Raw genomic sequence first — 57,671 nt, forward strand, 5'->3', positions numbered from 1 at the left:
CGGGGAGACGTCGATGTAGCCGATGTCCTCCGGAAGGAACATGTCGACCTCGCCGCTGCCGCCCTTGGGGCGGGCCAGGACGTGGCTCTCGATGAAGCGACCCTTGGCATCGAGCGGGGCGTTGGCCTGCGCGATGTTGAAGTCGACCTCTTCGGAAGCCGTCAGGTAGTCGATCTGATCGGTGACGACGCCACCGGTGACCTTGCGGTACGGGGTCTCGATGAAACCGAACGAGTTGATGCGCGCGAACGTCGCGAGAGCACCGATCAGACCGATGTTCGGGCCTTCAGGCGTCTCGATGGGGCACATGCGGCCGTAGTGCGACGGGTGGACGTCACGGACCTCGACACCGGCGCGGTCACGCGAGAGACCACCGGGGCCGAGCGCGGAGAGACGACGCTTGTTCGTCAGACCCGCGAGCGGGTTGTTCTGGTCCATGAACTGCGACAGCTGCGACGTTCCGAAGAACTCCTTGATCGCGGCGACGACGGGGCGCACGTTGATCAGGGTCTGCGGCGTGATGGCCTCGATGTCCTGCGTGGTCATGCGCTCGCGGACGACGCGCTCCATGCGGGACAGACCGGTGCGGACCTGGTTCTGGATCAGCTCGCCGACCGCGCGGATGCGACGGTTGCCGAAGTTGTCGATGTCGTCGGTCGCGAGACGGATCTCGGCCTTCTTGCCACCGCGGATGCCCGAGAAGGTCTCCTCGGTGCCTGCGTGCAGACGGACGAGGTACTTGATCGTGGCCACGATGTCTTCGACGGTGAGCACCGACGAGTTCAGCGGCTGGTCCAGGCCCAGCTTGTGGTTGATCTTGTAACGACCGACCTTGGCCAGGTCGTAGCGCTTCGGGTTGAAGTAGAAGTTGTCCAGCAGCGCGCGGGCAGCCTCGGCGGCCACCTGCTCGCCCGGACGGAGCTTGCGGTAGATGTCGCGGAGGGCATCTTCCTTCGTGACGATCGTGTCCTTCGCGAGCGTCTCCTCGATCGAGGTGTAGCCGGCGAACTCGGCGAGGATCTCCTCGCTGGTCATGCCCAGCGCCTTGAGGAAGACCGTGACCGACTGCTTGCGCTTGCGGTCGACGCGCACGCCGACCTGGTCGCGCTTGTCGATCTCGAACTCGAGCCATGCACCACGGCTCGGGATGACGCGAGCCGACACGATGTCCTTATCGGACGTCTTGTCAGGGGTCTTGTCGAAGTAGACACCCGGCGAGCGCACGAGCTGCGAGACGACGACGCGCTCGGAGCCGTTGATGATGAACGTGCCCTTGTCGGTCTGCAGCGGGAAGTCGCCCATGAAGACCGTCTGGGTCTTGATCTCACCCGTGAGGTGGTTCATGAACTCGGCCTCGACGTACAGCGGAGCGGCGTAGGTCTTGCCACGCTCCTTGCACTCCTCGATCGAGTACTTCTCCGGCTCGAGGTACGGGTTCGTGAACGACAGCTGCATCGTTTCGCCGAGGTCCTCGATCGGAGAGATCTCCTCGAAGATCTCGCCGAGACCGCTGTTCTCGTTGACGTCGGTCCGACCCTGCTTCTTGGCCTCGGCGACGCGCGCCTTCCAGGCGTCGTTTCCGACCAGCCAACCGAAGGACTCGGTCTGCAGGGCAAGAAGGTCTGGGACAGTCAGCGTGTCGGAGATCTTGGCGAACGAAAGACGGGAAGCTCCGCGTCCGTTCTTGGTGGTGGTGGATGTGGATGCGTTGCGAGCAGCAGCCAAGGGAATAACCTCCGTGAGCCCCGCAGGGCTTCTCGATTCCTTTGTCGTCAGGTGGAGTGTGCGCCCGGGAACTCAACAGATGCCGACCACCATATGAGGGCAGGGAGAAGCGAGCGCAACTACCAACTATACGCACGATTGTGCGACATGGCAACCTCAATCCTTGACCAATCTCGGATGCTGCGGTATGAGCATCCGATCGCCGGGTCGGCGCTCGGCCGACCCGGCGATGTCAGGACGCGATGTTCAGCTCGTTGCCCGGGATCGACGCCAACAGACGCCGCGTGTACGGGTCGCGTGGGTTGGTGAAGATCTCCTCCGAGGTCGCCGCCTCGACGAGCTTGCCGTCCTTCATCACGCACACGTAATCGCTGATGAGGCGCACCACCGCGAGGTCGTGCGAGATGAAGAGGTAGCTCAGCCCGTACTCGCTCTGCAGGTCGCCGAGCAGCTTCAGGATCTGGTCCTGCACCAGCACGTCCAGCGCCGACACCGGCTCGTCGCACACGATCAGATCGGGAAACAGCGCGAGCGCCCGGGCGATCGCGACACGCTGCCGCTGCCCGCCGGACAGTTCGGACGGATACCGGCGCAGCATCGACTGCGGCAGCGCCACGTCGTCGAGCAGCTGCCGGACGCGCTTTCGCCGGTCGGCGCTGCTCCCCCGCTTGTAGAAGTCGAGCGGCTCGGCGATCAGACGTTCGATCGTGAACATCGGGTTCAGGCTCGAGTACGGATCCTGGAAGATCGGCTGCACCTGCTGCCGGAACGCCTTCGTCTCCGCCTTGCTCAGCGACGCGATGTCCTTGCCCTCGTAGCGGATCAGCCCGCTCGTGGGCTCGATCACCTTGAGCAGCATCCGCGCGGTCGTGGTCTTGCCCGAGCCGGACTCCCCCACGATCGCCACGGTCTCCCCGCGCGGGATCACCAGCGAGACGTCATCGACGGCCACGAAGTCCTCGCCGCGCCCCCGCACCGGGTACACCTTGGTGAGGTTCTCGATCTCGACGATGTTGTCGACCGGTGCCGCCGCGCTGGAGGCGTCTGCTCCGGCCACCTGTTCCTTTACTTGGAACGCCTGAGGTTGCAGCCGGGCGACAGCGACCGATGGGGCCGCCTGCACGAGCGACTTCGTGTACTCATGCTGCGGATCCTCGAGGATCTGTCGCGCGTCTCCCTGCTCGACGACCTTGCCCCGGTGCATCACGATCACCCGCTCGGCTCGCTCGGCGGCGAGGCCCAGGTCGTGCGTGATGAGCAGCACGGCCGTTCCCAGCTCGCGGGTCATCGCGGCGATCTGGTCGAGGATCGTCTGCTGCACCGTGACGTCGAGCGCACTGGTCGGCTCGTCGGCGATCAGCAGCCGCGGCTTGCACGCCAGCCCGATCGCGATCAGCGCGCGCTGACGCATGCCGCCGGAGAACTCGTGCGGATACTGCTTGGCGCGCCGCTCCGGATCGGGGAGGCCGGCGGCGGTCAACGCCTCGACCACCTTCGCCTGCACGTTCTGCCGCGTGGCGAGCCCGTGCGCGAGCAGCGTCTCGGCCACCTGCGTGCCGATCTTCGCGACCGGGTTCAGGTTCGACATCGGGTCCTGCGGCACGAGGCCGATGTCGCGACCGCGGATCGTGCGCAGTTCGTGCTCCGGCGCGTGGGAGATCTCCTTCCCGTCGAGCCGGATGCTGCCGGACGCGATCTTCCCTCCCCCGGCGAGCAGACCGATGATGGCCATGGCCGTCGTCGACTTGCCCGAACCGGACTCGCCCACGATCGCGACGGTCTCGCCGGGTCGGATCTCGAGGTCGACACCCTCCACGGCGTGCACGACGCCGTCCATGGTGGCGAAGTCGACGGCGAGCCCCTGGACCGCCAGCAACGGCTCGGTGGACATCTGATTCTCCTTCGCGGCGCGCATCGCGCCTTCGTCGCGGGCGTTCATCGTGCCCTCGTGCGTGGATCCATCGCCTCACGCAGCGCTTCGCCCAGCAGGGTGAAGCCGAGCGCGGTGACCGCGATGCAGATTCCGGGGAGGAACGCCAGCCACGGCGCGATCGCGAGCTCGGCCTGCGCGTACGTGAGCATGCGCCCCCACTCGGCACTCGCGGGGCCGCCTCCGCCGAGACCGAGGAACGACAGCGCGGCCGCATCGATCACAGCGGTCGCGAGCGTCAGGGTGCCCTGGACGATCACGGGGCCGATGGCGTTCGGCAGCACGTGCGACATCGTGATGCTGCCGCGGCCGAGGCCGAGCGTCTGCGCCGAGAGCACGTAGTCGCTCGAGCGCTGCTGCAGCATCGACGCACGGAGCAGTCGGGCGAAGATGGGCACCTGAGACGCACCGATCGCGATCATCACCGCGAACGGGGTCTGCCCGAGGATCGCGGCGATCGACACCGCCAGCAGCAGGTTCGGTACCGAGAGGATGATGTCGACGACGCGCATGATCAGGGTGTCGACCCACCCGCCGAACGTGCCGGCCAGGAGCCCCAGGATCATGCCGCCGACGAGTCCCATGGCGGTGGAGATGACGCCGATCATGAGGGAGGCCTGCGCACCCCAGATGAGCTTGGACAGCACGTCGCCACCGAAACGGTCGAGTCCCAACGGGAACCCCGGCACCTCACCCGGACCCGGGATGTAGGTCGGCGTGATGTACTTCGCGCCGGGCAGCGCCGTCTCCGGGTAGGGGGCGAGCCACGGAGCGAGAGCGGCGACCAGGAGGAACAGCAGCACGATGACCGCGCCGATCCACGCGGTCGGATTGCGACGGAGCCGGCGGAACACATCCCGCCAGAAACCGCCGGAGCCCTTCTTGAGGTCGGCCTGGGCGATCGCGACGGTGTCGATATTGCCGCCGCTCTCGGCCGATGGGCCCTGGGCGGGTGGGAGCGCGATGCTCATGAGACCGCCTCCTTTCGGACGATGACGAGGGACATCACTGCACCCTCACTCTCGGGTCGATGAAGCTGTAGGAGACATCGACCGCCAGGTTGATCAGCGCGTACGCGATGGCGATGAAGATGATGAATCCCTGGAGCACCGGGAAGTCCCGCGTGAAGATCGCCCTCGCGAGGAACGAGCCGATGCCGGGGAACGCGAACACGGTCTCGGTGAGCACGGCGCCCGAGATCAGGAGTCCGGTCTGCAGGCCGATCGTCGTGATCACCGGCAGCATGGCGTTGCGCAGGATGAAGCGGTTGCGCAGAGTCGGGGATCCGACGCCCTTCGCCCGTCCGGTGCGCACGTAGTCCGCGTTCTGCACCTCCAGGACGCTGGCCCTGGTGATGCGGACGATGATCGCGAGCGGGATCGTGCCCAGCGCGAGCGCCGGGAGGATCAGATGCAGGATCGCATCCCACGAAGCATCGAACTCGCCCGTGATGATGCCGTCCCACACGTAGAACCCGGTGGGATGGGTGGCGTCTATTCGCGGATCCTGACGGCCGTCCGACGGCAGCCATCCGAGCTGCACGGCGAAGACGTACTTCAGGATGAACGCCAGGAAGAACACCGGGATGGTGATACCGATCAGGCTCAGCACCACCGACGCGTGGTCGGTGAGCTTGCCGTGACGGCGGGCAGCCCAGTATCCGAGCGGGATGCCGACGCCGATCGCGAAGATCAGCGCCATGACGCTCAGCTCGAGCGTCGCCGGGAAGCGGCGCATGAACTCCTCGACGACGGGGCGGTTCGTCTGGATGGACGTTCCGAAGTCGCCCTGGAGGAGTCGCCCGATCCAGGTGAAGTACTGCTGGATGAGGGGTTCGTCGAAGCCGTAGAGCTCGTTGACCCTGGCGACGGCCTCCGGTGTGGCCTTCTCGCCGAGTAGGGCGACCGCGGGGCCGCCGGGAAGGGCTCTGACCCAGGCGAACAGCAGGATGCTGAGCCCGAACAGAGTGGGAATGAGGAACAGCAGTCGCCTGCCGATGGTGCGCAGCACGAAGATCTCCGTCGATCAGAAGGTACGCCGTGCCCCGGTCCCGCGGATGTGTGCGGGACCGGGACTCGGCATATCAGGTGGTCAGGCCGACTACTTGGTGAGGACGATGTCCGTGAAGACCTCGTCGTTCACCGGGCTGGCCGGATAGCTCTTCACGCGGGGATCGAACGCCAGAGTCGGCGCCGGGTGCGCGAGCGGGACGCCGGGGATGAACTCGGCGACCATCTCGTTGATCTCCTCGTACAGCGGCGTCTGCTCCTCGAGGCTGGAGACGCCGCGGGCCTCGGTCAGCTTCTGGAACAGCTCGGGGTTGTCGAAGCCCCATTCGGAGCTCTTCTGTCCGAAGAAGACGCCGACGAAGTTGTCGGTGTCGTTGTAGTCGCCGGTCCAGCCGAGCAGGTGGATGCCGTGTTCCGCGGTGCCGGTGGTGCGGTCGAGGTACTCGACCCACTCCTCCGAGACCGGGGTGGTCTCGACGCCGACCTCGGCGAGCTGCGACGACAGCACCGTGTAGATCTGCTCGGGGTCCGGCATGTAGGGACGCGAGACGTTGACCGGGTAGTTGAACGTGAGCTTCAACGGGTTGGCCTCGTCATAGCCGGCCTCGGCCAGCAGGTCCTTGGCCTTCTCGGGGTCGTAGTCGTAGGTCGTGACATCGGGGTTGTACCCGTTGACGACCTCCGGCACGAATTGCGTCGCCTTCTCGGTGCCCTCCGGGAGCACCTGGGTGATGAGCGCGTCCTTGTCGACCGCGTACGACAGCGCCTCACGGACCTTCGGGTCCTGCAGCTCCGGGATCGCCTGGTTGAACGCCAGGTAGAGGATCGTGAACGGCGGACGCGACACCATCGTGAAGCCGTCGTCGTCGAGCGCCTTGGTGTCGGCGGGGCCGACCAGGTCGTAGCCGTCGATCGAGCCGGACTCGAGTGCCTGGCGGCGGGCGGTCGGGTCGTCGATCGTGCGGAAGATGATCTCGTCGATCTGCCCCGCCTCGCCCCAGTAGTCGTCGTAGGCCTTGAGCGTGACCTGCTCGCCCGGTGCCCACTCGTCGAACTGGTACGGGCCGGTGCCGACCGGGTGTCCCATGGCGTACTCCGACAGCTGCGGGGCCTCGGCGGAGCCGGCGACCTCGTCCGCACCGAACTCCTGCAGCGCCGACGGGCTCTGCATCGCGAACGACGGCAGCGAGAGCGACGGGATGAAACCGGCGAACGGCTTGTTCAGCTCGATCGTGACCGAGTAGTCGCCATCGGGGGTGCACGACTTGTACACGGCATCGGCCGCGTTGGCGGCGTAGCCCTTGAACAGCTTGTTGTAGTAGTAGCCGAACGCCTCAGAGGCGGCGAGACCGGTCCAGTTGAACCAGCGGTCGAAGTTGACGCAGACGGCCTCGGCGTTGAACGGGGTGCCGTCCTGGAAGGTCACGTCCTCCTTCAGCGTGAAGGTGTGCGACATGCCGTCGTCGGATGACTCCCACTTCTCGGCGAGGAGCGGTGCCGGGTCTGCCGTGCCGGGCTTGGTGCCCACCAGACCCTCGAAGATCTGCCGCGAGACGCGGAAGCTCTCGCCGTCCTGCGCGAAGGCGGGATCGAGGCTGGCCGGGTCGGACGATGCCGCGAAGACGAACGTCCCGTCGACATCCCCTGCGGGTTCTGCGCCGTCGTCGCCTCGCTCACTGGCGACGCACCCTGCGAGGGCGATCGCGGCGATCGTGGCTCCGGTTACGGCGATGAGTCCTCGCCGACGCTTGACTGATTGGTGCATTGTGTGACCTTCCCTGTCGGGCGCTTCATTGCGCGTCCCGAGGCTTCTTCGCCTCGGGGACGGTGATGACTAGACCGTACCCAGCGGATCCTCAGATGCCAAACGGTTCCACGTTGCAATCCGGTATCGGCGTGGGCCCTGCGTTTCGGGTAGTGTCCAGACCGTGTCCGACTCCACCCCCCTCGCCATCTGCTTCGGTGAGGGCATGGTCGCCCTCGTCGCCGCCACCGCCGGACCGCTGGAGGACTGCCGCACCTTTCACCGTTCCCTGGCCGGAGCGGAGTGGAACACCGCCATCGCTCTGGCGTCGGCCGGCATCCACACGGCTGTGCTTTCCCGGGTCGGCGGCGACGGTTTCGGCCGATTCCTCACCGCGGAGCTGCGCGCACACGGCGTCGACGATGCGGCCGTGGAGATCGACGACGACGCCCCGACGGGGCTCTACGTGAAAGAGCTCGTCGCCCGAGCGGACGGCGCTGTCGACGGGACGATGCACTACTACCGCGCGGGCTCCGCCGCGGCCGCGATGTCGCCCGAGACGCTGGTCGCGCCGGTAGCATCCGCCCTGCTCGCCGAAGCCGCGCTCGTGCACACCTCGGGGATCACGCCCGCCATCTCGGCATCCGCGCTCGCCGCCCAGGAGGCGCTGTATGCCGAGCGTCGTCCTGGCCGGCTCGTCAGCTTCGACCTCAACTGGCGCCCAGCGCTGTGGCGTGGCCGCGAGGCGGAGGGCAGGGAGATCGTGTCCGACTTCGCCCGCCGCGCCGACATCGTGTTCTGCACGCGCCCCGACGCCGAGGCCGTGTTCGGGACCAGCGATCCCCAGGAACTGCGCGCGCTGTTCCCCCAGCCGCGATACCTGGCGGTCACCGACGCCAGCGGGGCCGTCGCCTTCGACGGCGAAGAGCGTGCCGAGAGCGACGCGCTCGACGCGCCTGTCGTGGAGACCATCGGTGCGGGAGATGCCTTCGCCGCGGGTTTCCTCGCCGGAGTGCTGACGGGGTTGTCTCTCACCGGGAGCGTCGCCCGCGGGCACCGCATCGCGACCCGCGCGCTCCTCAGCACCCGCGACCACGTCGACTGAGCCGCGCGCCGGGGGCGGAGAACTCGCCGTAGGGCGGAGTTTCGCCCCGAGTTTCTCCGCCCGACACGGAGGACGCCTCCCCACGCGGGAAGACGGGCGCGGGTTCAGCTGCGGCGACGGCGCGCCGGAACCGCGTCGTGGGTGCGCTGCAACGACACGGCGACCGGTTCGCCGCGGTGCTGCACGACGCGCACGAACAGCACGTCGACCAGAGCGAGTTGGGCGATGCGGCTCGACATCGCCGCCATCCGGAACGGCGACTCGTGCGCGTGGGTGAGCAACACGACATCCGCCGCGAGTGCCAGGGAGGATTCCGCGACGCTGGTGACCGCGACAGCCAGCGCACCGGCGTCTCGGGCGACCTCGAGCGCCCGCAGGGTCTCTGCGGTCTCACCGCCGTGCGAGAACGCGATCGCGACGTCGTCCGCCGTCCGCAGCGCAGCCGTCGTCGTCGCGAGATGCGGGTCAGACGAATGCGAGACGGAGCACCCGATGCGCGACAGCTTCAGCAGCAGATCCTGCGCGGTCAGCGATGACGCCGCCTGTCCGAAGAGGTCGACGTGCCGGGCATCGACCACCGCACGGGCGACCCGGTCGAGGGCAACCGCATCGAGAGCGAGCGCGGTCTTCTCGATCGCATCGATCTCCTGCGCGGCGAGCTTGGCGGCGATGGCCATCGGTCCGTCGTCCGGATCGATGGCCGTCGTGTCCAGACCGAACCGCGCCTGCTGCGCCTGGGCGAGTGTGATCGCACGCGCGACCGCCACGCGCAGCTCCCGGTAGCCGCTGTATCCCAGCGACTGGGAGAAGCGGGCCACCGTCGACAGCGAGGTGCGACAGAGCTGGGCGAGATCGTTGATCGCCAGGTCGACGACGAGCGTGGGGTCCCCGAGGATCGTCTCCGCGACACGCGCTTCTGCCGCGCTCAGCTTCGGGAGCGAGCGCCGTACACGTGCCAGAACGTCATCGTCCATGGAGTGATCCTGTCCTCAGTCGGCGCTGGTCCTCTGCTGCACGGCGAAACGCCCGAGAAGCGCATCGCGCGCCATCTGCGCACCGAGCCTACTGGCCGCGGCGACCTCGACGGTCGGCAGCGGCAGCGGGTTCGCCGTCGGAAGACCGACATTGACCACGACTGCTGCCGGATCGCGCACCGCCGCCCGTTCGACGAGCGCCCGCTGCGCGGCATCCGTGTCGGGTCGGTCGATCAGCAGCACCGTCGTGCCCGCAGCGGCGCTGACCTCTTCCAGCACGCGGTCCTGTTCGGCGAGCGGGGTGGATGCGACATCGAGTCGCACCCGCAGGCCGTCGTCTGCGAGCGCGTTCGCGACGTACGAACCCGCACTGTCGACGGCGAGCGTCGAGCGGCGGCGGGCATCGATCACGGCGAGCTCGGATGCCGTAGCGGGGGTGCTGCCGGTGACCGTCAGCACGCGACGCACGATGTCCGCGGCGTCGAAGTCGTCGGCAGTCTCGTGTTCGTCCTCGGCGGCGGCGCGGAGCTTGGACGCGAGGGCGGCCACCCGACGGGCAGCCTCTTCCACGCGCTCACGCGAGAGCGAGCCATCGCGCAGTGCCGCGACGATCCCGTCACGGGTCGCGCGGAAGTCCCGCTCGTCCTGATCGGGAAGCGCGGCGTCGCCGGGGTTGGTCGGGTTTCCGATGCAGAGCAGGTCTGCGCCGGCGGCCAGCGCCAAGGCTGCTCCCCCGCCGAGCCCGACCGTCTCACGGATGGCGGCCATGTCGAGCGCGTCCGTGATGATGACGCCGTCGTACCCCCAGTCCCGCAGCATGCCGAGCACACGGGGGTTGAGGGTCGCGGGCTGCTCACCCCACGCGGGGACCACGATGTGCGCGGTCATCACCGCGTCGACGCCGGCCTCGACGGCCGCGCGGAACGGCTCCAGATGCACGCGTTCGAACTCGTCGAGGTCGAGCGTGATCTCCGGAAGGGAGTGGTGCGAGTCCATGTGGGTGTCGCCATGACCCGGGAAGTGCTTGACGCACGCGGCGACCGCCGCATCCTGGATGCCGTCGATCGTGGCGACCACATGCCGCGAGACGAGCGCCTCATCATCGCCGAATGCCCGCACGCCGATGACCGGGTTGCGGGGGTCGGTGTTGACGTCGGCGACCGGGCCGAGCACCACGTTGGCGCCGACCGCGCGCACGCGCCGGGCGAGCTCCGCCCCGGTCTTCTCCGACGCCACCAGGTCGTCGAGGAGGCCCAGCTGGGCCGCTCCGGGAACCGTCGAGCCGGTGGCCGACTCGAGCCGGGTGACGCTGCCGCCCTCTTCGTCGATGCCGATCAGGGCGTCAGGGTTCGCGTCGAGGATCGCCGCGCTGAGCGCCGGGAGCCCTTCGCCCACGTTCTGACCGAAGTACACGACCCCGGCCAGTCCGTCACGCAGTTCGGCGCGCAGCCACTCCGGTGCCTCGGTGCCGAAGAATCCCGGCCACAGCACGCCGTTCGCGAGGCGCTCGAGCTCGTCGGTCATCCCTTCACGGCTCCCGCGACCATGCCGGAGGCGAGCTTGCGCTGCACCAGCACGAAGAAGATCATGACGGGGACGGTGATGATGGTCGACGCGGCCATGATGCTGCCCCAGTCGTTGGAGTGCAGGCCGAAGAACGACTTGAGACCGATCGAGACCGTGTACTGATCTGTCTGGGCACCGAGGATCGTCATCGCGAAGATGAACTCGTTCCACGCCGTGATGAAGCTGAAGATGCTCGTCGCGACGAGGCCGGGCATGACCAGCGGCAGCAGCACCGAGCGGAACATCCGCCACCAGCTGGCACCGTCGATGTAGGCGGCCTCCTCGAGCTCGACCGGGACGGCGGCGACGAAGCCGCGCAGCATCCAGATGCCGAACGCGAGCGACAGGGCGACGTAGACGACCATGAGGCCGAGGATGCTGTTGAGCAGGCCGAGACTCTTGACCTGGAGGAACAGCGGGATGACGAGCGCCTCGAGCGGCACCATCTGCACCACGAGGATCATCATCAGGATCATCGTGCGGAACTTGAACTTGAACCGCGCGACAGCGACGGCAGCGAGCAGGCACACGAGGGCGCTGACGAGGACGGTGACGAGAGCCACGATCGCCGAGTTGCGCAGGTACGTGCCGAAGCCGCCGTCGGTGAGGACGAACGCGAAGTTGTCCCACGTGAACTCCTGCGGGATCAGCGACTGCCCACCGCTGGAGGCCTTGCCGTCGAACGCGCTGGAGACCATCCAGTACACAGGGAACAGCGTGAAGATCAGGACCGCGGCGACCGCGATGCCGAGTCCGATCCGGGAGCGGAGCCGGGGGCGCGGGTTCACAGCTCGTCCTCCTTCATGAGGGAGCGGATGTAGACGATGGTGATGCCGATCAGCACGAGCGTGAGAAGCACCGCGAGCGCCGCACCGAAGCCGTAGCGGTTCTGGCCGAAGGACTCCACATACGACCAGACGCCGAGGTTCAGCACCTGGCGGTTTCCGCCGCCACCGCCGGGCATCAGGTAGACCTGCGCGAAGACCTTGAAGTCCCAGATGGTCGAGAGGATGATCACGACCGAGAACACCGGGCGGAGCGTCGGGAAGATGATCTTCCAGAAACGACGCCAGGCACCGGCGCCGTCGAGAGCCGCCGCCTCGAGCATCTCCTTCGAGACACCGAGGAGTCCGGCGAGCACGGTGATCGCCACGAACGGGAAGCCGTGGTGCACGACGTTGAGGAGCACGATGGCGTAGAAGGACCACTGGTTCGTGAACCAGTTGATCGGGTCGTCCATGAGCCCGAGGTCGGCGAGGACCTGGTTGAAGATGCCACGGTCGGCATCGAAGATGAAGGTCCAGACGTACGTGCCGGTCACGGCGGGCATCGCCCACGCGACCATGATGCAGCTGGAGACGATGACGCGCCACGTGGTGCCGAGCCGCGCGAGCAGCAGGGCCACGAGCGTGCCGACGGCCACGGTGACGAAGACCGCCACGGCGGCGAAGCCGACCGTGTTGGGCAGCACCACCGTCCAGAGAGTCGGGTTGGTGAGCGCCTCGACGTAGTTGTCGAGACCGATCCAGTTGTTCTCCCCGGTGTTGATCTCGCGCAGGCCGTAGTCCTGCAGCGAGAAGATGAACACCTGGATGAGAGGCCAGAGCATGAGCACCGCGAGGATGACCAGCCCGGGCGCGAGAAGAAGCCAGGGGCGGGCCGCGACGATCGAGAGACCGCGTCGCTTCCGGCCGCCGGCCACGGAGGCGGAGGTGGACTCCGCCTTCGTGGCCGGCAGTGGCGCTTGCACCATCGACATGGAAGGGATGCTTCCTTACTGGTTGAGCAGTTCGGTCATCTCGGCGGAAGCGTCCTTCGTCGCGGTCGCGACGTCCTTCTGCCCGCTGAGGATGGCCTGGATCATGGAGTTGGTCGTCTTCTTCGCCTGGACGGCGCCGAAGTTCGGGGTGACCGGGACGGATGCTCCGCCGTCGACCATCTGCTCGGCGAACGGTGCGACCAGCGGGTCGGTCGAGGCGAGGGCCTCTTCCATCGCGGACTGCACACCCGGGAAGTAGCCGGTCTCGTCCGACCACTGCTCGGCGAACTCGCCGGTCGTGACGAGCTTCACGAACTCCCACGCGAGGTCGGCGTTCTTCGTCGTGTTGAAGATCGAGAGGTGCGATCCACCGAGCACCGACGGGGCGATGCCGCCGTCCTGGCCGGGGATGACCGCGGCGCCGATCTTGCCCTCGAGGTCGGGGTTCGCCTCGATGAGCGAGTTCGGCGTCCACGAGCCCGAGAGCATCATGGCGACGTTGCCCTGCGTGAACGCGTCACGGAGGTCGGTCTCCTTCCAGGTGGTGGCACCTGCGGAAGAGAAGCCGTGCTCGGTGGCGAGGCCGGTGTAGAACTCGATGCCGGCCTGCGACTCGGCGCTGTCGAGCTCGCTGGTCCAGGTGTCGCCGTCCTTCGTGGCGATCTCGCCGTCGGCGCCCCAGACCCAGGGGTAGACCTGGAACTCGGCGTCGCCCGGAACCGGGAACGGCAGCATGTCGGGCTTGGCGGCCTTGATGGCGTCACCCGCGGCGACGATGTCGTCCCACGTCTTCGGAGCCTCGAGACCGAGCTCCTCGAACACGTCGGCGCGGTACATGAGCGAGCGGACACCGGCGTACCAGGGCATGCCGTACAGCTCGTCTTCGTAGGTGCCGGCGACCTCGAGGCCCTCGACCAGGTCGTCGCGCAGACCCTTCTCACCGTCGACGTACTCGTCGATCGGGAGGAGCGCGCCCGCGTCGGCGAACTCGGCGGTCCAGGTGGTGCCGGTCTCGGCGATGTCAGGAGTCGTGCCACCGGCGATGGAGGTCACGAAGCGGTCGTGAGCGTCTGCCCACTGGATCTCATCGATCTTGACCGTCGCGCCGGTCTCCTTCTCGAAGGCTTCGGCGACGTCGTCGTAGAAGGCCGTCGCGTCAGGGTTGGTGCCCTTCATGATCCAGACGGTGAGCTCTTTGCCCTCGCCGTCGGTAGAGCCGGTGTCACCGCCGCCGGCGCAGCCGGCGAGGGCGAGCGTGGCCACGGCGCCGAGCGCCACGGCCGGAAGAATGCGCTTGTGCATGCGGGGATCTCCTCTTTGAAAAGTCCAGGCGAGTATCAGGTATTCGCCAGGGGTTAGGAAAAAGTATCCACGACTAACTAATTACCTGCAAGTTCCTCTCACAATCGTCACGCGGCCGTAACATCGCCATCACCGCGGTCTCTCCCAGGTGTTGCCCAGGCTCGGCCTGCGCGGCGCCCGCAGGGTCCGCCGGTAGGCTCGCGGGCATGCGCCGCCACGACGAAGCCGACCGCTCCACGGTCGCGCGCCATGCGACTCTTCCCACTCCCGGGCCCGCCAAAGGCTTCCTGAAGATCGCCGGGATCACGCTGGGCGTCATCCTCGTCTCCGCGATCGCCGTCGCCGCGTTCATCGTGACGGACTACTTCAATCGCTTCAGCGACGGTGCCGTCACCCTCGAAGACGCCCCCGAGGTGGAGCCTCCCCAGATCGGCGCCTTCCCCGGCGAGTTCAGCATGCTCATCATCGGCACCGATGAGTGCGGCGAGGTCTCGACCGGACTTCTCGGCGAGCGCTGCTCGGAGGCCGACGGCGGCATCCTCAATGACGTGAATCTGCTCGTGCACGTCTCGGCAGAGCCCCGCAACGTCACGGTCGTCTCGCTCCCCCGCGACCTGATGATCGAGACCCCGGAGTGCACGCTCCCGGACGGATCCGTCGCCTCGGCCACGAACAAGACGCAGATCAACTCGATCTTCCAGCGCGCCGGCCTCTCCTGCGTGGCGAAGACGGTCACCCAGCTCACGGGCATCGAGATCCCGTTCGCCGCGAAGATCGCCTTCGACGGAGTGATGGAGGTCACCGACGCGATCGGCGGTGTGGAGGTGTGCATCGGCGGAGAAGGCATCCGCGACCGGCACACGGCTCTCGACTGGGAGCCGGGACCGCGCACCGTCTCGGGCTACGAGGCGCTCCAGTTCATTCGCACCCGGCACGGTGTCGGCGACGAGAGCGACATGGCCCGCGTCTCGAACCAGCAGCAGTACATGTCGCGCCTGGTGAAGAAGATCATGAGCGACGAGGTGCTCAGCGACCCGGGCAAGGTGCTGGGACTCGCCAATACCGTCGTCGACAACATCGACCCGAGTGACGAGCTGGCCAATCCCGTCCGGCTCGCGCAGCTCGCGCTCTCGATCAAGGACGTGCCCTTCTCGGACTTCGTCTTCCTGCAGTACCCGGTGTTCGGTGACCCCGACGACTCCGACCGGGTCGTCCCGAACTATGACGCGGCAGCCACCATCTGGGACGCGCTGAAAGCGGGTCAGCCCGTGCAGCTCACTGGCGGCGTCAGCAACAACGGGGGCGTCGAGCTGGTCGAGCCCGCTCCGGGCACCGAAGGTGAGACACCGGCCACCCCTCCGTCCACGGACGCGCCCGCGACCCCGGCGCCGCGCGCGACGCTCGACCCGGCCATCTCCGGCCAGACGGTGGAGCAGGAGACCTGCGCCAACGGCCGGCTGCGCTGACCTTCCCACCCGCCGCGTAGGCTCGGGCCATGGGCCGAAACCGATCGCGCGACGCCGAGCATCCGCAGGTCCGCCTGGACCACGGCGGCATCGCCAGTATCGTGCCGTCGGAGTTCACCACCGGGTTCGAGCTCATCGTCGACGACACCCCGCAGTCGCACGTCGACCTCGATGACCCCACGCACCTGCACTTCGAATACATCGTGCGCATGGGCGCGGTGATCGATCAGCTGGCGCCCGGGCCGCTTACGGCCGTGCACCTCGGCGCCGGCGCCCTCACGATTCCGCGCTATATCGACGCCACACGACCCGGCTCCCGCCAGCAGGTCATCGAACTCGAAGCGCCGCTCGCCCAGCTGGTCCGCGAGCATCTGCCGCTGCCGAAGGGCGCGGCCATCCGCATCCGCATCGGCGACGCACGGGAAGGGGTGAGCCGGCTGCCGGGCGCCCTGCAGGCGAGCTGCGACCTCGTGGTCTCGGATGTCTACTCCGGAGCGCAGACGCCCGCCCACCTCACAAGCGTGGAGTTCTACCGCGAGCTCTCCGGCCTGCTCGCGCCCGGAGGTGTGCTGCTCGTGAACGTCGCGGACGGCCCGGGCCTCGCCTTCGCCCGCCGCCAGGCCGCGACGATCGCCGAAGTGCTGCCCGAGATCGGCATCCTCGCCGATACCCAGGTGCTCAAGGGGCGGCGCTTCGGGAACCTCGTGATCGCGGCATCCGCTTCTCCGCTGCCGACCGAGTGGCTGCCGCGGATGCTGGCGGCCGGCCCGCATCCCGCGAAGATCGCGCAGGGGGCCGAGGCCGCGGCCTTCCTGCAAGGCGCACGGGTCGTCACGGATGCCGATGCGGTCGCATCGCCTCGCCCCGACGCCTCGCTCTTCCTGCGCTGACCTCGACGGGATCGATCGAGCGCGGCCCGACGCCGACCGCGCCGCGGTATGTCGCAGCTCGGATGCGCCGACCAGGGCGCGCCGCCCCGACGAGCGCTCGACCGGAAGGCAGACTGGACGGGGACGCTGCGGAAGGAGAGCAATGAGTTTCATCCGGGGATACGACCAGGAGACGCTCCGCGAAAAGGTCGATCTCGACGAGTGCGCGACGCGTCTCGCCGAGATCGAGTCGCAGCGCAGCCTGCCCGCTCTGCTCGAGCGCGTGTGGTTGCTGAAGGTGCTCGACCGTCTGGACGAGGCACTCGTGCTGGCCGACGAGACCGTGCGCCAGGCGCGCATGGCCGGCACCCGTAAGGATGTTCTGCGCGCACGAGTGCTGCACGCCACGATCCTGCAGTATCGGGGTGCACACGCCGCCGCCGAACAGGAGCTGGCCACCTGCGCGACCGAGGCCGAAGGCCAGCGCTGGCTGTCGATCGCGGCATTCGCGTATCAGCACCACGGCAAGAACGCTTACGAGGCCGGCGACTACGAGACAGCGCGGGAGAGCTTCAAGCAGTCGCTGTTCCTCCGGCGGGAATCCGGCGCAGAGGACCGGGAACTGGAGACCGTTCTGCTGGCGATCGAGGCCGCTGAGCGTCGCCGTCCGTCGCAACTCGTCGCGGGCTGAACCCGTGCTGCGACGACGATGTCGGTCGCAGGGCATAATCTGGGCGCATGGCGGAACTCGACCGTGTGCGCGTCTGGGGCGAAGCACTGATCACGCTGCATCTCGATGACAGCTGGACCTTCGGGTTCGACCATGCCAAGCGCCGGGCCGGACAGTGCGATTACACGAAGAAGCGCATCACGGTCTCGCGCTACCTCGCCGCCCGCTTCGAAGACGACGACATCCACCAGGTGCTGCTGCATGAGGTCGCGCACGCGCTCGCCGGACATGCAGCCGCACACGGCCCGGCATGGAAACGCGTCGCGCGGGAACTCGGCTACGTCGGCGGCACGACCCATCACGGCGAGACCGCTGTCGAACTCGCACCGTGGGTGGGACAGTGCCCATCCGGGCACGTGACCTACCGGCATCGGCGGCCGACGAGGGCCACCTCCTGCGCCCGCTGCTCACGCACGTTCGATGCCAGGCATGTGTTCGCGTGGACCCGTCGCGAGATCCCGTCCGACGTGCGTCTCGCCGCTCAGATGCCCCGCTGACCGCTGCTCAGCGCGGCAGGTCGTCGGGGTACTCGTCCTCGAGCGGGACGGAATCTGCCTGCGCCTCCGCGGCAGCGCGGCGTCGACGCAACAGTGCGGTGATCGCCCGCCAGCCGACCAGGAACACACCGAGCACGATCGTGGCCACGATGATGAACGGCACCTCGGCGGTGTCGCCGCTGAGCACGCGGATGAGCATGCCCCCGGCGACCGTCACGACCCAGACCACCGTGCCCCACAGCACCGACCACGGCCGACGGGGCCTGGCGGGGAGCAGAGCCGCGAGAACATGGCCGATCGCCAGAGCGATCAGGAACGGCCAGGCGGTGAGCAGGAACCCCGCCGGATTCTCATCGTGCGAGGCACGACCGATCGCGGCGAAGACGAGCACGAGCACGATGTCGACGATGACGGCGGGGAGGTACCTCATGCCACGACCCTACGTGGCGATGGCCGAACCATCGTCTCCCGCGCGGCGTCAGACGGAGATCACTCGAACCTCGTGAACAACCCCTCGCGCAAGACGGGAACCACGTCGACGGCGTCGAGCACGGCGGCATCCGTCGTCGATGTCGGCGTCAGGCCGGATGCTTCGATACGAGCGGTGGACGCCACACCTTCGGCGAGCTCACGTCCCGACCCGCTTGCGCCGATCATGTGCCGCAGCGCGCCGCGGAGAGCACGGAATCCCTCGGCGGCGACCGCCGCATCCGGCGAGGTGTGATCGATGCCCCGATCCGAGAGCGCCAGGACGATGGCGCCCGCGCCGAGCTGATCCTCGACCGCGAACCGCGGCACACCGGCGGCATCGGCCTCTCCCGCCGCGATGACCGCGACCGACGTGCGCGCCTGCCGACGCTCCTGCACGGTCTGCACTGCGCGGGCGACAGCAGTGGCGTTGCGGATGCCGCCGACGAGGACGATCGCATCCGGGGATGCCGCGGCGGCGACCGCTGCGCCGTTCCGCGACCATCCCTCGGCCTCCGCCAGAACCACCTCGGTGTCGCCGACTGCGGCATCGATCACGGTGGACGAGAATCGCAGGACATCCACGACCACGACGATGTCGGCGGGTGCGAGACGGGCGAGACCCGCGGTGCCCCAGTCGAGACGAACCTGGTACGTGGACTGATCGAACGGCGACGGCATCCGACCAGCCTAGAGCCGTCAATCCGCAGCGAGCGCCTCGACCGGAGCCACCCGAGTGGCCAGGCGCGTGGGCGTGGCAGCCGCGACCAGCGTGAGCACCGCTGTGGCGACGACGATGATGACGATGGGTATCCACGGGACCTGCGGGGCCACGAGCCCGGCAGGAGTGAACTCCGGCAGGGTCGGAACGGAGCCCAGCAGCGACTGCGCCGCGATCCACCCGTACACGATGCCCAGCACGAGGCCCGTCAGCGTCGCGGCCACCGTGATGTGCGTGGCCTCGAGCAGCACCATCCGCCGCACCTGCCGGTTCGACAGTCCGATCGACCGCAGCAGACCGAGCTCACGGCGACGCTGCACCACACCGATCGTGAGCAGGTTCACGAGGCCGACGGCCGCGATGACGGCGGAGACGGCGACCAGCACCATCATGACCGCGGCGAACGCGTCCATCGGCGCGAAGAACTCCTCCGGCACCTCCCCGGTGACCTGGCTCATCATCAGACGCTTGGCGGACTCGAGCGCGACGGCGAACATCGTCACCAGAGTCACCCCCATCACCACGCCGATGGCCATGCGGGACGACCGTTCCGGATAGCGCAGCGCGTTTTCGGCCGCGAGGCGGGCAGTCGCGCTCGAGCCGAACATCCGCCCCACCAGGCGAAGCACCGGCGGCATGAACAGCACGGATCCGAGAGCGAGCCCCGTGAAGGACAGCACACCCCCGAAGAAGGCGATGACGACGCCGAGCGGAGTCAGGAGCCCGACGACCACCCCGGCGGCGAGTAGCACGGCTCCGGCGATCAGCAGGATCCACGCGCCCACGTGCCGGCCGGGTTTGCCCGACACCTCGTCGTGGGTCCGCTCGACCGATCCGCCCAGTGCCTGCAGCGGGGTCACCGAGAGTACTCGCCGAGAGCCGGCCCACGCCGCCGCCCAGGTCGTGAGTGCGACACCGATCGCGGGCAGCGCGACGAACGGCTGCGCGAGCGAGAAGGATGCCGGGGCGTTGTCGATCAACTGCGCCCCGATCTGCACGCCGATCACCGCCAGCACGAGTCCGACGAGCAGACCGATCGCGGCGCCGAGCAGGCCGACGACGAGACCCTGCCTGCCGACCTGAGCCCGCTGCGAACGTGCGGTCGCCCCGATCAGACGCATGAGCGCGATCTGGCGCGTGCGTCCGGCGATGATCGTCGAGAAGGTGTTCGCCGTGACGATCGCGGCCACGTACATGGCGACCACGGTGAGCAGCACCGACAGCAGAGCGACCACGAACGCGAGCGTCTCACTGTCGCCGATGAAGGGGTCGGCCTGTAGGACCGCCCCGATGTAAGCCGTGATCTCGACGAGGAGCACACCGAACGCGGCCGACAGCGCGGCGACGAGGATGCTGGCGCCCATGCCCCGGTCTCGGAGCCACGCCAGTCGAGGACCGGTCGCCCGCGTGTCGGGGATGACCGCGGCGACGGCGGTCATGCCGCCACCTCCGCGGCGAGCATGTACGCCGAGATCTCCTCCGCGGTCTGACGCGGGTGGTCGGCGACGATCTTGCCGTCACCGAGGTAGAGCACGCGGTCGGCATGGCTCGCCGCGATCGCGTCGTGGGTCACCATCGCGATGGACTGCCCATGCTCGCGGCTCGCGGTGGCGAGCAGGCGCAGCACCTCGCGCCCGGTCTTGGAATCGAGGTTGCCGGTGGGCTCATCCGCGAACACGAGGTCGGGGGCGGTCGCCAGGGCGCGGGCGATGGCGACACGCTGCTGCTGCCCGCCGGACAGCTGATGCGGACGGTGGTTGAGGCGCGAGCCGAGTCCGAGCGTCTCGATCAGTCCGTCGATGCGCGCCCGCTCGATCGCGCTCGGCCGGCGGCCGTCGAGCTCGAACGGGAGCATGATGTTCCCGAGCGCGTCGAGCGTCGGCACCAGGTTGAAGGCCTGGAAGATGAAGCCGACCCGGCGGCGGCGCAGGATCGTCAGGTCGATGTCGCCGAGACCGGTGATCTCGGAGTCGCCGATCCACGCGCGCCCCTCCGTCGGGCTGTCGAGCCCCGCCATGATGTGCATCAGGGTGGACTTGCCCGAGCCCGAGGGGCCCATGATCGCGGTGAACTGTCCGCGGCGGATGCCGACGCTGACGTCATCGAGCGCACGGACGGTGCCTTCGCCCGAGCCGTAGGTCTTCTTCAGGTGCTGGACGCGGGCGGCGAGCCCCAGGTCGGTGGTCGTGATCTCCATACCTTCGACGCTATTTCCGCAGCCCCGCGCCGGTCATCGCCCGCCCGGAGCATCCGCATACATCGGAGGGATGATCCGCACTCGACCATTCGCTGGTCGCCTGGACGGTCAGGCGAGGCCGTGCTCGAAGGCGAAGACCACCAGCTGCACACGGTCGCGCAGCGCGAGCTTGGTGAGGATGCGACTGATGTGCGTCTTCACGGTCGCCTCGCTCAGGAACTCCCGGCCGGCGATCTCGGCGTTCGACAGCCCCCGGGCAGCGAGCGCGAAGATCTCCTTCTCCCGGTCGGTGAGCGTCGTGTACTGCGGCGGGACGGGCTTCGGCGCCTCGGCGAAGTGGGCGAACAGATCGCGCGTCGCCGAGGCCGCGATCACGCTCGACCCGGAATGCACGGTACGGATCGCGGCGAGCAGGAACTCCGGATCGGCGTCCTTGAGGAGGAAGCCACTGGCGCCCTGCCGGATCGCCCGAGCGGCAGCCTCATCGAGGTCGAACGTCGTGAGCATCACGATGCGGGGCGGCTCCGGCCGGGTGAGGATCTCGGCGGTCGCCGTGAGACCGTCCATGACCGGCATCCGGATGTCCATCAGCACCACGTCGGGCCGCGTGGCACGGACGACTTCGAGCGCTTCCTGTCCGTTGCCGGCTTCCCCGACGACTTCCAGGTCGGGTTGTGAGGCGACGAGCATGCGGATGCCGGCGCGGAAAAGCGCCTGGTCGTCGACGAGCACGACTCTGATCATTCGGATGCTCCGATCGGAAGCGAGGCGTGGACGACGAACTGAGCCCCTCGGAGCTCGGCTTGCAGACTACCGCCGACGAGCTGTGCCCGCTCGCGCATGCCGATGACCCCGTGCCCACCGGGTGCGACCATCGTCTCCCGCTGCACCGTGTTCCGCACGTCGATGTCGACCCGATCGGCAAACCAGGCCAAGTGCACGTCGACGGCGCCGTCGCCGTGGCGGATCGCATTCGTCAGCGCCTCCTGAAGGATGCGGTAGACGGCGAGCTGGATCGCCCCCGGCGGCTCCCCCGGAGGCATCGGGTCGACGGTGACCCGCGGCTCGATCCCTGCCTGCCGCACCTGCGCGAACAGGGCTTCGAGGTCAGCGAGCGTGGGCTGCGGGCCGTCGCCCTGCCGGTGCCGGAGCTGGGTCAGCAGCATGCGCACGTCGCTCAACGCGCCGCGCGCTGTCTGCGCGATCGTTCCGAGCGCCTCGGTCGCCATCTCTGGTTTCGCCGCAGCCGCGTATCGTGCGCCGTCAGCCTGCGCGATGACGACGGCCAGGGAGTGCGCCACGATGTCGTGCATGTCGCGGGCGATGCGCACGCGCTCCTGCTCCTCGACGGCGAGCGACTCGGCCTGCAGCTGAGCGGCTCGGGTGCTGCGCGCGCGCAGCACGACCCGCCACAGCAGGCCGCAGACCCACGCGAACCCGAGCGCCATGACGGAAACGATGAGGAGGAGCGTGCCCGTCGTCACCTGCTCCCATCCGGTGCCGACGCCGAAGGCGACGCCATTGACGACCACCATGTAGAGGGCGGCGACGAGCCCACCGGCGAGCGCGGAGGCGAAGCCCCACCAGAGCACCCGCCGCGTGCCCCACGCGGCCGTGGCGTAGAGGATGAGCAGGATGGCGAAGTCGATCGGCAGCGGGCCGAACCCGGCGATCATCTGCAGGATCGCGCCGGCCCACGCGGCGGCCAGCGCCCAGCCCGGCGCGAGGCGGCCGATCGCCACGCCGCCGAACATCAGCACGGCAGCGAAGACCACCGCCACGACCGATATGCCTCCGATCGCCGTGTTCCCGGTGCCCGGCCCGTAGAACACGAGGGACGTCGGCATCAGGACGAGGAAGAGCAGCGTCGCCCCGACGATGTCGAGCGCGAGCGCCGTGCGGGAGAGTGGCCGGATCACTCCCCCACGCTACGCGAGCGCACCGCACGGAAACATCCGTCCGTGGATGTATCCGTGCGGTGTCGTACGCGGGCGAGGATCTCCCGTCAAGCGGTCGAGGAATCGGATTCCACGGGCGCCCATCGCCTCGAGCGCAGGAGCGCCGCCCCGCCCATCAAGAGCAGAAGGGCTCCCAGGGCGATAGGCGCAGAGCTGTCGGCACCGGTGGTTCCCAGCGTGCCGCTGCCCCCGCCGGACGGCTGCGGGACGTACGGCGTCACGGGAGCGATCGTGGGCGTCGAGACGTTGCCTGCCGCATCGATGACCGTGATGGTGACCTCCTGCGGGTCGGCAGGACCGGACGACGTGCAGCTCCACTCCGGCACGACCACAGCGGTGCGGCACAGTTCCGTGCCGTCCGGCGCAGTGACGACCACGGTCGTCCCCGGCTCGCCGGTGCCCGAACAGGTGATCGTGAGATCCGCGTTCTGGACACAGACCGGGTTCAGGACCGGAGCGGGCGGCACCGTGTCGACGACCACGTCGATGGGATCGCCCGCGGTCGTGTTCCCGGCGGGGTCGGTCGCGGTCGGCGTGATCGTGTTCGTCCCCTCCGGCAACGGATCGGTCGGGGTGCAGGACCACGCGCCGTCGACGACGGTGGTCGTGCAGAGCACGGTGCCGTCATCGTCGGTCAGAGTGATGGTGTCGCCGTCATCACCGGTACCCGTGAAGGTGGGCGTGGCATCCGTCACTGCAGCGCCATCCGCCGGGCCTGTGATCACCGGGGCCGTGGGGGCGACCGCGTCCACGGTCAGGTCGATCGGGTCGCCCGCCGTCGTGTTCCCCGCCGGGTCCGTCGCCGTCGGCGTGATCGTGTTCGCGCCCTCCGGCAACGGATCGGTCGGGGTGCAGGACCATTCGCCATCGACGACGGTCGTGGTGCAGAGCACGGTGCCGTCACCATCGGTCACGGTGATCGTGTCGCCATCGTCACCGGTTCCGGTGAACGTCGGCGTCGCATCCGTCACCACAGCACCATCAGCCGGACCGGTGATGACCGGAGCGGAGGGGGCCACGGTGTCCACCGTGAGATCGATCGGATCGCCCGCCGTGGAGTTACCTGCGGGGTCAGTCGCCGTCGGCGTGACAGTGCTCGCACCTTCCGGCAGCGGGTCGGTCGGTGTGCAGGACCACGCGCCATCGACCACGGCGGCCGTGCACAGCACGGCCCCGTCACCATCGGTCACCGTGATCGTGTCACCGTCGTCACCGGTTCCGGTGAACGTCGGCGTCGCATCCGTCACGACAGCACCATCAGCCGGCCCGGTGATCGCCGGCGCCGACGGGGCCTCCGTGTCGACCGTGAGATCGATGGGATCGCCCGCCGTGGAGTTACCCGCCGGGTCTGTCGCCGTGGGCGTGATCGTGTTCGCGCCCTCCGGCAGCGGATCGGTCGGCGTGCACGACCAAACGCCATCGACCACGGTCGCCGTGCACAGCACCGTGCCGTCATCGTCGGTCAGAGTGATCGTGTCGCCGTCATCGCCGGTGCCCGTGAAGGCGGGAGTCGCGTCCGTCACCACAGCGCCGTCAGCCGGGCCGGTGATCACCGGAGCGGAGGGGGCCACCGTGTCCACCGTCACGTCGATCGGGTCACCCGTTGTGGGGTTGCCCGCGGGATCGGTCGCCGTCGGCGTGATCGTGTTCGTCCCCTCCGGCAGCGGATCCGTGGGCGTGCACGACCATTCGCCGTCGACGACGGTCGTCGTGCAGAGCACGGTACCGTCATCGTCGGTCAGAGTGATCGTGTCCCCGTCATCACCGGTACCCGTGAACGTCGGCGTCGCCGTGTCCACCACGTCACCATCCGCCGGCCCCGTGATCACGGGTGCGGTGGGGGCTACCGTGTCCACCGTCACGTCGATCGGATCGCCCTCCGTCGTGTTCCCGGCCGGGTCCGTCGCGGTGGGCGTGATCGTGTTCACGCCTTCCGGCAGCGGATCGGTCGGCGTGCACGACCAGGCGCCGTCGACGACGGTCGTCGTGCACAGCACCGTGCCGTCACCATCGGTCACCGTGATCGTGTCGCCATCGTCACCGGTGCCCGAGAAAGTCGGCGTCGCATCCGTCACCACAGCACCATCCGCCGGGCCAGTGATGACCGGAGCGGACGGGGCCACCGTGTCGACCGTCAGGTCGATCGGGTCGCCCGCCGTCGTGTTCCCCGCCGGGTCCGTCGCCGTCGGCGTGATCGTGTTCGTCCCCTCCGGCAACGGATCGGTCGGAGTGCACGACCATTCGCCGTCGACCACGGTCGTCGTGCACAGCACCGTGCCGTCGTCATCGGTCACGGTGATCGTGTCACCGTCATCACCCGTACCCGTGAAGGTGGGCGTCGCCGTATCCACCACATCACCCTCCGCCGGCCCGGTGATCACCGGGGCAGACGGAGCTTCCGTGTCCACGGTCAGCTCGATCGGAGTACCGTCCGTCGTGTTCCCTGCCGGGTCGGTCGCTGTTGGCGTGATCGTGTTCACGCCTTCCGGCAACGGATCGGTCGGCGTGCAGGACCAGGCGCCGTCGACCACGGTCGTCGTGCAGAGCACGGTGCCGTCACCGTCCGTCACCGTGATCGTGTCGCCGTCATCACCCGTTCCGGTGAACGTCGGAGTCGCATCCGTCACCACCGCACCATCAGCCGGGCCGGTGATCGCTGGAGCCGACGGAGCCACCGTGTCGACCGTGAACTCGATCGGGTCGCCCGCGGTAGCGTTGCCGGCCGGGTCCGTCGCCGTCGGCGTGACCGTGTTGGTCCCTTCCGGCAGCGGATCAGTCGGCGTGCACGACCACGCACCGTCGACCACCGTCGTCGTGCACAGCACCGTGCCATCACCGTCGGTCACGGTGATCGTGTCGCCATCATCCCCAGTACCGGTGAACGTCGGCGTCGCATCCGCCACGACATCGCCATCCTCGGGACCCGTGATCACCGGGGCCGACGGGGCGACCGTGTCCACGGTCAGATCGATCGGGGTACCCGCCGTCGAGTTTCCGGCCGGGTCCGTCGCGGTCGGCGTAATCGTGCTGGTGCCCTCCGGCAGCGGATCCGTGGGCGTGCAGGACCAGGCGCCAGCCGCCACGGTCGTCGTGCACAGCACGTTTCCGTCACCATCGGTGACGGTGATCGTGTCGCCGTCATCCCCAGTGCCGGTGAATGTCGGCGTCGCGTCCGTCACCACATCGCCATCGGCGGGGCCAGTGATCACCGGCGCGGACGGCGCCACCGTATCCACCGTCACGTCGATCGGAGCACCCGCCGTCGAGTTCCCCGCAGGGTCGGTCGCGGTCGGGGTGACCGTGTTCGTGCCTTCCGGCAGTGGATCGGTCGGGGTGCAGGACCACTCCCCATCGACCACAGTCGCGGTGCAGAGCACGGTGCCGTCACCGTCCGTCACGGTGATCGTGTCACCGTCATCGCCTGTGCCGGTGAACGTCGGTGTCGCCGTGTCCACCACATCGCCATCCGCCGGGCCCGTGATCACGGGAGCGGTGGGGGCTACCGTGTCCACCGTCACCTCGATCGGTTCTCCCGGGGTGGAGTTCCCCGCCGCGTCCGTCGCCGTCGGCGTGATCGTATTCACGCCTTCCGGCAGCGGATCAGTGGGTGTGCAGGACCACGCGCCATCGACCACAGTGGCCGTGCACAGCACGGTGCCGTCGTCATCCGTCACGGTGATCGTGTCGCCGTCATCACCCGTGCCGGTGAATGTCGGCGTGGCATCCGTCAGCACCGCACCATCCGCTGGACCAGTGACCACCGGCGCCGAAGGGGCCACCGTATCCACCGTGAACGCGACGGGTGCACCCGTCGTGCTCGTGCCGTCGATGTTCGTCGCCGTCGGCGTCGCCGTCGCTGCGCCTTCGGGCAATGCCGTCGTGGGCGTGCACGACCAGGCACCGTCCACCACGGTCGTCGTGCAGAGCACAGCACCGCCGCCATCGCGCACCGTGATCGTGTCGCCATCGTCTCCGGTGCCCGTGAAGGTCGGCGTGGAATCCGCTACCACGTCACCGTTCGCGGGTCCCGTGATCACCGGCGTCGACGGCGAGGGGACATTCACGGTGATCGCATTGCCGGCGAACGCCTGGCCGTTGACCACGGTGTACGGCTGCACGACGTTGGCGCCCACGGCGAGATCCGACGTCGACGTGCAGCTCCACGTCCCCGCCGCGGTCACCGTCGCTGTGCAGAGCACCGCGCCCGAATCGTCGCGCATCTCGACCACGTCGCCCGGTGTTCCCGTGCCGGAGAATGCCGGTCGAATCGGAACCGTCGCTCCATCGGCGGGACCGGTCACCACAGCTGCGGCACCCCACTGGAGTCGCACGGTCCCATTTCCGCCGCTCGCTGCAGCTCCGCCGCCGGATGCTCCTCCACCCAGTGTCAGCGCCGCGCCGACCACACCAGGAGCCGCAAAGCCTGACCCGCCGCCGCCTCCGCCGTCGCCGATACCCAGCAGAGCCAGACACCGACCGCCACCGCCCCCGTAGTAGCCGCCACCGCCGCCACCGCCGCCGTCGATGCTCAAATTCGAAGCGCCCCCACCGACACCTCCCGCATATTGCGTCCCCGCCGCCGGAGCACCAGCCGTACACGCACCCGTCCCCGCTGCTCCGCCCGCAGTCTGGCTACCGCCGCGTCCGGTTTCGGCTAGCCCTTCTGCGGGCGCCGGGGCTCCCGCGGTGCCTCCTCCGGCGCCTCCGGCGGAACCGGCCGCACTGCTTCCTCCGGGTGCACCACCTCCACCGCCTGCGATGAGCAAGGGAGTGACGCCGTACCCGCCTTGCCAGATCGCGCTCATGCCTCCACCGGCTCCACCAGGACGCACGTTTCCGGTGGCCGCGCCGCCACCGACGGCGCCGCCGCCGTAAGTCGGAGCCCCCTGCAACGGCGCACCGCCCTGGCCGACGGTGACCGTGAGAGATGCTCCGGGCGTGACGGATAGGACGCCGACCGCCTGTCCGCCCGCGCCTCCGCCCTGCGTGCCCTGACCCGCGCCCGCCCACTGGCCCCCGCCGCCGGCACCCGTGAGCGTGGCGCTCACCTGCGTGACGCCTGTGGGGACGGTGAAGGTCTGGTCGCCGCCGCTGTAGGTGAAGTCGACGCAATGCACGTACGCGCCCGTCGGGACACACGCGACCTCCGCTGCCGAAGCGGATTCCGACCCGCCGAAGCCCGCGGTCAACGCCGACGCCACGCCGAGGAGCAGCGCCAGAGTCGCAGCCATCTTTCGTGGGGCCGCGGTACGAGGGGCCGCAGTGGCCACGGCAGCCCGGCGAACCGGACCTGTCCCGCGAGTGATCCGCTTCATTGCTCTTTCCCCTCAACTGTTCCGCGCTGGGGCACACGTAACGATCGAAGAGTATTACGACACTCAGCGGAAACATAGGGTTACCGGAAAAATACCGATATAATGCGCCGCGCCCGGCACGGGCGTCTTGTCAGACGCGGGCGAGGATCTCGCCGTGCGGCACGAGGTACCAGCCGTCGCCGTCGTCGGCCCAGCGCTTCCACGCATCGCTGATCTCCTGCAGATCCGCAGGAGTCGCCATGTCACTGTCCACCAGCTGCCGCGCGAGTGCCGACTCGAGGATGCGGTCGGCCCACATCCCACCCCACCAGGCGCGCTCAGCCGGCGATGCGTAACACCAGGTGGATGCCGTCGCGGTCACGTCATCGAAACCCGCGGCCCGCGCCCACGCCAGCAACCTGCGCCCGGCATCCGGCTCGCCGCCGTTCGCACGCGCCGCCGCCTGGTACAGCGCCAACCACCTGTCGAGCTCGGGCAGGACGGGGAACCAGATGAAGCCCGAGTAGTCGGCATCGCGGGCTGCGACGAGTCCGCCGGGAACGGTCACCCGACGCATTTCGCGAAGCGCCTGCACCGGGTCGCCGACGTGCTGCAGAACCTGGTGCGCGTGTACGACGTCGAACGAGTCATCAGGGAAGCTCAGCGCGTGCACATCCTCGACCGAGAAGGCGAGGTTGCTCAGGCCGCGTTCCTCGGCGAGGCCACGCGACAGCGACAGGGCGTTCTCGTCGATCTCGGTGGCGGTGACATGCCCGACGGCCCCGGCGAAGTCGACGGTGATCGTGCCGGGGCCGGCCCCGACATCGAGGAGCCGGGTCGTGTCCGTGAGGTGCGGACGGAGGTAGGCGGCGGAGTTCGCGATGTCGCGCACGTTGTGCGAGCGGAGAACTGATTCGTGGTGTCCGTGCGTGTACGAGGCCATGCGTTTCAGTCTGGCAGAGCGGCCAGACCGGCCAATTCCCGCACTCTGTCGACCACCGGCGTCACCGTGGACGTCGGCATGTCGACGAGGATCTCACCGATGCGCAACGGCGACGCGCGCTGGCGCGCCCCGACCGCGAGGATCCTCTCGATCGCGTCGGCATCCGCCCCGATCAGGTCGTCACCGGCGAGCACCGCGCCGTCCGCTCCTTCCGCCCTCCGGACAGCGTGGCCGCGGCGCGTGCGATCGTCGGCATCGAGTCGGAAGAACCGGACGTCCGCTCGCGGGAAGGCAGCGTGCACGTCTTTCGGCGAGCTCTCGAACGGCGCGACCGCGATCACGGTCTTCGCCCCCACCTCAGCGAACACCGCCTGCAGCACCGCTGCGGCCGCTGCTCCGTCCACAGGATCGGCATTCCACACGAAGCTCAGTTGGGCGCCATCGAGGAACCCCGTGCGCTCGCCCCCAGCCCATTGCGTGCGAGCCAGCTCCCAGCCGACATGTGAGGCACCGGCGCACCTCGGACCGGTGATCCAGATGACTCGACCGGTCGCATGCGCTTCGAAGAATACGACGTCGGATGCCACCTCCGCCCCGACTGCCGGCCGCGCGATCACTGCCTGCACCGACTCCTCGATGGTCGACCGCTCGGTGTCCAGACGTTCCCAGGCGGGGTGCGCGGCGCTCGCCTCCTCGGTGCCGGCCGCGAGCGCGGCATCCACCTGTTCGCGTTCCCACCGCCGGGGAGCCAATCGTCTCCGTCTCGTCTCCTCACCCGCATCCAGCCACAGGGAGAGCGTCGGATGCCCGTTCACCGGGGGCGGTTGAGATGGATCGGCGACTCCGGATACGACGAGGCGCTCGACGCCCGCGTCGCGGAACCGCACGGCGAGCCGGGCGAGCGCCGTCTCCTTCAAGGCCCAGCGGTCGCGGTCATCGGACGGAGCGGGGTAGCACATGCCGAGCTGATCGATATCGAGGTACCCGGTCGGCACTCCGTCGGATGCGAGACGCTCGGCGACAGCCCACGCGACGGTGCTCTTTCCCACACCCGGCGCTCCGGCCAGCCGCAGCACATCCATGCGACTCAGTCTGGCAGTGGATCGCACTCAGTGCAGGTCGGCGACGGCCCGCCGGATGGCCTCGCGATCGGGCTTGCCCGACGCCAGGACATCCATCTCGTCGACCAGGATCAGGCGGGAGGGACGCGCGTGCTTGCCGAGTTCTTCGGCGACAGCGTCACGGGCCTGAGTGAGTTGCTCAGACTCGCTCCGCCTCAGTACCTCACCACGCGCGGCGACGATCACGGATGCCTCGCCCCAGTGCTCGTCCTCCACGCCGACCACGACGGCCTCGTGCAATCCCGGGACCCGCCGGACGATCCGCTCCACCCGATCGAGGGAGATGTTGATGCCGCCCGACACGATCACGTTGTCGGCTCGGCCGTGCACGCGCACCACGCCGTCTTCGACCAGACCGAGATCGCCCGTGCGATACCAGCGGATGCCGTGCTCGTCCCGCACGAAGGTGCGGGCGCTCAACGAGGCGTCACCGAGATACCCCTCGGCAAGCATGGGGCCGGCTATGCGCAACTCCCCCTCGACCGTGCGCACGCCGACCGTGTCGAGCGGCACGCCGTCGTAGACACAGCCACCGCTGGTCTCCGTGGAGCCATAGGTTCGGACCACCCGTACACCCAGGTCGGCCGCGCGCTCGCGAAGCGGCTCCGGCAGCGACTGTCCGCCCACCAGGATCGCCCGGTACGCCGTCAGCGCGGCACGCACGGCCGTGTCGTCGGCGGCGTCGAGCAGCGTCGCGATCTGTGCGGGGACGAGCGAGGTGTAGAGGTCGGGAATCCCTGTCCCCGACGACGGACGCATCATCGCGAGTGTCGCCTCGGCGAAGGACGCGGGAGAGAATCTGCCGTCGATGACGGCCGGCCGAGTGCCCGCGAGGATCGACCGCACGATCACCTGCAGCCCCGCGACGTACCCGGCGGGCAGTGCGAGCAGCCAGCGCCCGCTCCCGATCCTCGCCGCCGTGGCTTCGGCACTCGCGCGCAGCGCCTCACCGCTCAGGGCGACACGCTTGGGTATGCCGCTCGATCCGGAGGTCGCGATCACCGCCGCGATGCCGTCCGCCACGTTCTCGGGCGCACCGTCCAGCATTCCGAAACCCAGCGCCGGTCCGCCCTCGAGCGCGCGCTGCAAGGCGTCCCGCAGCACATCCGGATCTTCGGCATCCGTGGGGGTCAGGGCGGTCATGCGGGTCTCCGGCTCAGTAGTGCCAGGGGAACGACGACCAGTCGGCGTCCCGCTTCTCGAGGAAGGAGTCGCGACCCTCGACCGCCTCGTCCGTTCCGTAGGCCAGACGGGTCGCCTCACCGGCGAACACCTGCTGACCGACCAGGCCGTCGTCGACCGCGTTGAAGGCGAACTTCAGCATGCGGATCGCCGTGGGCGACTTCGTGAGCACGGTGCGCGCCATCTTCAGCGCCTCGCGCTCAAGCTCGGCGTGCGGCACGACGCGGTTCACGGCACCGGCCTCGTAGGCACGCTGCGCCGAATACTCCTCGGCCAGGAAGAACACCTCGCGGGCGAACTTCTGCCCGGTCTGCCGTGCCATGTATGCGGAGCCGTACCCGGCGTCGAAGCTTCCCACGTCGGCATCCGTCTGCTTGAAGCGGGCCTCTTCGGCCGAGGCGATCGTGAGGTCGCACACCACGTGCAGCGAGTGCCCTCCGCCGGCAGCCCACCCGGGAACGACCGCGATGACGACCTTGGGCATGAAGCGGATGAGCCGCTGGACCTCGAGGATGTGCAGGCGTCCGACCGCCGCGCGGCTCGCACCGTCGACGATCGCCGTCTCGGCATCCGAGTACTTGTACCCGTCGCGGCCGCGGATGCGCTGATCGCCACCCGAGCAGAACGCCCAGCCGCCGTCCTTCGGGCTCGGACCGTTTCCGGTCAGCAGCACCGCTCCGATGTGCGCATCCTGCCGAGCGATGTCGAGCGCGCGGTAGAGCTCGTCGACGGTGTGCGGGCGGAAGGCGTTACGCACCTCCGGACGGTTGAAGGCGATGCGCGCGACTCCGCCGTCGTGCGAGACATGCGCGGTGATGTCGGTGTAGTCCTCGGCGCCGGGCGCGAGCACCCATTCGGCCGGGTCGAACAGATCGGAGACGAATGCGCTGGTCACGGCATCCACCCTATTCCTCGCCCGCCCCCGGCCACGGAGGAAGCGCCGCCCCGACCGGGACGGCGCTTCCTCGATCGCGCGTGGTCAGCGACGCCGAGCGCGGACCGTCTTGATCCAGCCGTCGACGATGTCCCAGCCGACGCCGAGCGCGACACCGAATCCCAGCAGCACGGCGAGGATGCGGAACACCCCGCCTTCGTCGGCCGACTCGGCCTGTCCTGCCGCGAAGCCCTCACCGCCGGCCGCGGTGACCTGCGCCACGAACTCCGGGTTCACCAGGTCACCGGTCAGCAGCGGGACGAGCACCCAGGCGAGGAATGCGACGGCGAGGATCGTGTTCGTCACGGCCAGCCCCGTGGTCCAGCGGCCCCTGCGGTAGAGCACGACCGCGAACACGGCCTCTGCGGCGATGAGCAGGAACAGGACGCCGATCCCCCACGGCCACAGCTGCGGGTTCAGGATCGGCAAGGTCTCGCCGTCGACGTGGACGAAGCCGCGGTAGCGATCCCAGAGGAGAGCACCGATCGCGATACCGAGGAAGACGAGCGACGCGATCAGCTCGCTACGCCCCACTCCCTTCTCCGTCGGCTCCGGCAGCTGGTCGAGATCCCACTTCTCGATCGCCGTCGTGCTGTTCGAACGCTCGAGGATGACGAAGACGAGCGTGGTCCAGAAGCAGATGTGGAGGATTGCCCCGCCGGTCGCCACGATCGACGTCGAGATGATCTCGCCCAAGGGGGCACCGGAGATGGTCTGCCCCAGTGCGACGCCGCCGAGGACGCAGACCGGAACGATCATCAGCAGCAGCTTGAGCATTCGCCACCAAGTCAGATAGAAGCGCGGGCCGAGGAGGTACAACGGGCGATCCGCGTACCCGGCGGCCAGCACCCCGGGGTCGCCGAGCTCGGTGAGGACGGCACGTTCGGCGTCTTCCGGCGCCTCCCCCTGCTCGAGCCTCGCCTCGATCGCATCGGCGATGGAGGCTTCGAGCTCGGCACGGACATCGTCCTGCGCCTCAGGTCGGAGGCTGCGGATCGTCGCGCTGATGTAGCGCTCGGTGAGAGTGGCTGTCGTGACCATGTCAGTTCTCCTCTGCTGTGAGGGTGGTGATCGCGGTGGTGAGCGACCGCCATTCGTCGGTGAGGGTGTCGGCGAGGCGGATGCCGGCATCCGAGGTGCGGTAGAACTTGCGGGGCCGGGCCTCGTCGGTGTTCCACTCGCTCGTGAGGTACTCCTGCTTCTCGAGCCGACGGAGCAGCGGGTACAGCGTGTTCGCGTCGGTCGCGAATCCTCGTTGCTCGAGCTGCTCGAGCAACGAGTATCCGTAACCCGGCGTGCGCAGCAGCTGCAGGCAGGCGAGCACCACGGTGCCGCGCCGCAGTTCCTGCAGGTGCGTGTCGAGCGTCTCGTTCATGTCGATCACATTACTGTGCGTCACACACCATTGTCAATCGCACATCTATGCCTGACCTACCCCCTCCCCCTCGGGATCGCCGAGCGCACGGCTTCTCGTCGAGCGCACGGCTTCGTGGCGTCTACAAGCCGTGCGCTCGGCAGCAAGCCGTGCGCTCGGCAGGGGGCAGGGGGCGGGGCGGGGCGACTCACCCGGAAGACGAGCGGCGCGCGGACGCTTCCACGGAGCAGAATGGGCACATGATCCCGCCGCTCGCAGACCTGATCGACTCGGCCAGGGTCGTCGCCCTCCCGATGCACAGCCGCTTCCGCGGCGTGGAGGTGCGGGAGGCCCTCCTTTTCGAGGGGCCGGAGGGATGGGCGGAGTTCTCGCCGTTCACCGAGTACGAGGATGCCGAGGCTTCGACGTGGCTCGCTGCGGCGATCGACTTCGCGTGGCGCGAGCAGCCGGCGCCGCTGCGTGACCGGATCGGTGTGAACGCGACGATCCCCGCGGTGGAAGCCGCCCGCGTCGCCGAAATCCTGGAGCGGTTCTCCGGATGCCGCACCGCCAAGGTCAAGGTCGCCGAGCCTGGTCAGAGCCTCGCCGATGACGTGGCGCGGATCCGCGCCGTGCGTGAGGCGATGGGGCCGGAGGGACGCATCCGGGTGGATGCGAACGGCGCCTGGAACGTCGACGAGGCCGAACACGCCGTCCACGCCCTGGGCGAGTACGACCTGGAGTACGTGGAGCAGCCCTGCGCGACCGTGCCGGAGCTGGCTGATCTGCGCAAGCGGGTCAAGTACATGGGCATCCCGGTCGCCGCCGACGAGAGCGTGCGCAAGTCCTCCGACCCGCTCGCCGTCGCCCGCGCCGGTGCGGCCGATCTGCTCGTGATCAAAGCCCAACCACTCGGCGGTATCACGCACGCACTGCAGATCGTCACCGCGGCGGGGCTCCCGGTCGTGGTCTCGAGCGCACTCGACACGGCGATCGGCCTGTCGCAGGGCGCCGCACTGGCCGCAGCCCTCCCGACATTGGACTACGACTGCGGACTCGGCACCGCCTCACTCTTCCTCGACGACGTGGCCGACCTGCGTCCGGTCGACGGCTCGATCCCGGTAGGCCGCGTGACGCCCGACTCCGAGGCACTCACCCGCCTCGCAGCATCAGACGAGCGTCGCGAATGGTGGCTCGCCCGACTCGCCCGCTGCCACTACGAGCTGTCGACCGCCGCGAACTGAACCGATACGGGCCGGCGCGCGACATCCCACCGGAGGTCAGTGCGTCTCTCCCACCTCGCCGAGCATCTCGGCGAGGTGACGCGTCGCAAGGTCAGCAGCCCGCGGGCCATGGTCGCCGTCCGCGCCGAAGATCGTGAGGATCTCCGCATCCTGCTCACCGTCGGCGCCGAACCAGTGCGGCGTTCGGGTGTCGAACTCCGCGACCTCGCCGGCTTCGAGAATCACGTCGCGGTCCCCCACGATGAGGCGGATGCGGCCGGTGAGCACGTACATCCACGATGACCCGTCGTGCGCGGTGAGCTTCGGCTCCGACGCCTCCCGCGGCACGAGGATCTTCCACGCATGCCTCTCCCCGGGCTGGCGGGTCAGCGCGACCACGGTGCGGCCGTTGACCCTCCGCGGGCGCAGCCGCACCCGTGGGTCGCCGGTCTCCGGAGCGCCGACGAGGTCGTCGAGCGAGACGCGGTACATCCGCGCGAGCGGCAGCAGCAGCTCGAGGCTCGGACGTCGCTGACCGGTCTCGAGCCGTGACAGTGTGCTCTTCGAGATCCGGGTGGCTGTGGCGACTTCGGTCAGCGTGAGGCCGCGGCGAGCGCGCAGCGACTGAAGACGGGGACCGATCTGCTCCAGCGTCGCGTCGAGGACCGATTCCTGTTGTTCCATGGCTTTATAGGACCACGGGCGTCCCGGTTTCGGCAACGCGGGTTGCTGGTCGAGCGTTCCGCGATCGATGCTGAGGACATGACGGAGACTTCCACCCCCACGCCCCTCCTGCGCGCGGGCACGGCCGGGCTCGCCCTCAGCGTCCTGGTCGCATCGCTCGGGACCAGCGCCGCGAACGTCGCGCTCCCCACGATCGCCGCGGAACTCGACGGCACCTTCGCGCAGACGCAGTGGGTGGCTCTCGCATACCTGCTGGCGATGACGGCGACGAGCCTCACGGTGGGACACCTGGGCGACCTGCTCGGCCGGCGTCGGGTGCTGCTGCTCGGCATCGCGGTCTTCACGATCGCGGCCGCGCTGTCTGCGATCGCGCCGACCCTGTGGATGCTGATCGCCGCCCGCGCACTGCAGGGCATCGGCGCCGCCGTCATGATGGCGCTCCCCCTGGCGCGCGCCCGCGACCTGGTCCCGCCGGATCGCCTGGGGCGCGTGATGGGCCTGCTCGGCACCACGGCAGCGGTGGGGACCGCCTCCGGCCCGGCGCTCGGCGGTCTCCTGATCACGGTGGCGGGTTGGCCGGCGATCTTCGCCGCCATGGTGCCGCTCGGACTCCTCGCCGCAGCCCTGGCGGCCGCGACCGGCGCGGAAGCACGGCACAGAGGCAGCCCCCGTCGCGGCTTCGACCTTCCGGGCATGGTCCTGCTGACGGTGGCCGTCGCCCTCTACACGCTCGGCGTCACCGCACCGGGCGATCAGGCCTCGTGGCCGACGCTGCCACTCGTCGGCGGAGCCGTCGCCGCCGCCGTGCTGTTCATGATGCGCGAGCGTCGCGCGAGCCACCCGCTGCTGCCGCCGGTACTGCTCAGGAGCCGCAGCATCTCGCGCGGCGCGATCCTGAACCTCATCGTCGGCACCGTCATGATGAGCACCCTCGTGGTGGGCCCCTTCTTCCTCGCGGGCGCGCTGCACCTGCCACCCGCGGCGATCGGCGTCGTCATGGCGGCCGGACCACTCGCTTCGATCTGCACCGGCGTGCTGGCCGGACGCGCGGTCGACCGGTTCGGCACGCACCGGATGACATCGGTCGGACTCGGCGGGATGCTCCTCGGGGCGCTCGCGCTCGCCCTGCTGCCGGCCTGGTGGGGGCTGCCGGGATACGTCACGGGCACCGTGCTGCTCGCTCCCGGTTACCAGTTGTTCCTCGCCGCCAACAACACCGGCGTTCTGAACTCGACCCCCGCCGACCGTCGCGGGGCGGCCTCGGGCCTCCTGGGACTCTCCCGCAATCTCGGTCTCGTCACCGGCGCCTCTGTGCTCGCCGCGCTGTTCGCCGCAGCATCCGGTTCCGGCGAGATCGCCGCCGCCTCCCCGGACGCGCTGACCGCTGCGCTCCGGACGACGTTCCTCGTCACGGCCGCGCTCCTGGCGGCCGGCGCCCTGCTGTCGCTCGCGCCGAATCGCGCCCGATCGAGCGATTCCGCGCCCGATGCCCCGGCGACTCGCGCTACGACTCGATGATCAGCTGCACGAGCCGCCCGAGCTGCTCGCTGCCCGCCTGGCGCAGCTGCGCGTCGTCCTGGCCGGCCATCGCCCCGCGCACGGTCATGCCCTCCCAGAGGATCATGAGCATGCGTGCTGCAGTCTCGGCCGGCAGGCGCAGCTTCAACGCACTGACCGAGACGATGTCGTCGATGATCTGCGCGATGCTCGACACCATCTCGCTCTCCTGCGCGAGGTACGCCTCGCCGAACTTCGCGTCGCGCAGAGCCCGGATGCGGATCTCACTCAGCAGCATCACGCCCAGGCGGTCGTCGCCGCCGAGCTCCATGATCTGCTGCACGAGCTCGATCGGATCGCACCCCTCGACCAGGGCACCCTCCGCCGTCAGTTCCTCGACCCGGGTGCGAACTCCGCTCACGCGCACGTCGGAGACGCTCGCGGCGAGCATGAGGAACAGCTCGTCCTTGGATTCGAAGTTCGAGTAGAACGCGCCGCGGGTGAATCCGGCTCGCTCGCACACGGCCTCGACCGAGGCGCCGTCGAGACCGACCTCGGCGAAGACCTGCGCGGCGGCCTCGAGCAGACGGGCACGCGTGTTCTCACGGCTGCGGGTTGCGGGTGTCGACATCGAAACCTCCTGACCCTTCACTCTCGCACGATTCACACCCGGCACACAGATTCCGACGTGCCGGTCAATTTACGATACATGTATGTATCGGATACACCTGTGTATCCAATCAGTACCCCTCGGAGGAACGCGTGTCCACACTCCTGTCCTCGCTCGGCCGCTGGTCCTTCCGGCACCCCTGGCGAGTCCTCGTGTCCTGGCTGCTCGCGCTCGGCATCGCCGGAGCCGGAGCACTCGTGCTGGGGGCGGGCACCGACAACACGTTCTCGATCCCCGGCACTGAATCACAGGCCGGCCTCGAGCAGCTCTCGCGCTCGTTCCCGCAGGTGAGCGGCACGAACGCGCAGTTCATCGTCGTGGCCGCCGACGGCGACGAGATCACTGCCGACGACTACCGCGACCACATCGAGGATGCCGTCGACGAACTCGGCGACCTCGACGGCGTGCTCGCCGCCACCTCGCCCTACGACGAGATGGTCGAGGGCATGATCAACGACGACGACACCGCCGCCATCGTGCGCGTGCAGTTCGACGGCGAGTCCACCGACGTCTCGGATGACACGAAGGATGCGCTGCGCTCCGTCGTGAGCGACCTCGACGCCGAGCTCCCCGATGGTGCGCAGACCTCGCTGGGCGGCGACCTCTTCGCGATCTCGATCCCCGGTGTCACGCTCACCGAGGCGGTCGGCCTCCTGATCGCGCTGCTCGTGTTGATCGTCACCTTCCGCTCCTTCGTCGTGGCCGGCCTGCCGCTGCTCACAGCGATCCTCGGTGTCGGCATCTCGATGGCGGGCATCTTCACAGCGACCGCGTTCGCCACCGTGTCGTCCACCACCCCGCTGCTCGCGCTCATGCTCGGGCTCGCGGTCGGCATCGACTACGCGCTGTTCATCATGGCGCGACATCAAGACCAGGTCCGTGAGGGCGTCGATCCCGAGGAGTCCGCCTCGCGCGCTGTCGGAACCGCCGGGTCGGCCGTCGTGTTCGCCGGCGTCACGGTGCTCATCGCGCTGATCGGCCTCGGCTTCGCCGGCATCCCGTTCCTGACGACCATGGGCATCGCGGCCTCCGTCTCGGTGGCGGTCGCCGTCGCGATCGCGGTCACCCTGACGCCGGCCTTCCTCGGCTTCATGAAGGGGAAGGTCGTCGGTCGCCCGAGGCGCGCCCCGAAGGCGAAGAAGAAGGCCGACAGTGACGATGCTCCCGCTGCTCCGGTGCGTGCGAAGGGCAGCGCGCGGTGGGTGAACGGCGTCACCAAGCGCCCGATCCTCGTCTCGCTCGCCGTCGTGATCGGCCTCGGCATCGTGGCCATCCCGGCACTCAGCCTCAACCTCGCACTTCCGAACGCCGGCGTGCTGCCGAAGGACTCGGAGGCGCGTCAGACCTACGACCTGGTGGCCGAGGAGTTCGGACCGGGCTTCAACGGCCCGATGATCCTCACCGGCACCATCGTCACCTCCACCGACCCGCTCACGCTGATGGAAGACCTCGGGGATGCCGTCGCCGAGGTTCCCGGCGTCAAGGAGGTCGCCCTCGCGACGCCGAACGAGACGGCGGACACCGGGATCGTGCAGATCGTCCCGGAGACCGCCCCGGACGACCCGGCGACCGCCGACCTCGTGCGCGAGCTGCGGAGCCACCACGACGAGTGGCTCGATGAGTTCGGGATCGACCTCAAGGTCACCGGCTTCACCGCCATCGGCATCGACATCTCCGACCAGCTCGGCAACGCGCTGCTGCCGTTCGGCATCTTCGTGATCGGGCTCTCGCTCATCCTGCTCACCATCGTCTTCCGCTCGCTGTGGGTGCCGATCACCGCAGCCGCCGGCTACCTGCTCTCGATCGTCGCCGCGTTCGGCGTGGTCGGCGCCGTGTTCGAGTGGGGCTGGTTCGCCGATCTGCTGCACGTCGCCAAGGTCGGCCCGATCATCAGCTTCATGCCGATCATCCTGATGGGCGTGCTGTTCGGGCTCGCGATGGACTACCAGGTGTTCCTCGTCTCGCGGATGCGCGAGGACTTCGTGCACGACCCCGACTCGAAGAGCCCTGATCGGGCCACGCGACGCGCTGCCGCGCTGCGCACCGTCCGCAGCGGCTTCACGGGATCGGCCAAGGTCGTCACCGCCGCAGGACTCATCATGTTCGCGGTCTTCGTGGCGTTCGTCCCCGAAGGCGACTCGTCGCTGAAACCCATCGCCCTGGGCCTCGCGGCCGGCATCGCGATCGACGCCTTCCTGGTGCGGATGACGCTGATCCCCGCCCTCATGGCGATCCTCGGCGAGCGCGCCTGGGAGCTGCCCGCGTGGTTGGAGAAGATCCTCCCCCGGGTCGACGTCGAGGGCGAGGCCGTGGAGCGCGAGCGTCACCTGGCCCAGTGGCCGGGAGACGGTTCGATCGTCGCGGCCGATGATCTCGACATCAGCGCCGATGCGCCGATCGTCGAGAACCTGTCGCTGCGCATCCCGGAAGGCGGGGCGCTCGTCGCGACCGGTGGCGACGTGCGCGCCCGACGCGCACTGGCGCTCACGATCGCGGGCCGGGTGACGCCCACCGACGGACGGCTCCGCGTCGCGGGCCATCTGCTGCCCGGACGCGGCGCCTGGGTGCGCGCACACGTCGGCTGCGTGCTGGTCGACGACGCCGACGCTGCCCTCGCGGACCTCGCCGAGGCACTGCGCGGAAAGTCGCAGATCGTCGTGATCGACGGGATCGATCGCCTGACCGGCGGCCAGCGCGACCAGGCGGCCGCGATGCTGCGAGATGCCGCAGCTTCCCGCACGCTCGCGGTGTTCGCCACCGCCTCCGATGCCGACGAGGCACGGACCACTCTCGCGGAGGCCGGTTGGCCCGCCGCCGAAACTCTCGACACGCGTGCTCCTCGCCGGAGCACCGCCGAATCCACCGAGGTGACCGCATGACCCTCCCCATCGAGCGCGCGCGCTCCCGCAAGCCGATCACGTGGCTGACCATCCTCGGCGTGCTGCTGCTTCCCGCAGCGGTCGGCGGCATCCTGGTCGCGGCCCTGCAGAACCCGACCGAGCGTCTGGACTCGATGACCGCGGCGATCGTCAACCTCGACGAGCCGGTCACCATCGACGACCAGGTCACCCCGCTCGGACGGCAGTTGGCCGCAGGTCTCGTCGAGGGCTCGGACGACCTCGACTCGAACCTGACCTGGGTGATCTCGAACGAAGAGGATGCGGCCGACGGTCTCGCCGACGGCTCGTACCAGGCGGTCATCACGATCCCGGAGGAGTTCTCCGCCGCGGCCACCTCGGCCGGTCAGGCGATCTCGGACGGCGGCGGTGAGGCTGAGCAGGCCACCATCACCGTGACCACTCCCGACGACGGCCTCGTCGCCGACGACCTCATCACCGGCCAGATCGCCGATGTCGCGGCCTCGACGATGGGCACCATGCTGTCCGAGGCGACGACCGAGAACATCCTGGTCGGCTTCACCACGATCGGCGACCAGATCGGCGAAGCCGCCGACGGGGCGCTGAAGCTCGCGAACGGTGCGCGGGATGCCGCGACCGGTGCTGCGGCGATCCCCGACGGCGCCACGAAGCTGGCATCGGGGGCGGGCGAGCTCGGGACGGGTGCGTCGTCGCTGGCCACGGGCCTCGACACGATCGCCGGGAAGACGCGGGAGGCTGCGGCGGGTGCTGCGCAGATCGGTTCGGGGCTGACCGGCGGCGGCAACCAGCTGCAGCAGAGCGTCGGTCAGACCCAGCAGCTCGTCGGGGCGATCCAGGGCGCCTCGACATCGGCGCAGAGCGCAGCGAGCGGATCGGCCGCGCTCGCGCAGAAGCTGGGCGGGCTGCAGAAGACCGCCTGCACGCCGCCGATCGCGGACCAGGACGAGTGCACCCTGTACACGTCGCTCGCGACCGACGCGGGCGCGGTCGCGACCTCGGCAGGAACCGCCTCCGGTGTGCTCAACAGCCCGAAGGTCGCCGGCGGAATCGCCGCCCTCCCCGGCTCGCTCAGTACGATCGCCTCGAGCATGACCCAGGCGGGCGCGGGAGCCACCCAGCTCTCCGGCGGACTCACCCAGCTCGCTGACCAGGGCATCGCCGCATCCGCCACCGGAGCACGCGGGATCGCGACCGGTGCGACCCAGCTCTCCACCGGCGCGACCGCACTGGCCGACGGCACGACCGAGCTGGCGACCGGGATCGACACCCTGGCGACCGGAACCGGTGACCTCGCGGGCGGGCTGCGCACGGCATCCGACTCGCTCCCCTCGTTCAGCGACAGCGATTCGAAGTCGCTCGCCTCGGTGATCGCCGACCCGGTGTCGTCGAACTCCTCGATGGACACGATCTTCGGACCGACCGCGATCCCACTGCTCGCCGCCGTCGTGCTGTGGTTCGGCGGACTCGCCACCTTCGTGGTGATGCGCGCCCACACCGCCCGCACTCTCACGTCCCGTCGCTCGTCCGCCGCGCTGACGCTGCGCGCCTTCGCTCCGGCCGCCCTGATCGGCGCGGGCCAGGGGCTGCTGGTGTCACTGATCGTGCAGATCGTGGCGAGTTACGACGCGGCCGCGTGGTGGGCGTTCGCGGGAACAGCGGTGCTCGCCGGCGTGGCGTTCGCAGCCGTGAACCAGGCCCTCGTGGCCCTGTTCGGTGGCGTCGGGCGCTGGATCTCCGCCCTCGTCGGAGTGCTCGCCGTCGCGACAGGTCTCATCTCGACCGTGCCAGGGTGGCTCTCCAGCATCGGTGCCGCGCTGCCTACCGCTCCGGCGTTCGCCGGCTTGATCGCGGGAAGCGGCTCGGCCGTCGCTGCCCTGGTCGTCTGGGGCGTGCTGTCCCTGGTGGCGACCACGCTCGCGGTCACCCTCCGCCGAACGACCTCGGCCAAGGCGGTCCTCGCCACGGCCTGATCCGCTCCCTGCCCCCTCACCCCTGCCAAAACGGAGACCATCCACTGCCGGCCCGGCGCGTCACATCATGACACGCCGGGCCGACCGCATTCGGTCTCCGTTTTCGCCGCGCCAGCGAAGCCGAGGAGGTCAGGATACCGGCGGGAACGTCCGGGCCGCCTCCAGCAGCAGCCGCGCCCCGAAACCGGTGGCTCCGGCCGTGCGCCAGGAGTCGTCCTTCTCGGTCTGCATCGTGCCGGCGATGTCGAGGTGCGCCCAGGGAGTGTCGCCGACGAAGTGCTCCAGGAACAGCGCCGCCGTCGTCGCCCCCGCGAACGGACCGCCGAGGTTCGCGATGTCGGCGATCTCGGAGTCGAGCTGTTTGCGGTACTTGCTCCAGAGGCAGCTGCCACACCGACTCGTCGACAACCTCGGAGGCCGCGCGCACCAGGTCGACCGTCGCCTGGTCGTTGCCGAAGACCGGAGCGGTCGCGGCGCCGAGCGACACCAGCGCGGCACCGGTCAGCGTCGCGATGTCGATGATCGCATCCACCTCGTCTTCGGTCGCGAGCACGAGCGCATCGCTCATCACCAGGCGCCCCTCGGCGTCGGTGTTCTTCACCTCGATCGTGGTGCCGCCGCGGGCGGTGAGCACGTCGCCGAGCTTGTACGCCGTGCCCGAAGGCATGTTGTCGGTGCACATCAGCCACCCCGAGACCTGGGCGCCGACCCCGGCGTCGCGAAGCCCGACGAAGGCGCCGAGCACGGCGGCCGCGCCGCCCATGTCCATCTTCATGAGCAGGTGCATGGGGTCGCTGGGCTTGAGGCTGATGCCTCCGGAGTCGTACATGATGCCTTTGCCGACGAGGCCCAGATGCCCCGCACCACCACCGTCCGGGGCGTAGACGAGCTTGATCATGCGCGGCTCCTCCACCGAGCCCTGGTTCACACCGAGCAGCCCGCCGCAGCCGAGATCGATGAGCGACTGCTTGTCGAAGAGCTCGACCTCGAACCCGAAGCGGGCGCCGAGCTCGACGGCGATCTCGCCCATGTTGACCGCGGTCAGATGCCCGGGAGGCGTGTTCGCCAGATCACGGGCGACGACGGCGGCACGCACGCCGGTGAGAGCAGCGGCGATGGGCTCGGCCGTCCCTCCGGGGACGTCGATCGTGAACGACACGAGCGGGACGTGCTTCGACGACCCGTTCAGCACCGTGTAGCGGTAGCGGGCGAGCAGAGCCCCTTCGGCGAGCGCACGCACGGCATCCGCGGCATCCACTCCCGCGAGGTCGTCCATCCGCAAGCCCAGATTCTCCCGCCGCGATGCGGCCCTGGCGAGAGTCGCGGCGGCGTCACGCAGGCCGCCGGCCCCGGCATCCGCCCTCGCCCCCAGTCCGACGGCGACGAGGTCGGGTTCCCCGGCGCGCGGAAGCACGATCGAGGTACCCGGCTTCGCGGTGAAGCCGGCGTTCTCGAGTGCGTCGCGATCGAACCCGAGGTCTGCGGGCACCTCACCGTCGGAATACACCCCGATCCCGATCGCCTCGACATCGGCGGCGATCTCACCCACCCGGATCCGGGCCGCATCGACGGCATCCAGCCCCGGGGTGGTCTTCAGATCGGCGGGGATCAGCTTGTTCGGCCTGCGGTCCATGAGTCTGCTCCTTGTTCTGCGATGCGGCGTCGAGATCCGTCCCTGCACCCTGCCGGGACGGGAGACGGGTCAGCCGACCATGTCGACCGGTGAGCCGGGGCCCCAGGGGATACCGAGGAGGAACCAGACCACGTACAGCGCCGTCCACGACAGCAGCATCCACACGGCGTACGGGATCATCAGCGCGATGATCGTGCCGATGCCGGCCTCCTTCTTGTAGCGCTGTGCGACGGTCACCATGAACGGCAGGTAGACCATGAGCGGGGTCAGCACGTTCACCGGCGAGTCGCCGACGCGGTACGCGGCGAGCAGCGTCTGCGGTGCCACATCGAGCGACGCGAAGATCGGGATGAAGACCGGGGCGAAGATCACCCACTTCGGAACCAGGCCGGGAAGGATGAAGTCGAGGATCACGATCACGACGATGAACGCGAGCAGCAGCACGATCGCAGGCACGTTCGCCTGCTCCAGCAGTTCGGCGGCCGAGATGGCGGCGACGGTGGGGAGATTGCTCCAGTTGAACAGGGCGATGAACTGGGCGATCATCAGGAACATCACGAGCAGGCCACCCAGGCTCCCGAACGTCTTCGCGATCGCACCGACCGCGGCCGAGCCACCGCGCAGTGTCTTCGCGCCCGCCCCGTATGCGAGGCCGCACACGAGGAACGCGAGCGAGATGATGAAGACCAGACTGGCCATGAACGGCGTGGTGCCGATGATGTCGCCCGTCTCCGGGTCGCGCAGCGGCGCGCCGGGCGGCAGGGTGAGCGCGAGGATCACGGCGACGAAGCCCAGCAGCGCCCAGAACGAGAACTTCAGCCCGCGGGCTTCGGCGTCGTGGTCGACGCTCTCGGCCTCGTCCGCGATCGTCATGTCTTTGCGGTCGTACTTTCCGAGCCGTTTCTCGGTGACGAGGACGGTCACGAGCAGCGCCACCGCCGTGAGCAGGAACGTCGACACGATCCCGAAGTAGAAGTTCTGCGTCACCTCGATCGGCTGCATCCCGGCGCTGGTGAGCACCTCGTTCGTGATCTCGGTGAGCATGCTGTCGCTCGGTGTGATGAGGAGGTTCGCGCCGAACGCCGCCCCGACGCCGGCGAACGCCCCGGCGAGACCTGCGAGCGGATGCCGCCCCACGGTGAAGAACGCGGCGGCGGCCAAGGGAACCAGGATCAGGTAGCCGGCATCCGTCGCCACCGAGGAGAGCACACCGACGAAGATCAGGATGAACGCGAGCCAGCGTCGCGGCGCGACCTTGACCACGCGGCGGATCATCGCGCCCATGAGTCCGGCGTGCTCGGCCACGCCGACACCCGCCATCGCGATCAGCACCACCGCGACGACGCCGAAGCCGGCGAAGTTGTCGACGAAAGACGAGAAGAAGAAGCGGATGCCGTCGATGGACAGCAGGTTGCGTACCTCGAAGGTCTGCTCCTCGATCGTGTAGTCGGGGATTTCCGCGGGCATTCCGGTCGTGGTGTCGTAGATCTCCCAGTTGCCGCCGAACTGCTCGTTGACCTGGGAGAACTCGTCCTTCGGGACCGGGATCACGACGTCGTCCGTGACCGACACCCCCACCCAGGACAGGATGGCGGAGAGCACCGCGATCAGACCGATCAGGTAGACGAACATGATCGTCGGGTCCGGCACCTTGTTGCCGACCTTCTCGATCCAGTTCAGGAATCCCTTGCTCTCGGCATCCGAGGCACTCACCGACTTCTCCGCAGCCATAGTCCCCATGATCGTGTCGAGCGAGAAGCTCCTGCAAGCACACCCCCTAGAACTAGGGGGGTCGCCGCGATCCGGAGCGCGCCCTATCGTGGGGCCGTGGACCCGATCGTCGCGACCCTCGTCATCCTGCTGTGCGCGGTGATCGCCTTCGTCTCCAACCGCATCCCCCTCGGTGTCGTGGCCGTCGGCGTCTCGGTGGCCCTCTACCTGACCGGGGTGCTCGATCTGGGGTCGGCTCTCGCCGGGTTCGGCGACCCGACGGTGCTCTTCATCGCGTCCCTGTTCGTCGTCAGCGAGGCACTGGAATCGACCGGCATCATCGCGTGGGCGGGGCAGGAGGTGGTCGCCCGCTCCGGCACCGGCCGTCGGCGGCTGCTGCTCACGATCGGGCTGCTGACCGCCGCGATGACGGCCGTGATCAGCGTGAACGGCTCGGTCGCCTCGCTCCTGCCGCTCGTCGTCGTGGTCGCCGCGCGCGCGGGGATCCGCCCCTCGCAGATGCTGATGCCGCTCGCCTTCTCGGCCCATGCCGGGTCGATGCTCACCCTCACCGGCACTCCGGTGAACATCATCGTGTCCGAGGTCGCCACCGACAACGGCGCCCGACCGTTCGGCTTCTTCGAGTTCGCGCTCGCGGGGCTCCCGCTGCTCGTCGGCACGCTCGCGATCATCCTGCTCCTGGGCAACCGGCTGCTGCCGGAGCGCACGCCGGCCTCCGCACCGATCGACCTCGAGCGCCTCGCATCCCTGCTGCGCGCCGACTATGCGCTCTCGCCCGACCGGGCACTGGTGTCCGCCTCGCGCGGAGTCGCCGAGGTCGTCGTGCCGCCGCGCTCCAGCCTGATCGGCCTGCACGTGTTCCCCGGCATGTGCACACCGTCGGGCGACCTCGTCGTGCTCGGTGTGCGGCGCGGGCAGGAGGCGCTGGACGAGTCCGGCACCGATCTGCAGGCCGGCGATGCCCTGCTCCTCGACGGCTCCTGGGACGACCTCCAGCGTCACACGTCCAGGCGCGATGAGGTCCTGGTGGTCGACGCGCCACTCACCCTCCGCCGCTCCGTGCCGCTCGGCGCGGGCGCGAAGCGGACGGCGGTGATCCTGCTCGCGATGATCGTGCTGCTCGCGACGGGGATCGTGCCGGCCGCGATCGCGGGGCTGCTCGCCGCGGGGGCGCTGATCCTCACCCGTGTCGTCTCGATCACCCAGGCCTACCGCGCGATCTCCTGGACGACGGTCATCCTCGTAGCGGGAATGATCCCGCTCTCGACGGCTTTCCAGGAGACCGGTGCCGCGCAGCTGATCGCCGACGGGCTGCGCTCGTTCCTCGGCGACGCGGGTCCGCACGCGGCCGTGGCGGTGATCGTGCTGATCACGCTGGTGCTCGGGCAGCTCATCAGCAACACCGCGACCGTGCTCATCGTGGCTCCGGTCGCCGTCGCTCTGGCCACCGCGATGGAGGCGTCGATGCTGCCGTTCCTGATGGCTCTCACGATCGCCGGAGCGGCCGCGTTCCTCACCCCCGTCGCAACGCCGGCGAATCTCATGGTCATGGAGCCCGGCGGCTATCGCTTCGGCGACTATGCGCGCTTCGGCTGGCCGCTGACGATCTTGTTCTTCGTGGTCGCGGTGTTCTACGTGCCGCTGATCTGGCCGTTCACGGGCTGAGCGCGTCCGGGCTCCCTCACAGGTTCTGCAGGACCAGACCGTCTTCCACGGCCCGGCGGAACAGGTCGACCTTGGTCGGTGCCGCCCGATCGACGGCCGCGTACTTCGCCCGGATGCGTCGGATGTGATCGAGCACGGTCTCGCGCGACAGGAAAAGTGTCCGTGCGACGCGCTCGGCCGTCTCCCCCGAGGCGTAGAGCGACAGCACCTCGGACTCGCGGCGGCTGAGGTGCGCCGCGACGAACTGGTGATCCGAGTCGAGGGCGGCCGCCCACTCCGCCGTGGCGAGGATGTGGCCCTGCGCCGCACGGCGGACCGACGAGGTGATGACCTCGAGCGAGTCGGACTTGTTGATCATGCCCACGGCCCCCGCCCGCGCGGCCTCGCGGAGATGATGCGGCTGATCACCTGCGGTGTAGGCGACGACGCTCGCGCCGAGGGGTTCGAGGGTGCGCAGGTTCTCGGCCGGAGTGGAACCGTCGGACAGCGCGAGATCCAGCAGGATCACGTCGAGTCGTCGGGCGCGGCTCACCAGCTCATCGGCCGTCGCACCGCTCGCCGCCACTCGGATGCCGTCGCTGCTGTTGAGGATCGTGGCCATGCCGAACAGCATCGCGGGATGTTCTTCGACGATTCCGACGAGTACGGGCATGTGGGCTCCTGCCTCCGGCGCGCTCCCCTGCGATGAGCATACAACCGCGTATTCGCGGTTTCGGCGGCATGTGTCCGCGCGCGTCGGACGCACGAGACCCGTCCGCGCGGATCGTGCCGCGGACGGGCCTCAGGTGTGCCAGTCGGCGAGACTCAGCTCAGGCCGGAGTAGGCGTGCAGGCCCTTGAAGAAGACGTTCACGATCGTGAAGTTGAAGATCACGGCCGAGAAGCCGACGATCGCGAGCCACGCCGAAGGGTTGCCGCGCCAGCCGCGCGTCGCACGCGCGTGGATGTACCCCGCGTAGATGACCCAGATCACGAAGGTCCAGGTCTCCTTGACGTCGAAGCCCCAGAACCGGCTCCAGGCGTAGTACGCCCAGATGGATCCGGCGATCAGCGTGAAGGTCCAGAGGATGAACCCGATGATCGTGAACATGTACGCCAGGCTCTCCAGCCGCACCGACGTCGGGAAGGTGCGGAGGAACCCGGGGCCCGTCTTCGCGGCGCCCTCTGCGACGAGACGCTCACGACGCGACTGCATGAGCTGGATCACCGAGAGGGCGAAGGCGAGTGCGAAGAACGCCGTGGCGAGCGAGGCGACGAACACGTGGATGACGAGCCACACGCTCTTGAGCGGGTCCATCAGCGGCGAGACGTCGACGTAGAAGTTCGTCGCTCCGAGGCCGAGCAGCACCACGACGAGACCGGTGATGAAGGTGCCGAGGAAGCGCAGGTCGAGGCGCGTGAGGACGACGAGGAAGACGGCCACGATGAGCAGCGTGCCCATCATCGCGAACTCGTAGAGGTTCGCCCAGGGCACGCGGCCTGCGGCGATACCGCGGGTGACCGCCGCCGCGAGGTGGAAGACGAACCCGAGCACCGTCAGCGAGGTGCCGATCCGTGCCATCACGAAGCGCTGCGGCGGCACCTCTGCACCAGGTGCGCCCGTGGCGGTGACGGCGGTTCCCCCACCGGCGCCGACGAGCGCCGGCTCGCGAACGGTCTGCGCGTCGGCCGTCGCCTGCGAGCGCCGTGCGAGATCGAAGGCGTAGGCCACGAAGGCCGCCGCGTAGATCGCGATCGCCGTCCACAGCAGGACCGGCGAGATCACGTTGAGCTCGAGCATGGTGTCAGTCTACTTTCCGGGTGTCGGGAGCCGGGGCGTCCGGCGCTGCGGACTCCTCCGCGGTGTCGTCGGCGGCGGCATCCGTCTCGGTGCGCACAGCGGTACCGCCCGCCGCGTCGAGGAGTCGGGCGTGACCGGCGACGAGGTCGTCCACGGCGGCGGCGAGGGTGGGGTCCTCACCGCGGGCGAGCGCGGCGTACTCCAGCGCGATCTCCCCGTCGTGCGCGGTGGCCTTGACCCACACACGTCGACGCGGCACGAACAGCGCGATCATGAGCCCGCCGAGCGCCAGCAGCGCGAAGCCGAGCACCCACACGCCGGACTCGTCACGGTGGATCTGCAGCGACGCGAACCTCTTCACCGATTCCGAGGAATCCGTCGCCCCGGCCGGGGACTCGTCATCGAACGTGACCGAGCCGAGGCCGTTCGGCAACTGGGCCGTCTGTCCGGGGACGAGCTCGATCGACTCGACGTCGGTGCTGCGGCCGGTGAGCTTGGTCATGCCGGTGGTGTCGAGCACGTAGACCGAACGCGGCACGCCCTCGTTGATGCCGAGGTCACCGGTGTACACGTCGAGCGTGAGGGTCGGGTTGGTGAGGTCGCCGTAGGCGGAGAAGAAGGCTCCGCTCTCGAGCACACCGGTGGTCGGGTAGAAGAACCCCACGAGCCCGATCTGCTCGGCCAGGCCGTCCGGAACCTTCAGCACACCGAGCGAGGTCATGTTGGTGTCCTGCGGGAGGAACGGCGTGCTGTTGGTGAAGACCACGTTGCCGTCCGGGTCGCGCACGGTCACGGTCGGCGCGTAGCCGTTGCCGAGCAGGAACACGTCGTCGTCGGCGACGCCGAGCGGCTCGTTGACCTTGACGGCTCCCGTGCGCTCCTCGCCGTTCTCCTGCACCGTGACGTTGGCCGAGAAGTCGCCCGCCTGTCCCGAGCCCGGCTCGCCGAAGGGCTGATAGGTCACGTCGAACGAGTCGAGGCGCATCGAGTACGGCGAGAAGGCGTCGTCGCCGACGAAGCGGCCGCGGTTCATCGAGTCGTAGTCGAGCAGGGTGTTCGCGAATGTCTCGCCCTCGACGAGCACGCGCTGGCCCGTGTAGGAGAAGCCGCCGCCGAGACCGACGGTGACCAGCACGCCCACGAGTGCGAGGTGGAAGAGCAGGTTGCCGGTCTCGCGCCAGTACCCGCGCTCGGCGGAGACCGAGAACGTGCGGCCACGGTCGTAGCGCTCGACCCGGTAGCCGAGAGCCTTGAGCTGCTTGGTGGCGACGTCGATCGACGCGGCGGCCTCAGCCTCGGCATCGCCGGTCTTCGTTCCCGAGTCGGCAGCGGGATCGCGCGTGACGGCACGGTAGTCCTCGAGCCGCTGCAGTCGTGCGGGAGTGCGCGGCGGACGGGCACGCAGCGCCTTGGCGTGGTGCTTGATACGCGGGATCACGCAGCCGACGAGCGAGGCGAACAACAGCAGGTAGATCGCCGAGAACCACGGCGACAGGTACACGTCGAACATCTTGAGTCCGTCGAGCACCGGGAAGAGATCGGGGTTGTCGCGCTCCCACTGCGTGACGCCGTTCGGGTCGGCCATCCGCTGCGGGAAGATCGAGCCGGGGATAGCCGCGATCGCGAGAACGAGCAGCAGCACCAGCGCGGTGCGCATCGACGTCAGCTGACGCCAGCCCCAGCGCAGCCAGCCGACGAAGCCGAGACGCGGCTGGGTGATCGAGTCGTCGCCGTCGACGTGGTCGGACGGGCGGAGCGGATCGCTGGAGTCGCTGTTCACGGCACCCTTGTTCTTGGTCGTGTTCTTCTCGGGGCGGTTCTTCTCGGAACGGTCAGAACGGTCAGAGCGGGAGGATGACACTGCCCATCACCGCCGTCAGTCGAGACATGATGTCGGTCCACAGGCCGGTGACCATCAGGATGCCGAGCAGGATCAGCAGCACCCCTCCGATGACGTTGACCAGGCGGATGTGGCGGCGGAGGAAGCCGATTGCCTTCGTCGCCCAGCCGAAGCCGAGCGCGACGAGCAGGAACGGGATGCCGAGGCCGAGCGAGTAGGCGAGCCCGAGGAACCCCGCGCGCACCGGGTCGCCGGCGTTGAACGACAGCGCGAAGATCGCCGTGAGCGTCGGGCCCAGGCACGGCGCCCAACCGATGCCGAGCGCGATGCCCAGCAGCGGAGCGCCGATGATGCCGGCCTTCGAGTCGACGTGGAAGCGGAGCTCGCGCTGGGCGAAGCCGAACAGGCCGAGGAAGACCAGCCCCATGGCGATGATCACGACGCCGAGGACCCGGGTGATGATCTCGCCCCACTGCAGCAGGAAGACGCTCGCGACGCCCCCGAGGGCGGTGATCGAGACGAAGACCAAACTGAAGCCGAAGATGAAGAGCAGCACGCCGAGGACGAGCCGGCCGCGAGTCGCGGTCTCGGTCGTCTGCGTCGTGGCGCGCCCTTCGCCGCCGCCGGAAGCGACCTGGCGGGGTGCCACGGCACCGCCGAGGAAGCCGAGGTAGCCGGGAACGAGCGGCAGCACGCACGGAGACAGGAACGAGACGAGTCCCGCCAACATCGCGACCGGGATCGCGATCCAGAGGGCCCCGGAGCCGATGATCGCTTCGGGGTTCACAACGCTCCCGGGCAGCTCACGAGTCCTCCGCGAGCGCGTCCTTGACGAGCGTCGAGAGGATCGAGGGGCCGTCGATCGGTCCGATGATGCGCGCGGCGACACGCCCCTGCTTGTCGAGCACGAGCGTGGTCGGCGTCGCGGCGATCGGCGTGACCTTCGCGAACGCGAGCTTGGCCTCGGCGGTGTCGACGTCGATCAGACTGGGGTATGTGATGTCGTGCTCCTCGGCGAAACCGACGGCAGTGTCGGCCTGGTCGCGGGTGTTGATACCGACGAACGAGACGTCTTCGCCTGAGAAGTCCTGCCACACGGCTTCGAGGTCGGCGGCTTCGAGCCGGCACGGCGCGCACCCGGCATACCAGAAGTTGACGACGGTGACGTCGCCGGCGATGTCAGCGCTGTCGAACTTCTCGCCGGTCTCGGTGACCCCACCGAACTCCACGGGTTCGTCGCGCTCGGCGACGGGGATCTCGACGATCGCGCCGTCGGCGGCGACGTAGCCGGTGTTCTCGCCGCTCAGGAAGGATTGGCTGACCGGATCGGGAGCGCAGGCGCTCAGACCGATGGCGAGCACCGCAGCGAGCGCGGCACCGACCGCACGGCGTGAACGCCGGGTGCGGGAGGAGCGGCCGCTGCGGATCTGACGGACCGTCGAATCGCGTGGCACGACTCCGAGTTTACGCAGAGGATCCTATGCACGAGGTGGATGCGGAAGGGCCTGAGACCCCGGTCAGAATCGCGCCAGAACGTCGTCGACGCCGGCCCGGAACCGCGGACAGGTCGCGATGTCATGAGCCCGGCATCCCATCGCGTGTTCGGTCATCTCGCGTGACCGGCGCATCTCCTCCATGCGCCGGTCGAGGTCGTCCAGATGCTGCTGCAGCACCTGGTGTCGACCTGCGCTGCCGTCGTCGAGCAGCACAGCGATCTGGTCGAGCGTCATCCCGGCGGCCTTGCTGCGCTGGATCACGGCGATGCGCACGACCTCGTCCTCTCCGTAGCGGCGTCGTCCGGCAGAGTCGCGCGGCGGCTGCAGGAGACCCACCGACTCCCAGTGCCGCAGCACGTTGGTGGGCAGCTCGAAACGGGCAGCGACATCGCCGACGGACCACGGATGCTCAGCGCTTGACTTCATGTTGACATGAAGTCACAGACTGACGGAGAACGCAACATCCACCGGAAGGACCACCATGTACGACGCCATCGTGATCGGCGCAGGACCGGCAGGACTGCAGGCCGCTCTGACCCTCGGACGCATGCACCGCTCGACACTGCTCCTCGATTCGGGCGAATACCGCAACGGCACCGTCCTGCACATGCACAACATGATCGGCGAAGATGGAGCACCCCCGGCGGAGCTCCGCGCCACCGCCCGTGCCGAGCTCGCCGCCTACGCCGACGTGGAGATCCGTGACACCGGTGCGACCGGCATCTCCGGAAGCGAGGGGGCATTCCAGGTCGCCCTCGCCGACGGCTCCACGGTCGACGGGCGTCGCGTGATCCTCGCCACGGGCGTCGCGGACGATCTGCCCGACATCCCCGGACTGCAGGACCTGTGGGGCACCCTCGCGTTCAGCTGTCCGTTCTGCGACGGACACGAGCACGCGGACAGGCCGATCGGCATCCTCGGCGCCGCCCCTCGGGCCGAGCATCTCATCGGGCTTCTCGGTCGCATCGTCGGCGAGATCACCGTCTACCCCGTCGGTGAGGCCTTCTCCGACGAAGACGTGCGGACGCTGGAGGCGAAGGGCGTGCGGGCGAGCAGCACCCCGGTCACCTCGGTCGAGAAGGACGCCGACGGTGCGCGTATCCGCACGGCCGACGACGAGGGCGTGGTGGCCGGCATCTTCGTGGCCGCGGGGTCGATCCGCCAGCGGGCGCCGTTCGCCGCGGATCTCGAACTGGCGATGCTCGAGTCCGGCTCGATCGAGATCGACGAGTTCGGCCGCACCTCGACCCCGGGCGTCTTCGCCGCCGGCGACCTCGCCCACCGCGCCAGCCTCCCGGGCCCGATGGCGTCGGTGCTGCTGGCGGCAGCCGCCGGTCAGCTCGCGGCGGTCGGCATCATCCAGTCACTCGCGTGAGCGGGTCAGACCGCGCCGACGTCGACGGCGGAGCCCGTCGCGGCGGGCTCCGCGTACGCCACCTCGCGCCAGACGTCACCCACACGCTCGAACGAGGTGACGCTCGACAGCGCGCAGCGACGGGTGCGCGGGTCGTGCCGCAACGGCAGACCCGCGACCCGGAGGTGCGTGATCCAGATCGGCGCCTGGTGCGAGACCATCACGAGGTCCCCCTCCGGCGCCGCATCCCAGGCCTCGTCCATCACGCTGAGCATCCGCTCCGCGATGGAGGTGTACGGCTCGCCCCAGCTCGGCACCGAAGGCTGGCGCAGGTGCCACCAGTTCATCGGGTTCATCAGGGAGCGACGCATCTGCGTGCCCTCGAACACGTTGGCTGGCTCGATCAGGCGGATGTCGATCTCGGGCACGAGGTCGAACCGCTCGGCGAACGGTTCCGCCGACTCCTGCGCCCGCTCGAGCGGCGAGGCGTACAGGGCGACGACGGGGCGATCGAGCGATCCCACGTGATCGGCCGCGGCCGCCGCCATCCCCCGGCCGGCCTTGCTCAGGTGATAGTCGGGAAGCCGCCCGTAGAGCACGCGAGCAGGGTTGTGCACCTCACCGTGTCGGACGAGGTGCAGACGAGACGCCGTCATGTCACGCCTTGCGGTAGCGGGAGTCGCCGAAGCCGAGGATGAAGTATCCGATGAACGAGAACACGAAGAGCAGGAAGAACGAGAAGACCCCGCCCTTGCCGAAGCGTGCGCCGACCTTGACGGCGACGACGATCGCGAGCACCACGTTGGCGATCGGCACCAGATAGAGCAGCACCCACCAGCCCGACATCCCGGCGATCCGCAGCAGGAAGATCGCGTTGACGATCGGGATGAGGGCGAGGATGCCGGGGTATCCGGCCTTGGTGAACACCTTCCACCACGCGACGGCCAGGAGGATGTAGAAGATCAGCGCCACCACGCCGGAGGTTCCGGAGAAGATCTGGCTGACGAAGTCGGGGACGACCGGGACGTCGGCCGCGGGGACGAGGGCGAGATTCATGGGGGCACCTTCCGTTCACAGACACCCTACTGATCGATCGCCCACCCCGCCGGGAGGAGTCGCGCACCCCCGTAGAATGGCCGGGTTCCCCATTTCCCAGATCAGAAGGAATACTCCGTGCTTCGCACCCACTCGGCAGGCTCTCTGCGAGCCGAGCACATCGGTCAGACCGTCACCCTCTCGGGTTGGGTCGACCGCCGTCGTGACCACGGAGGAGTCGCTTTCATCGATCTGCGGGATGCCTCGGGCATCGCCCAGGTCGTCATCCGCGACGAGGAGATCGCCCACCCGCTGCGCAACGAGTTCGTCCTGAAGGTGACCGGCGAGGTGTCGCGACGCCCCGAGGGCAACGCGAACCCGAACCTGCCGACCGGCGAGATCGAGCTCATCGCGACCGACGTCGAGGTGCTCAACGAGTCCGCGCCGCTCCCCTTCCAGGTCTCCACGGCTGTCGCCGACACCGAGACCGTCGGCGAGGAAGCCCGCCTCAAGTACCGCTACCTCGACCTGCGTCGTCCTGCCCAGGCAGCGAACCTGCGCCTGCGCTCGAACGTCTACAAGGCGATCCGCGACGTGCTGCACGCCGAGGACTTCACCGAGGTCGAGACGCCGACTCTCACGCGCTCGACCCCGGAGGGCGCCCGCGACTTCCTGGTACCGGCACGTCTGAGCCCGGGCAGCTGGTACGCCCTGCCGCAGTCGCCGCAGCTGTTCAAGCAGCTGCTGATGGTCGGCGGCGTCGAGAAGTACTTCCAGATCGCGCGCTGCTACCGCGACGAGGACTTCCGCGCCGACCGCCAGCCCGAGTTCACCCAGCTCGACATCGAGATGAGCTTCGTCGACCAGGAAGACGTCATCACGCTGATGGAGTCGCTCATCGTCGCGATGTGGCAGACGATCGGTGTCGAGGTCGCGACCCCGCTCCCCCGCATCACGTACGCCGACGCCATGGCCAAGTACGGCTCCGACAAGCCCGACCTGCGCTTCGGCCTCGAGCTCGTCGAGGCGACCGAGTACTTCCAGGACACGCCGTTCCGCGTGTTCCAGGCGGAGTACGTCGGTGCCGTGCGCATGCCCGGTGGCGCGAGCCAGCCGCGCAAGCAGCTCGACGCCTGGCAGGACTGGGCCAAGCAGCGCGGCGCCCGTGGTCTCGCCTACGTGCTGTTCAACGAGGACGGCTCGCTCGGCGGCCCGGCCGCGAAGAACCTGTCCGAGGCCGAGCAGGCCGGACTCGCCGCCTTCGTGGGCGCTGAGCCGGGCGACTGCGTGTTCTTCGCCGCCGGTTCGACCAAGGAGAGCCGCGCACTGCTCGGCGCCGCGCGCGTCGAGATCGGTCGCCGCCTCGGCTACCTGAACCCGGACGAGTTCGCGTTCACCTGGGTCGTCGACGCTCCGATGTTCGAGCCGGCCGCCGACGCCGTGGCCTCGGGCGATGTGGCCGTGGGTGCAGGCGCCTGGACTGCCGTGCACCACGCGTTCACCGGTCCGAAGCCCGAATTCCAGGACACGTTCGACACCGACCCCGGCTCGGCCCTCGCCTACGCGTACGACATCGTGTGCAACGGCTCCGAGCTCGGCGGCGGCTCGATCCGCATCCACCGCGAAGACGTGCAGAAGCGCGTTTTCGAGGTCATGGGCATCAGCGACGAGCAGGCCGACGAGCAGTTCGGCTTCCTGCTCGACGCGTTCAAGTTCGGGGCCCCGCCGCATGGCGGGATCGCGCTCGGCATGGACCGCGTGCTGCAGCACCTGTCGAAGACCGAGTCGATCCGTGAGGTCATCGCGTTCCCGAAGTCCGGCAACGGCTTCGACCCGCTGACGTCCGCTCCCGCGCCCATCACCGACGCGCAGCGCGCCGAGGCCGGCGTCGACTTCGAGCCCGAGGACGACGAGGCCTGATCCCGTCGCAGACTCGCGCCCGGGTCGCACGCATTCTTCGGAATCGTGCGACCCGGGCGCTTTTCTGCGACGTTCAGCCGAGGAGAGCGAACGCGGGGACGATGTTCTCGTTCCACACGTCGACGCCGAGCTTCGCGATCAGGGCGACCACGACGACGAGGAACACGACGCGGATGAAGGTCGTCCCCCGCGAGATCGCCATCCGCGACCCCAGGTAGCTGCCCGCGACGTTCGCCACCGCGAGGATGCCGCCCAGCAGCCACAGCACCGCCCCGTGCGGGATGAACAGCATCAGCGCGCCCGCGTTCGTCGCGAGGTTCACGATCTTCGCCTTCGCGCTCGCCTGCAGGAAGTCGTAACCGAGCAGCGCGACGAGCGTGATGACGAGGAAGGTGCCGGTGCCCGGGCCGATCATCCCGTCGTAGAACCCGATGCCGAGCCCGGCGG

Annotated in this window: 48 protein-coding genes (2 of these 48 only partly in view); 12 read left to right on the forward strand and 36 right to left on the reverse strand. The window is 69.0% G+C overall.

Annotation, left to right across the window (positions count from 1 at the left end; all coding sequences use genetic code 11):
• The 5 genes from BQ2383_RS14105 to BQ2383_RS14125 form a co-directional block, all read right to left on the reverse strand.
• Positions 1-1,725 carry the 5' end (the start) of a DNA-directed RNA polymerase subunit beta gene (locus BQ2383_RS14105; RefSeq protein WP_091035268.1) on the reverse strand. 1,779 nt of this gene lie to the left of the window's left edge, so only the first 1,725 of its 3,504 coding nucleotides appear in the window; its start codon is at positions 1,723-1,725; its stop codon lies off the left edge, out of view.
• A 232-nt stretch (positions 1,726-1,957) separates the two neighbouring features.
• The gene (locus tag BQ2383_RS14110) at positions 1,958-3,664 is read right to left on the reverse strand and encodes an ABC transporter ATP-binding protein (protein ID WP_091035271.1); all 1,707 of its coding nucleotides are present in this window, start codon (positions 3,662-3,664) and stop codon (positions 1,958-1,960) included.
• On the reverse strand, positions 3,661-4,626 hold the full coding sequence (locus BQ2383_RS14115) for an ABC transporter permease (RefSeq protein ID WP_091035275.1): 966 nt from the start codon (positions 4,624-4,626) through the stop codon (positions 3,661-3,663). The genes BQ2383_RS14110 and BQ2383_RS14115 overlap by 4 nt, the downstream gene beginning before the upstream one ends.
• 34 nt (positions 4,627-4,660) lie before the next feature.
• On the reverse strand, positions 4,661-5,665 hold the full coding sequence (locus BQ2383_RS14120; protein ID WP_091035281.1) for an ABC transporter permease: 1,005 nt from the start codon (positions 5,663-5,665) through the stop codon (positions 4,661-4,663).
• A 90-nt stretch (positions 5,666-5,755) separates the two neighbouring features.
• A complete protein-coding gene (locus BQ2383_RS14125) occupies positions 5,756-7,429 on the reverse strand; it encodes an ABC transporter substrate-binding protein (protein ID WP_091035283.1) in 1,674 nt (557 codons plus the stop codon).
• A 163-nt stretch (positions 7,430-7,592) separates the two neighbouring features.
• Between BQ2383_RS14125 and BQ2383_RS14130 the strand changes: the two genes are divergently transcribed.
• Complete coding sequence (locus BQ2383_RS14130) at positions 7,593-8,513, forward strand: sugar kinase (RefSeq protein ID WP_091035286.1); 921 nt, start codon at positions 7,593-7,595, stop codon at positions 8,511-8,513.
• Between the two features lie 104 nt (positions 8,514-8,617).
• On the opposite strand, the gene BQ2383_RS14135 is transcribed toward BQ2383_RS14130, so the two are convergent.
• From BQ2383_RS14135 to BQ2383_RS14155, 5 genes are read right to left on the reverse strand one after another with little or no spacing between them, the layout of a single operon-like run.
• Entirely contained in the window at positions 8,618-9,487 is an 870-nt protein-coding gene (locus tag BQ2383_RS14135) for a MurR/RpiR family transcriptional regulator (RefSeq protein WP_091035289.1), read from the reverse strand.
• A 15-nt stretch (positions 9,488-9,502) separates the two neighbouring features.
• Entirely contained in the window at positions 9,503-11,011 is a 1,509-nt protein-coding gene (locus BQ2383_RS14140; RefSeq protein WP_091035291.1) for a glycoside hydrolase family 3 protein, read from the reverse strand.
• Complete coding sequence (locus tag BQ2383_RS14145) at positions 11,008-11,841, reverse strand: carbohydrate ABC transporter permease (protein WP_029261829.1); 834 nt, start codon at positions 11,839-11,841, stop codon at positions 11,008-11,010. The genes BQ2383_RS14140 and BQ2383_RS14145 overlap by 4 nt, the downstream gene beginning before the upstream one ends.
• Positions 11,838-12,812, reverse strand: a complete 975-nt coding sequence (locus tag BQ2383_RS14150; protein WP_091035294.1) for a carbohydrate ABC transporter permease — start codon at positions 12,810-12,812, stop codon at positions 11,838-11,840. The genes BQ2383_RS14145 and BQ2383_RS14150 overlap by 4 nt, the downstream gene beginning before the upstream one ends.
• A 15-nt stretch (positions 12,813-12,827) precedes the next feature.
• Positions 12,828-14,114, reverse strand: coding sequence for a sugar ABC transporter substrate-binding protein (locus BQ2383_RS14155; RefSeq protein WP_091035297.1), 1,287 nt, complete (start codon positions 14,112-14,114; stop codon positions 12,828-12,830).
• 206 nt (positions 14,115-14,320) lie between these two features.
• Here BQ2383_RS14155 and BQ2383_RS14160 point away from each other — a divergent pair, with 206 nt between their 5' ends.
• From BQ2383_RS14160 to BQ2383_RS14175, 4 genes are all read left to right on the forward strand, one after another.
• Complete coding sequence (locus BQ2383_RS14160) at positions 14,321-15,580, forward strand: LCP family protein (protein WP_091035299.1); 1,260 nt, start codon at positions 14,321-14,323, stop codon at positions 15,578-15,580.
• Positions 15,581-15,609: 29 nt separating this feature from the next.
• Positions 15,610-16,470: a spermidine synthase gene (locus tag BQ2383_RS14165; protein ID WP_091035302.1), complete on the forward strand. Its 861-nt coding sequence runs from the start codon at positions 15,610-15,612 to the stop codon at positions 16,468-16,470.
• Between the two features lie 142 nt (positions 16,471-16,612).
• Positions 16,613-17,140, forward strand: coding sequence for a hypothetical protein (locus BQ2383_RS14170; RefSeq protein WP_029261824.1), 528 nt, complete (start codon positions 16,613-16,615; stop codon positions 17,138-17,140).
• Positions 17,141-17,187: 47 nt separating this feature from the next.
• The gene (locus tag BQ2383_RS14175; RefSeq protein ID WP_091035305.1) at positions 17,188-17,676 is read left to right on the forward strand and encodes a SprT-like domain-containing protein; all 489 of its coding nucleotides are present in this window, start codon (positions 17,188-17,190) and stop codon (positions 17,674-17,676) included.
• Positions 17,677-17,683: 7 nt separating this feature from the next.
• On the opposite strand, the gene BQ2383_RS14180 is transcribed toward BQ2383_RS14175, so the two are convergent.
• The 13 genes from BQ2383_RS14180 to BQ2383_RS14240 form a co-directional block, all read right to left on the reverse strand.
• Complete coding sequence (locus BQ2383_RS14180; RefSeq protein ID WP_091035308.1) at positions 17,684-18,106, reverse strand: DUF3054 domain-containing protein; 423 nt, start codon at positions 18,104-18,106, stop codon at positions 17,684-17,686.
• Positions 18,107-18,165: 59 nt separating this feature from the next.
• Complete coding sequence (locus tag BQ2383_RS14185; RefSeq protein ID WP_091035310.1) at positions 18,166-18,825, reverse strand: 2-phosphosulfolactate phosphatase; 660 nt, start codon at positions 18,823-18,825, stop codon at positions 18,166-18,168.
• Positions 18,826-18,843: 18 nt separating this feature from the next.
• Positions 18,844-20,304, reverse strand: coding sequence for an ABC transporter permease (locus BQ2383_RS14190; protein WP_091035312.1), 1,461 nt, complete (start codon positions 20,302-20,304; stop codon positions 18,844-18,846).
• The gene (locus BQ2383_RS14195; RefSeq protein ID WP_091035316.1) at positions 20,301-21,062 is read right to left on the reverse strand and encodes an ABC transporter ATP-binding protein; all 762 of its coding nucleotides are present in this window, start codon (positions 21,060-21,062) and stop codon (positions 20,301-20,303) included. The genes BQ2383_RS14190 and BQ2383_RS14195 overlap by 4 nt, the downstream gene beginning before the upstream one ends.
• A gap of 108 nt (positions 21,063-21,170) precedes the next feature.
• Positions 21,171-21,806 (reverse strand): response regulator, encoded by a 636-nt coding sequence (locus BQ2383_RS14200; RefSeq protein WP_091035319.1) that lies wholly within the window; start codon positions 21,804-21,806, stop codon positions 21,171-21,173.
• Positions 21,803-22,981 (reverse strand): sensor histidine kinase, encoded by a 1,179-nt coding sequence (locus BQ2383_RS14205; RefSeq protein WP_091035323.1) that lies wholly within the window; start codon positions 22,979-22,981, stop codon positions 21,803-21,805. Before BQ2383_RS14205 ends, BQ2383_RS14200 begins: the two co-directional genes overlap by 4 nt.
• Before the next feature lie 86 nt (positions 22,982-23,067).
• Positions 23,068-28,251 (reverse strand): Ig-like domain-containing protein, encoded by a 5,184-nt coding sequence (locus BQ2383_RS14210; protein ID WP_140403365.1) that lies wholly within the window; start codon positions 28,249-28,251, stop codon positions 23,068-23,070.
• 214 nt (positions 28,252-28,465) lie between these two features.
• Positions 28,466-29,257, reverse strand: a complete 792-nt coding sequence (locus BQ2383_RS14215) for a methyltransferase domain-containing protein (protein WP_091035328.1) — start codon at positions 29,255-29,257, stop codon at positions 28,466-28,468.
• A gap of 5 nt (positions 29,258-29,262) precedes the next feature.
• Positions 29,263-30,339, reverse strand: a complete 1,077-nt coding sequence (locus tag BQ2383_RS14220; RefSeq protein WP_091035331.1) for a hypothetical protein — start codon at positions 30,337-30,339, stop codon at positions 29,263-29,265.
• A gap of 27 nt (positions 30,340-30,366) precedes the next feature.
• Positions 30,367-31,521: an AMP-binding protein gene (locus BQ2383_RS14225; RefSeq protein WP_091035333.1), complete on the reverse strand. Its 1,155-nt coding sequence runs from the start codon at positions 31,519-31,521 to the stop codon at positions 30,367-30,369.
• Positions 31,522-31,534: 13 nt separating this feature from the next.
• A complete protein-coding gene (locus BQ2383_RS14230) occupies positions 31,535-32,455 on the reverse strand; it encodes a 1,4-dihydroxy-2-naphthoyl-CoA synthase (protein ID WP_091035886.1) in 921 nt (306 codons plus the stop codon).
• 84 nt (positions 32,456-32,539) lie between these two features.
• On the reverse strand, positions 32,540-33,535 hold the full coding sequence (locus BQ2383_RS14235; RefSeq protein ID WP_091035336.1) for a permease prefix domain 1-containing protein: 996 nt from the start codon (positions 33,533-33,535) through the stop codon (positions 32,540-32,542).
• A 1-nt stretch (position 33,536) separates the two neighbouring features.
• Positions 33,537-33,869: a PadR family transcriptional regulator gene (locus BQ2383_RS14240; RefSeq protein ID WP_091035888.1), complete on the reverse strand. Its 333-nt coding sequence runs from the start codon at positions 33,867-33,869 to the stop codon at positions 33,537-33,539.
• Between the two features lie 239 nt (positions 33,870-34,108).
• Between BQ2383_RS14240 and BQ2383_RS14245 the strand changes: the two genes are divergently transcribed.
• Positions 34,109-35,092: an o-succinylbenzoate synthase gene (locus BQ2383_RS14245; protein WP_091035339.1), complete on the forward strand. Its 984-nt coding sequence runs from the start codon at positions 34,109-34,111 to the stop codon at positions 35,090-35,092.
• A gap of 36 nt (positions 35,093-35,128) precedes the next feature.
• Here the strand turns inward: BQ2383_RS14245 and BQ2383_RS14250 are convergent, their stop codons facing one another.
• Positions 35,129-35,755 (reverse strand): helix-turn-helix domain-containing protein, encoded by a 627-nt coding sequence (locus BQ2383_RS14250; RefSeq protein WP_091035341.1) that lies wholly within the window; start codon positions 35,753-35,755, stop codon positions 35,129-35,131.
• A gap of 78 nt (positions 35,756-35,833) precedes the next feature.
• Between BQ2383_RS14250 and BQ2383_RS14255 the strand changes: the two genes are divergently transcribed.
• Positions 35,834-37,273: an MFS transporter gene (locus BQ2383_RS14255; protein ID WP_140403366.1), complete on the forward strand. Its 1,440-nt coding sequence runs from the start codon at positions 35,834-35,836 to the stop codon at positions 37,271-37,273.
• Here BQ2383_RS14255 and BQ2383_RS14260 read toward each other — a convergent pair.
• Complete coding sequence (locus BQ2383_RS14260) at positions 37,260-37,883, reverse strand: TetR/AcrR family transcriptional regulator (RefSeq protein ID WP_091035346.1); 624 nt, start codon at positions 37,881-37,883, stop codon at positions 37,260-37,262. The two genes, BQ2383_RS14255 and BQ2383_RS14260, sit on opposite strands and share 14 nt — an antisense overlap.
• A gap of 131 nt (positions 37,884-38,014) precedes the next feature.
• On the opposite strand from BQ2383_RS14260, the gene BQ2383_RS14265 reads away from it, so the two are divergent.
• A complete protein-coding gene (locus tag BQ2383_RS14265) occupies positions 38,015-40,801 on the forward strand; it encodes an MMPL family transporter (RefSeq protein ID WP_091035349.1) in 2,787 nt (928 codons plus the stop codon).
• The gene (locus tag BQ2383_RS19610) at positions 40,798-42,771 is read left to right on the forward strand and encodes a YhgE/Pip family protein (RefSeq protein ID WP_091035350.1); all 1,974 of its coding nucleotides are present in this window, start codon (positions 40,798-40,800) and stop codon (positions 42,769-42,771) included. The genes BQ2383_RS14265 and BQ2383_RS19610 overlap by 4 nt, the downstream gene beginning before the upstream one ends.
• 16 nt (positions 42,772-42,787) lie before the next feature.
• Here the strand turns inward: BQ2383_RS19610 and BQ2383_RS14275 are convergent, their stop codons facing one another.
• Together BQ2383_RS14275 and BQ2383_RS14280 are read right to left on the reverse strand one after the other, a co-directional pair.
• The gene (locus tag BQ2383_RS14275; protein ID WP_432206343.1) at positions 42,788-44,404 is read right to left on the reverse strand and encodes a leucyl aminopeptidase family protein; all 1,617 of its coding nucleotides are present in this window, start codon (positions 44,402-44,404) and stop codon (positions 42,788-42,790) included.
• 69 nt (positions 44,405-44,473) lie between these two features.
• Positions 44,474-46,135: an AbgT family transporter gene (locus tag BQ2383_RS14280; protein WP_091035353.1), complete on the reverse strand. Its 1,662-nt coding sequence runs from the start codon at positions 46,133-46,135 to the stop codon at positions 44,474-44,476.
• Positions 46,136-46,231: 96 nt separating this feature from the next.
• Between BQ2383_RS14280 and BQ2383_RS14285 the strand changes: the two genes are divergently transcribed.
• Positions 46,232-47,800 (forward strand): SLC13 family permease, encoded by a 1,569-nt coding sequence (locus BQ2383_RS14285; RefSeq protein ID WP_091035355.1) that lies wholly within the window; start codon positions 46,232-46,234, stop codon positions 47,798-47,800.
• A 16-nt stretch (positions 47,801-47,816) separates the two neighbouring features.
• Here the strand turns inward: BQ2383_RS14285 and BQ2383_RS14290 are convergent, their stop codons facing one another.
• The 6 genes from BQ2383_RS14290 to BQ2383_RS14315 form a co-directional block, all read right to left on the reverse strand.
• Complete coding sequence (locus BQ2383_RS14290) at positions 47,817-48,452, reverse strand: response regulator (protein ID WP_091035358.1); 636 nt, start codon at positions 48,450-48,452, stop codon at positions 47,817-47,819.
• Positions 48,453-48,604: 152 nt separating this feature from the next.
• Positions 48,605-49,579 carry a c-type cytochrome biogenesis protein CcsB gene (ccsB, locus tag BQ2383_RS14295; RefSeq protein ID WP_029263877.1) on the reverse strand — a complete coding sequence of 325 codons (975 nt, stop codon included), beginning with the start codon at positions 49,577-49,579 and terminating at the stop codon, positions 48,605-48,607.
• A gap of 4 nt (positions 49,580-49,583) precedes the next feature.
• Positions 49,584-51,440, reverse strand: coding sequence for a cytochrome c biogenesis protein ResB (gene resB / locus BQ2383_RS14300; RefSeq protein WP_091035361.1), 1,857 nt, complete (start codon positions 51,438-51,440; stop codon positions 49,584-49,586).
• Positions 51,421-52,206, reverse strand: coding sequence for a cytochrome c biogenesis CcdA family protein (locus tag BQ2383_RS14305; protein WP_167381629.1), 786 nt, complete (start codon positions 52,204-52,206; stop codon positions 51,421-51,423). The genes resB and BQ2383_RS14305 overlap by 20 nt, the downstream gene beginning before the upstream one ends.
• A gap of 16 nt (positions 52,207-52,222) precedes the next feature.
• Entirely contained in the window at positions 52,223-52,873 is a 651-nt protein-coding gene (locus BQ2383_RS14310; protein ID WP_091035364.1) for a TlpA family protein disulfide reductase, read from the reverse strand.
• A gap of 63 nt (positions 52,874-52,936) precedes the next feature.
• Positions 52,937-53,341 carry a MerR family transcriptional regulator gene (locus tag BQ2383_RS14315; RefSeq protein ID WP_091035367.1) on the reverse strand — a complete coding sequence of 135 codons (405 nt, stop codon included), beginning with the start codon at positions 53,339-53,341 and terminating at the stop codon, positions 52,937-52,939.
• 55 nt (positions 53,342-53,396) lie between these two features.
• Between BQ2383_RS14315 and BQ2383_RS14320 the strand changes: the two genes are divergently transcribed.
• Entirely contained in the window at positions 53,397-54,290 is an 894-nt protein-coding gene (locus BQ2383_RS14320; protein ID WP_091035369.1) for an NAD(P)/FAD-dependent oxidoreductase, read from the forward strand.
• 5 nt (positions 54,291-54,295) lie between these two features.
• On the opposite strand, the gene BQ2383_RS14325 is transcribed toward BQ2383_RS14320, so the two are convergent.
• The gene (locus BQ2383_RS14325; protein WP_091035372.1) at positions 54,296-54,925 is read right to left on the reverse strand and encodes a histidine phosphatase family protein; all 630 of its coding nucleotides are present in this window, start codon (positions 54,923-54,925) and stop codon (positions 54,296-54,298) included.
• A gap of 1 nt (position 54,926) precedes the next feature.
• Entirely contained in the window at positions 54,927-55,325 is a 399-nt protein-coding gene (locus BQ2383_RS14330) for a DUF5684 domain-containing protein (protein WP_205828997.1), read from the reverse strand.
• Between the two features lie 117 nt (positions 55,326-55,442).
• Between BQ2383_RS14330 and aspS the strand changes: the two genes are divergently transcribed.
• Positions 55,443-57,224, forward strand: coding sequence for an aspartate--tRNA ligase (gene aspS, locus BQ2383_RS14335; protein WP_091035375.1), 1,782 nt, complete (start codon positions 55,443-55,445; stop codon positions 57,222-57,224).
• A 73-nt stretch (positions 57,225-57,297) separates the two neighbouring features.
• Here aspS and BQ2383_RS14340 read toward each other — a convergent pair whose 3' ends face one another.
• On the reverse strand, positions 57,298-57,671 hold the 3' portion of the coding sequence (locus BQ2383_RS14340; RefSeq protein WP_167381647.1) for a sulfite exporter TauE/SafE family protein. It continues 409 nt past the right edge of the window; only the last 374 of its 783 coding nucleotides appear in the window; its start codon lies off the right edge, out of view; its stop codon occupies positions 57,298-57,300.

The organism is Microbacterium oxydans, from assembly GCF_900095745.1.
In the GTDB taxonomy this organism is placed as follows: domain Bacteria; phylum Actinomycetota; class Actinomycetes; order Actinomycetales; family Microbacteriaceae; genus Microbacterium; species Microbacterium oxydans_B.

Bases quoted from the DNA above. Each gene is read 5' to 3' on its own strand.
- BQ2383_RS14150 (WP_091035294.1), bottom strand. From the start codon at position 12,812: ATGTCGATGGTGCAAGCGCCACTGCCGGCCACGAAGGCGGAGTCCACC.
- BQ2383_RS14275 (WP_432206343.1), bottom strand. From the start codon at position 44,404: ATGGACCGCAGGCCGAACAAGCTGATCCCCGCCGATCTGAAGACCACC.
- BQ2383_RS14185 (WP_091035310.1), bottom strand. From the start codon at position 18,825: ATGCCGTCGCCGTTCGATCAGTCCACGTACCAGGTTCGTCTCGACTGG.
- BQ2383_RS14235 (WP_091035336.1), bottom strand. From the start codon at position 33,535: ATGGTCACGACAGCCACTCTCACCGAGCGCTACATCAGCGCGACGATC.
- BQ2383_RS14125 (WP_091035283.1), bottom strand. From the start codon at position 7,429: ATGCACCAATCAGTCAAGCGTCGGCGAGGACTCATCGCCGTAACCGGA.
- BQ2383_RS14190 (WP_091035312.1), bottom strand. From the start codon at position 20,304: ATGACCGCCGTCGCCGCGGTCATCCCCGACACGCGGGCGACCGGTCCT.
- BQ2383_RS14320 (WP_091035369.1), top strand. From the start codon at position 53,397: ATGTACGACGCCATCGTGATCGGCGCAGGACCGGCAGGACTGCAGGCC.
- BQ2383_RS14280 (WP_091035353.1), bottom strand. From the start codon at position 46,135: ATGGCTGCGGAGAAGTCGGTGAGTGCCTCGGATGCCGAGAGCAAGGGA.
- BQ2383_RS14200 (WP_091035319.1), bottom strand. From the start codon at position 21,806: ATGATCAGAGTCGTGCTCGTCGACGACCAGGCGCTTTTCCGCGCCGGC.
- BQ2383_RS14135 (WP_091035289.1), bottom strand. From the start codon at position 9,487: ATGGACGATGACGTTCTGGCACGTGTACGGCGCTCGCTCCCGAAGCTG.
- BQ2383_RS14160 (WP_091035299.1), top strand. From the start codon at position 14,321: ATGCGCCGCCACGACGAAGCCGACCGCTCCACGGTCGCGCGCCATGCG.
- BQ2383_RS14170 (WP_029261824.1), top strand. From the start codon at position 16,613: ATGAGTTTCATCCGGGGATACGACCAGGAGACGCTCCGCGAAAAGGTC.
- BQ2383_RS14330 (WP_205828997.1), bottom strand. From the start codon at position 55,325: ATGAATCTCGCCCTCGTCCCCGCGGCCGACGTCCCGGTCGTCCCCGAC.
- BQ2383_RS14290 (WP_091035358.1), bottom strand. From the start codon at position 48,452: ATGCCCGTACTCGTCGGAATCGTCGAAGAACATCCCGCGATGCTGTTC.
- BQ2383_RS14240 (WP_091035888.1), bottom strand. From the start codon at position 33,869: ATGAACGAGACGCTCGACACGCACCTGCAGGAACTGCGGCGCGGCACC.
- BQ2383_RS14220 (WP_091035331.1), bottom strand. From the start codon at position 30,339: ATGGATGTGCTGCGGCTGGCCGGAGCGCCGGGTGTGGGAAAGAGCACC.
- BQ2383_RS14255 (WP_140403366.1), top strand. From the start codon at position 35,834: ATGACGGAGACTTCCACCCCCACGCCCCTCCTGCGCGCGGGCACGGCC.
- BQ2383_RS14215 (WP_091035328.1), bottom strand. From the start codon at position 29,257: ATGGCCTCGTACACGCACGGACACCACGAATCAGTTCTCCGCTCGCAC.
- BQ2383_RS14110 (WP_091035271.1), bottom strand. From the start codon at position 3,664: ATGAACGCCCGCGACGAAGGCGCGATGCGCGCCGCGAAGGAGAATCAG.
- BQ2383_RS14165 (WP_091035302.1), top strand. From the start codon at position 15,610: ATGGGCCGAAACCGATCGCGCGACGCCGAGCATCCGCAGGTCCGCCTG.
- BQ2383_RS14225 (WP_091035333.1), bottom strand. From the start codon at position 31,521: ATGACCGCCCTGACCCCCACGGATGCCGAAGATCCGGATGTGCTGCGG.
- BQ2383_RS14175 (WP_091035305.1), top strand. From the start codon at position 17,188: ATGGCGGAACTCGACCGTGTGCGCGTCTGGGGCGAAGCACTGATCACG.
- ccsB (WP_029263877.1), bottom strand. From the start codon at position 49,579: ATGCTCGAGCTCAACGTGATCTCGCCGGTCCTGCTGTGGACGGCGATC.
- BQ2383_RS14195 (WP_091035316.1), bottom strand. From the start codon at position 21,062: ATGGAGATCACGACCACCGACCTGGGGCTCGCCGCCCGCGTCCAGCAC.
- BQ2383_RS14260 (WP_091035346.1), bottom strand. From the start codon at position 37,883: ATGTCGACACCCGCAACCCGCAGCCGTGAGAACACGCGTGCCCGTCTG.
- BQ2383_RS14140 (WP_091035291.1), bottom strand. From the start codon at position 11,011: ATGACCGACGAGCTCGAGCGCCTCGCGAACGGCGTGCTGTGGCCGGGA.
- BQ2383_RS14155 (WP_091035297.1), bottom strand. From the start codon at position 14,114: ATGCACAAGCGCATTCTTCCGGCCGTGGCGCTCGGCGCCGTGGCCACG.
- BQ2383_RS14325 (WP_091035372.1), bottom strand. From the start codon at position 54,925: ATGACGGCGTCTCGTCTGCACCTCGTCCGACACGGTGAGGTGCACAAC.
- BQ2383_RS14245 (WP_091035339.1), top strand. From the start codon at position 34,109: ATGATCCCGCCGCTCGCAGACCTGATCGACTCGGCCAGGGTCGTCGCC.
- BQ2383_RS14210 (WP_140403365.1), bottom strand. From the start codon at position 28,251: ATGGCTGCGACTCTGGCGCTGCTCCTCGGCGTGGCGTCGGCGTTGACC.
- BQ2383_RS14250 (WP_091035341.1), bottom strand. From the start codon at position 35,755: ATGGAACAACAGGAATCGGTCCTCGACGCGACGCTGGAGCAGATCGGT.
- BQ2383_RS14180 (WP_091035308.1), bottom strand. From the start codon at position 18,106: ATGAGGTACCTCCCCGCCGTCATCGTCGACATCGTGCTCGTGCTCGTC.
- BQ2383_RS14315 (WP_091035367.1), bottom strand. From the start codon at position 53,341: ATGAAGTCAAGCGCTGAGCATCCGTGGTCCGTCGGCGATGTCGCTGCC.
- BQ2383_RS14115 (WP_091035275.1), bottom strand. From the start codon at position 4,626: ATGAGCATCGCGCTCCCACCCGCCCAGGGCCCATCGGCCGAGAGCGGC.
- BQ2383_RS19610 (WP_091035350.1), top strand. From the start codon at position 40,798: ATGACCCTCCCCATCGAGCGCGCGCGCTCCCGCAAGCCGATCACGTGG.